Origin of the sequence: Pseudomonas sp. WJP1 (genome assembly GCF_028471945.1) — a bacterium.
GTDB lineage: Bacteria > Pseudomonadota > Gammaproteobacteria > Pseudomonadales > Pseudomonadaceae > Aquipseudomonas.
The window spans coordinates 2701294-2758715 of the sequence record NZ_CP110128.1 but is presented as its reverse complement, the minus strand read 5'-3'; the positions used below and the strand labels follow the sequence as shown (position 1 = coordinate 2758715).

Here is a 57422-nt window from a genome sequence, read left to right as displayed (position 1 = left end):
TGTCGCTTTACCAGACGCACAAGAGCAGCCAGCAAGTGGCCCGGGCCAGCAGCGACATGCTCGCCGACGCGGCCAGGGAACACATGCAGGCCCTGGGTAAAGTGCAGGCCATGCAAGTGCAACGCACCTTCATGCAGACCCACGAATTCGGCCAGGGATTGTCGCGGTATTTGCTGTACCTCAGGCAACTCCAGCACCAGGGCAATCTGACCCGCCAACAACTGCGCCAGGAGCTGAGCACCCAGCTGCAACAGGCCCTGATCGACAAGCCCGACCTGCTCGGGCTTTACGTCGTTTTTGAACCCGACGCGCTGGACGGTGCCGATGCCGGCTTCGCCAACAAGCCTGAGCTGGGCAGCAACGAGACCGGTCGCTTCTCCCTGTATTGGGTGCAAAGCAAGCCCGGTGAACTGCAAGCGGTGATCGGCGATGAAGGCCTGCTGGCCAACACCGAACCAGGCCCCAGCGGCGCCCCCTACAACGCGTTCTACACCTGCGCCCGCGACACCCGCCAGGCCTGCGTGCTGGAGCCCTACTTCGACGAGGCATCGGGCAGTCGCAAACTGGTGACCAGCGTCGCCTTTCCGCTGCTGGAGAACGGCAAGGTCATCGCCGTGGTCGGTCTGGACATCAACCTCGCCGCCTTGCAAAAGAACAGCGAGACCAGTGCGCTGCAGCTGTTCGACGGCCATGGCCAGATCAGCATCGTCAGCCCCCGTGGCGTGATTTCCGCCAACAGCCAGGACATCAGCCGCCTCGGGCAACCGATGGACAATGCCCAGGTGATGGACGCCTTGCGCCTGGGTCAGCCGAAGGTGTTTGTCGACCCACAGCAAATCAAGGTCCTCGAACCGCTGCCACCGATTACCGGCGCCGCGCCCTGGGGTGTGCTGGTCGGCGTGCCGCAGGAAGTATTGCTGGCACCGGTCGCCACCCTGCAAAAGCAACTCGATACCCAGGGCGTGCAAAGCACTGCGCTGGAACTGCTGCTCGGTGGCGGCTCGGCCCTGCTTGGCCTGCTGCTGATCGGGTACACGGCACGCCGGATCACCCGGCCGCTGCAAATGCTGACCCGGGTCATGGAGGACATCTCGCTCGGCGAAGGTGATTTGACCCGGCGCCTGCAAGTGCAGTCACGGGATGAAATCGGCCAGTTGGCCACGGCGTTCAACCGTTTTGTCGAGCGTATCCATCACTCGATCCGCGAAGTGTCGTCGGCGGCCCATGGCGTCAACCAAGGCGCGCGCCGGGTGCTGGACGCCTCCAATTCGTCGCTAGGCAATTTCGACGATCAAGCCACCCGCACCACCAGCGTGGCCGCCGCGATCAACCAGTTGGGCGCTGCCGCCCAGGAAATCGCCAACAACGCCTCCGATGCCTCGCATCAGGCCTCCAGTGCAAGGCAACAGGCCGAGGACGGTCGCCAGGTGGTGCAACGCACCATAGATGTAATGCACGAACTGTCGGCAAAAATCAGCGCGTCGTGCGTCAACATCGAAGTGCTCAACGACAAGACCGTGAACATCGGGCAGATCCTCGAAGTGATCAAGGGCATCTCCCAGCAGACCAACCTGCTGGCGCTCAATGCGGCCATCGAGGCGGCGCGGGCCGGTGAAGCCGGCCGCGGCTTTGCCGTGGTGGCCGACGAGGTGCGCAGCCTGGCCGGCCGCACCCAGTCCTCGGCGCAGGAGATCCAGCAGATGATCGAGGAACTGCAAGTGGGCGCCCGCGACTCGGTCACCACCATGACCGAAAGCCAGCAGCACAGCGAAGAAAGCGTCACCATCGCCAACCTCGCCGGCAGCCGCTTGAGCAGCGTGACCCAACGCATCGGCGAGATCGACAACGTCAACCAGTCCGTCGCCGCCGCCACCGAAGAACAGACTGCCGTGGTCGAGGCCTTGAACGTCGATATCACGCAGATCAATGCGCTGAACCAGCAAGGCGTGGAGAACTTGCAGGCGACGTTGCGAGCTTGTACTGAGCTTGAGCAGCAGGCGGCGCGGCTCAACCAACTGGTGGGAAGTTTCAGGATCTAAGCCTTTTGAGGGCTGATACACCGCCTTCGCGAGCAAGCCCGCTCCCACATTGGATTTCTGCGGTACGCAAATTTGTGTTCACCAGAGATTCCCTGTGGGAGCGAGCCTGCTCGCGATGAGACCAAAACATCCAGCATCACTGGCGTCTGACACTCGGTTTTCCAAGGCAAGTTATAGGGGCCTGGAGTGTTCTAGACTGCGGGAAAATCCATTCTGTAACCCGCCCCCGGTGCACCTTCATGCAACGCCGACTGAATTCGGGAATACAAGGCATTCGCCTCCGCAGTTGTGATTGACCGTGAACAGTCACGCAGTACAACGCGCAGAAGCACATTCTCCTGATCTGGCAATAATCCGAGTCGTTCAATGGCCTGGTCGGGCAAATCCGAGGACTGCCAACGCCCCTTGACCTGCATTTCTTCGATCCAGTCAGAACAGTCGCCAGCAGCCTGCAACATCTTTTCGGTTAACACCTCCTCGCTCAATCCCGGTGTTACAGCGAGCGAAATATCACGAGCAATCGAAGGCAAACGCGATACGGCGCTCCACGGTTTCAGATCGTGCATCTGCGCCTGTACTCGTTCGTTCTGGTCGCGCAGCAATCGAATGTCCGGTATGCCTTTGCGCAGCATAGTCAGTCGATCCAACCCCATCCCCAGCGCCAGTCCTCCATGTTGCAAAGGATCTATCTTGAGTCGCTCCAACAATGACGTCGCAATACGACCGCACTCCAGCACCTCGACCGGTGAGCCGTCATTCAACACATTCACCTCGATTCCCCCCTCCGTGTAGTGGTGCGGGCTATCGCTGAAGATCCAAGGCTTGTCAGGTACGGCCGATTTGAGGATATCGCCGACCAGACGCAACAAGTGTTCATGCTTCGCCAGTTCCGGATCACCGAGCACCCAGATATCCATCTGATGCGGTTCCGCACAATGCCAACGGTCCCGGCTATCGCGGCGGAAAGTGATGCCGGGGGCGGCCAGCAATATCGTCTCCCCCGGTTGCCGGACCTGAGCGGCACGCTGAAGCGCCGCCGGAATTTGACTGGTGGTTTGGGTGCGCAACAAAGAACATTCGTCGACCCAACGGGTGTGGGCACTTCCGAGGGTGATTTCTGTTGGGTCATAACCGAGCAAACCGTAGTTTTCCTCGGCGGACACAATCCGCGGCCCAGTCAGTATTTGAGCTTGGGGCCAGTCTCTTTCAGTCAGCCCCTGAAGGATCTCCTTAAGTAATATCCGAACCGCGTGATCGGGTGAGGCGGCTTCTGTTAGATCGACCTGCAACAGGGCTTGATGTACAGATGCGTCCGTAAGATATTTCTTTGATTCCTGCACTAAATAACCCCTTTTCCAAAATTTAATACCGGCCCCCAAAAAAAGAGAACCCACAAGGCAAGCTAACTACTTCAGATCATCAAGCACAATCTAAAATCGACGACAATTGACATTTTCAGAACAGGACTACAGGCACTACTTACACAAATAACCCAAAGGGCTTTACGACGACCATAAAATAATAATTCAGTCTAAAAACCCCCACACAAACCATTTAACACATCAAAAAATTCTGTATTAATAACCCCGCCCCATGAAAGCAGGGGCGGACAAACCAAAAACTTAAAAAGGACGACCAAATGAACAAAAAAATCTCCACCAAAGAAAAACTCAATCGTGTTACTACAGGCCCGGAGAACTTCGGCTGGGCGCCTTTGGCCTGGGCCCACACTGAAAACTAATTGATGCAAACGGGCGTCAGGAGCATTCTTGCCGCCCACTGACAACACAAGGAGGTACTCATGTCACACTCAACAATGATAAAGACTCTTTTTGGCCAAAGAGAACCGTCAATAGTTTCCGACTCAAAAACTTTTCTTCAAGAATGTACGAAACTAGGATTCAAGACCGCCAACCTCTCGGAAATTGATAGACTTCCGAAGTGCAGTATCATATTTTCTTTCACGAACACAGCGGCAAAATTGACGTTTGAAATAGCGAAGAACACACAAAGAAAGAAAAGCATATTTTGTGCTACACAAGTATTTGAGCCTTCTTTAGAAAGTGCACTCTATAGCTTGAAGCTCTTGTTGAAGAGCGATTTTGAGCAGGCGTTGAGCAAGCAAAGGTGTGTCCTGAACATGCTTAATTCGCACGAATCATTTTTATTGACTGGGAACGATTCTGACGCGTCAGTGACAATTTTCCCACATGCTCAAGCCTATGCATTAATCGCAGAGGACATAGAAAGTGATTTTGTCCAATCTGTGGCGGAATTTTTTGAAGTCCATTACGCCCACATGAACCCACAAGACCCTTGCCCATTTTCTTTCAGCGGGACTTTGAAAATCTCCGGAATACTAACAGTGCTTAGAAAACCCATTCCAACACTGCCAGAAGGCTTAAAGACATCACTCGCATGGCTAAGCAATCGAATACATGAAGAGGGTGCAATATTATCCGTCACAGGCAACACCATAACCTCACTAAAAATCAGTGATGAAGAACATGTAAAATTATTGGATCTTGCGGCAGGTTCTCGCGGAGTTAAGCTGACGGAATTTGCTATAGGGGTAAACGAGTCTATAGCGACAAGCATTAATTACAAAATAAACTCTCAACTGAATGAAGGGATTAACGGTGTTCATGTAGCTATCGGCGACGGCTCATCTGGCTATCACATCGACTTCCTTAGTCCAGACGTGAATGTCAGCCCAATACACTAGCAAATCCAACAACTTCCATGATAGCAATCGAGTCATCGCGGCGTCATTCACAATATCAGAGCCACAGTAGCCTCCTTAGCATTCTACGCAAGCAAACCTCCAGCGTATTACCAATTATACCACCTACGCGAAAAAGCTCGCCTTCATACTATATCAACGTCGTACACCTCCTCTGTGTTCGTTGGAGGTTTAGTGTGAGAGTGAGCCAGACCGCGATGAGGCCATGAAATCCAGCGTTCAAAGCCCTTTAATGCTAAGGGAAGTGTGTGAGGCGCTCCTAGAAGGCGAGATCATTTGTTGGGTTCAAGGTAATTGCGAAATTGGCCCTAGAGCACTTGGCAACAGATCAATTATCGCAGCCCCGTTCTCAGAAAACACCACAACAAGATTGAACACCATAAAACAAAGAGAGCCTTACAGGCCAATTGCTCCAATTTGCATTGAGGAGGATGCGACACTCTACTTTGAAGGATGTAACCATAGCAAATTCATGTTGTCATTCCACAAGGTGATTGATAATCGACTTAAAGCCGTAACTCACATCGATGGAGCAGCCAGAGTCCAAACCGTTAGCTATCAAGATAACACCATCATGCATAATCTATTATCAGAATTCAAAAAACTCTCAGGAGTAAGTGTCCTCTGCAACACATCACTAAATTTCAAAGGGAGAGGATTCATTAATTCACATACCGACCTAGAATCATTTTGCTTGAGCAAAAAAATATCTATGCTTGTAGTAGATCAAACAATGTATCGCATCAAACAGGATTGAGCCGTGAAGCCACCACAAATAAAAGGTTACAATTACTTATGTGGCATTCGATTGAGCAGTTCCGCCACTCTTTGGGTCGATTTTGTTCTTATCTTCACGGTACTTACATTTGGGTTCGATGCCTCACCAAAAACCTTAGGGTATGCGGCAGCACTGTATGGACTTCCTTCACTATTATTGGGGCCTCTTCTCGGAACTATTGCTGACTATTCGAACCCACTAAGATTTCTAACAATCAGCTTTGCAATTCGTTTTATAGTCGCCTGCCTATTATTTGGAGCGAGCTCTGAAGCTTACTTTTTATTCTTTGTTTTCATTAAAGGCGTGTCCAATCTCGGCTCTGGCGCAGCAGAGATCATTCTTACCAGGAAACTTCTTACAAGCAAAGACCTCGCAACCAATATTTCAATTACAACTATAATTGATCAATTTATTAAAATTTGCTCCCCTCTCGCAGCCGGCATTGTCGCAAGCATGACCGACAAAGCGCACGGCTTCTTAATTTCCGCTAGCTTTTCACTGTTTGGTGTATTCTGCGTCATCATGCTTTCCCTGCGCTATCGCGAGAAGATAACTTCCAGGCCTGAACAGCGATCATTTGGAAACCTTGAAGCACTTAAAATATTATTTCGCAGCGGCCCATCCACTCGGCTATTCTTCATTTGCGCATTAGTTCAGTCAGCAATCCTGGGCTGTTACGACTCACTTCTAAGCATATTCTTAAAAAACCTCGGCTTTGAATCTTACATATTTGGAACAATTGTTAGTTCAACGGCTGCAGGTGGAATCTTAGCTGGATTTTGCTTCAAATTTTTCTACCCCAGCAGAATTTATTTTTGCTCCACACTTTCCCTTGTCACATTTGGGTTAATGGTAGTCATAGCAGGATCACTTCAAGAACTAGAAACCATACCTACATACCCTGCATTAATACTTATATTTTTCGTTGCCGGCTTCACTTATGGATTGACCTCATTAGGATTTGGCCTAAGCCTTCAAAAATATTGCCCACTAGCTCATCTTGGAACAGTATCAGCGACTGCCCGAAGTTTAACTTTGTTATTCCTGGTGCTTGGACCTATTTTTGGTGCATGGCTATCTGCCCTGATTTCAATTAGCGGGGTATTTTTAGTCTCCGGGAGTGCCGCAATTTTTTTCGGCGCATTACTCCACCTCAAATACCAAAACATTTTCTCTCTGGAGGCGACTCGCATAGCAAATGAATGATTCAACCAACTCGACAATAGAATTGTTCTGCTCATATCTACTACGCCCAAACGGAGAAGAACTGTAAGTGGGTGCCCGCGATTCATTCACCACCATGACCGAAAGCCAGCAGCACAGCGAAGAAAGCGTCACCATCGCCAACCTCGCCGGCACCCGCTTGAGCAGCGTGACCCAACGCATCGGCGAGATCGACAACGTCAACCAGTCCGTCGCCGCCGCCACTGAAGAACAGACCGCCGTGGTCGAGGCGTTGAATGTCGACATCACCCGGATCAATACGCTGAACCAGCAAGGGGTGGAGAACTTGCAGGCGACGTTGCGAGCTTGTACCGAGCTGGAGCAGCAGGCGGCACGACTCAACCAGCTGGTGGGGAGTTTCAGGATCTAAGCCTTGGGTTAGCTGATACACCGCTTTCGCTGTAGGAGCCAGCGGTGCGGCGATCCGACTTGCCGGCGAACCAGGCGCTGCGGTGTACCTGCTGTACCGCGTCATCGTTCTTCGCGGGCAAGCCTCGCTCCTACAAAGCGAAGAACGATAACGCGGTACTCCTGTTTTCCTCCTGCCAAATCTGGCACCCACAACCAACCACATGGCATGCACGCAAACATGCCGCGCCGCACCCCACGCGTAGTATCAAGGCGTAAACCAAGCTCAACCCCCTCCATTTCTCACTAAAAACAATAAATCGACCTTCGGGTCGCGGGAGATTTCTGTGCTCAAGAAAAGTGCGTTGGGCTGGCCAAAGATCGCCGGCCTTGGAATTGCGTTGGTGGTGGCCGGGCAGTTTTCCGGCTGGAACTTTGGCCTGGCGGCCGGTGGCTGGCTGAACATGCTGATCGCCACCTTGTTGATGGCGCTGCTGTGTGGTGGGCTGGCGTTATGCGTGGCGGAACTGTCCACCGCGTTGCCCAGTGCGGGCGGTGTGTTCGTGTATGCGCAAAGTGCGTTCGGGCCGTTCGTGGGTTACCTCGTCGGGGTGGCTTGTGCGTTGGCCCTGACCATCGGCACCGGGGCGGCAGCGACGTTCATTTGTGCCTACACCGAGTCGATTTTCGGTCTTGGCGGCTGGCCGGTGAAGATCACCCTGTTCGCGGTGATCATTGGCATTCACCTGCGCGGCGTGGGTGAGGCCATGGGCCTGACGTTCATTGCCGGTGTGATTGCCGTCGTCGCCCTGCTGACATTCGGCGTGGCCATGGCACCGCATGTCGAACTGGCCAACCTGCTGGCGTTGCCGGCGAATGTCGCCACTCCCGTGAGCCTCGGCGGCATCTTCGCCTGCGTGCCGTTCGCCATCTGGCTGTTCATCACCGTGGAACAAACCGGTTCGGCGGCGGAAGAAGCTGAAAACCCTGGCCGCACCATGCCCCGCGGCATCCTCGCGGCCATTGGCACCTTGCTGGTCACCGCACTGGTGGTACTGGTCTGCGCACCGGGCGCCGGCGGTGTCGAGCTGGTGGGCTCGGCGGGCGATCCGTTGTACGCCGCGATGTCCAGCAACAGCGCATTTGGTGAAGGCTCGTGGCTGGCCAAGGTGATCGGCTGCGGTGGCGTGTTCGGTTTGATCGCCACTTTCTTCTCCCTGGTGTACGCGGCCTCCCGGCAACTGTTCGCGATGGCTCGCGACGGCCTGTTCCCGCAGTGGCTGGGCAAGACCGGCAAACGCGGCACACCGTATCCGGCACTGCTGCTGATCGGCGCGATCGGCCTGCCCTTGTCCGAAGTCGATCCAGCCACGGTGATGCTCGCGGTCGTACTGCTGCTCAACGTTTGCTACCTGTGCATTTTCGGCGCGTACCTGCGCATCAAGAGCAGCCAGCCCGACCTGCCACGGCCCTTCCGCCTGATCGGCGGCAAGCTGGTCGCCTGGCTGGGCCTGGCCCTGACGCTGGTGGTGGTCGCCGCCTGCTTCCAGCTTGACCTGAGCATGCTGATCGCCCTCGGCGTGACCTTCGCCCTGTGTATTTTCAACTTCCTGCTGCGCAATCGCCGCACCGCCCCAATCGAGGTTCCAGACCATGCCTGACACTCTCCTGCAACGCCGTCACCGTGTACTCGGCAGCGCCTCGCCGCTGTTCTACGACAAGCCCCTGCACCTGGTGCGCGGCGAAGGCGTTTGGCTGTTCGACGTCGACGGTCGCCGCTACCTGGACGTGTACAACAACGTGCCCTGCGTCGGTCACTGCAACCCCCACGTGACCGAGGCCATGCACCGTCAGGCCACCACGCTGAACATCCACACCCGCTACCTCGACGAGCAGGTGGTGCGCTATGCCGAACGATTGACCGCGACCTTCGGCCTGCCTCTGGACACAGCGATGTTCACCTGTACCGGCACCGAGGCCAACGAACTGGCGCTGCGCCTGGCACGCTACGCCAGCGGCGGCACCGGCATCATCGTCAGCGATTACAACTACCATGGGAATTCCGCGTCGCTGGCCCAGGTCACCACTGCCCTGCCCTCACCGGAACCCTTTGCCGCCCATGCCCGTGCGGTGCCGATTCCGTGCCTGTACCGGGCACCGGCAGGCACCAGCGAGGCGCAACTGGCCGAGCGATACGCGGCCAACATCGCGGCCGCCATCGCCTCGATGCAGGCCCAGGGCATTCGCCCCGCCGCGCTGCTGATCGACACCTTGTTCGCCAACGAAGGCTTGCCCCGGGTGCCGGCCAGTTTCGTCGCCAAGGCCGCCGAGTTGATCCGCGCTGCCGGTGGCCTGTTCATCGCCGATGAAGTGCAATCGGGTTTCGGCCGTACTGGCGATCATCTCTGGGGTCATCAGGCCCACGGCGTCGTGCCGGACATCGTCACCCTCGGCAAACCCATGGGTAACGGCTACCCGTTGGCCGGGTTGATCACCCACAAGGCGCTGGTGGAATCGTTCGGGCGCAACGCCATGTACTTCAACACCTTCGGCGGCTCGCCCGTAGCGGCGGCGGTCGGCATGGCGGTGCTGGACGAGATTGAACAAAAGCAGCTACTGCAAAACGCGCAAAGCGTCGGTGCTTATGTGCAGCAGCGTTTGCAGGTTCTGGCAGACAAGCACTCGATCATTGGCGACGTGCGCGGCAAGGGCCTGTTCTTCGCCATGGAACTGGTGCGCGACCGCGCCAGCAAGGAACCGGCCGGGCTGGAAGCGCGCAAGGTGGTCAACGACATGCGCGAGAACGGCGTGCTGATCAGCAAGATCGGCGCCGGCGACAACATTCTCAAGCTGCGCCCGCCGCTGGTGTTCAGCCGCGAGCACGCCGACCTGTTCGTCGACACCCTGGACCATGCCCTGAGCGCGATTTGAGGATCTGCCATGACTGAATTCCACACCCTGAGCCACGATCAGCAAGTCGCCCGGTTGCACGACCTGGCGCGCCACGCCCTGCAACACTGGGACGGCGACTTCGGCGATATCGAACTGGTGAAATTCCGCGAGAACGCGGTGTTCTCTGCCCGCCGTCAGGACGGCCAGCGGGTGGCCCTGCGCATTCATCGCAATGGCTATCACTGCGAGGCGGCGCTGCGTTCCGAATTGCAATGGATGGAAGCCCTGGAAAGCGCCGGGATTACAGTGCCACAAATCATTCGCGCCCGGGACCGGCGCCACTTGATCGAAGTGCGCCATGCCGATATCGGCGAACGCCATGTCGACATGCTCGCCTGGTTGCCGGGCACCACGGCCGGCACCTCGGAGACCGGGGTGCAGGCCGATACCGAAATCGATTTCCTGTTTGCCGAGGCCGGCGCGATCGCCGCGCGCATTCATGTGCATTCGACAGAGTGGCAGCAGCCGGACGAGTTTATCCGGCATGCCTGGGACGAGGAAGGCTTGATCGGGGCGAATCCGTTCTGGGGGCGTTTCTGGGAGCTGCAACAGCTAAGCGACGAACAACGCGACCTGCTGCAACAGGCCCGGCGTGCTGCGCGCAAGGACCTGCGCCAATACGGCCGCCATCTGGGCAACTTCGGTATGATCCACGCCGACCTTGTCCCGGAAAACCTGCTGATCGAAGGCCCGCGCCTGCGCTTGATCGACTTCGACGACGCCGGGTTTGGCTGGCACATGTTCGAACTGGCGACCGCGCTGTATTTCTGCCTGGATGATCCGCGATATGAGCAGATCAAGACGGCGCTGCTCGAGGGTTACCACAGGGTCAAGCCGTTGACCGAGGCGGATCGCAAGACGCTGGCGTTGTTCCTGATGCTGCGCGGCACCACCTACCTGGGCTGGATTCATACCCGCCAGGGCACGCCGACGGCGATTGAAATGGCGCCGATGCTGATTGAGCGGGCTTGCCGGTTGGCCCGGGAATATTTGCACGCCTGATAGATCGACTTCGCGAGCAGGCTCACTCTCATTTGGATTTATGTCGCACACAAACCCTGTGTTCACGGAGATCCCTGTGGGAGTGAGCCTGCTCGCGATGGCGGTGTCTCAGTCACCTAAGTTGCAGGATGTGCTGGCCTCATCGCGAGCAGGCTCGCTCCCACAGGGGGTCAGCTGTGTGTCGCAGACTCGGATGAATCCAGGTTATCCAGCGCCCGGTTCACCGCCAACTCTCCCAACATGATCACTTGGGCGATACCCAGCAGCGTGTTGCGGTGCGAGCCTTGCAGAAACCCCGCCAGGTCATTGCTCATCACACTGGCCGAGGCGGATCAGGCGTTACCTTGAACATGATTTTCTTTTCCGTTGTGATGCAGCCACTCCATCGCTACTAAACGAGGGGTGGCGGCTGTACGCAGGTTAGTAGACCGGGGAAAAGAAGAAAGCCGGCGCGCCCAGGGACGCCCTACGCACAGCCACCATCAAATTCAGGTATGGAATTACCTGTATGACCGTCACTCGTGCACCTTCTAATACCACGGGCTACTAAACCCGATCACTGGAGATCAGTGACGCGAATCAAGTTACCGATGGCTGCCAAGGTGCACAAGCCGGCGGATTCTGGCGTACCTGTAGACAATGACGCAAGGCGCTGTAGTTTGCAGGAAGTTGATCTGACAGCCATTAAACACGTGCTTCGACCTGAGACCGCCTTCGCTTGTAGGAGCGAGCGGGCGGCGATCCGACTTGCCCGCGAAGAACGATTACGCGGTGCAATAGATGCACCGCGGCGCCTGGTTCGCCGGCAAGCCTGGCTCCTACAAGCAAGGAACGATAACGCGGTCTATCAGCAATGCGCCCCAGCGTGTTCCAGGCGATGGAACAACCGGTTGAAATACACCAGGCTATCGCGCGGTTCGCGCACGCCAACCTTGTCCAGCTCCACGAACATCACCGAGTGCGAACCCACTTCCTTGCATTCGCTGATGCGCCCCTCCAGTTGCACCAGGGCATCGCGCAGCACCGGTACATCGGCGGCGCCGTCGTCCCACAGGTCCCAGGCAAAACGTTCGGCCATCGGCACCTGGGTCATGCCGGCGAAGTGCCGGGCCAGTTCTTCCTGTTCGCCACACAGCACGTTGACGCACAGGCGGCCGTTGCTGCGGAACACGTCGTGGGTGGCGCTGTTGCGGTTGACGCACACCAGTACCGTGGGCGGCGAGTCGGTCACCGAGCACACGGCACTGGCAGTGATGCCGCAGCGCCCGCCCGGGCCGTTGGTGGTGATGATGTTCACCGCAGCAGGCAGCTGCGCCATGGCGTTGCGAAAGTCGATTTGCTGCTGGCTCAGGTCGGCCATGTCGATGCCCCTTCCTTCAGGAGGACCGCTTTGAATGCGGCCCGTAGGTGATGGAACAAGACTAAGGCTGCGGGCTCGGCGCAACCATTCTGACGATCCCCACGTAGAGGTAGGCTTTCCGCTAGTCGACTAGGTGGTTTCTTTATCGCAAGGGCCGGCGACAGTGGGTATCCTGCTTACAGGCTGGAAAAAACACAGCCCATGCGTGCCGCGCGTTCGCGTGCGAAAACAATAATTAGAATTTTCGTGGCAGCCCCTGATGGAAACCCGCAAACCGATTGTTTACATCGTTGACGACGACAAAGACTTGCGCACCTCGCTGGCCTGGCTGCTGGAGTCGGTCAGCGTCCAGGCGCAGTGCTTTGCCGGCGCCGAAGAATTCCTCAGCCAGTACGACCCCAGGCAGCCCGCCTGCCTGGTGCTGGATGTGCGCATGCCGGAAACCAGCGGTTTCCAGTTGCAGGAGATCCTCAACCAGCGCGGCAGCACCTTGCCGACCATTTTCGTCTCGGCCCATGGCGACATCCCGATGTCGGTCACGGCGATGAAGAACGGCGCGCTGGACTTCGTCGAGAAGCCCTACAACCCGCAGCAGATGATCGACCGCATCCAGGCGGCACTCAAGACCGCCGTGCACGCCCAGGCCGACCAGCAGCAGCGCCAGAACCTGCAGGGCAAGCTGGCGCTGCTGACCAGCCGCGAGCGGGAAGTGTTGATGCTGGTGATCGATGGCAAGGCCAGCAAGGTGATCGCCCGGGAGCTGAACATCAGCGTGAAGACCGTTGACGTGCACCGCACCAAGATCAAGGAAAAGATGGGCGTGAGCAGCATTGCCATGCTGGTGCGCGAGGTGCTGCATCTGCCGGTGGATGAGCCGGCGCGGCATTGAGATAGAGGCTAGAGGTCTAGCTCTTCAGGGATCTTGAGTCAGTCATCGCGGGCAAGCCCGCTCCCACAGTGATTCTTGTCGTTCACAGATTTTGTGAACGCCATCAATACCTGTGGGAGCGGGCTTGCCCGCGATGAGGCCGGCACATTCAACATCAGTGCTGGCTATAACGCTTGCGATAAGCACCCGGCGACACGCCAAAGCGCGATTTGAACGCCGACGAGAAGTAGCTGGAATCGGAAAAACCCCAGGCGTAACACAGCGCCGACAGCTTCTGCTCAACATCGGCACGGCGCAGGTTTTCCGCGCAGAAGTCCAGGCGCCGGTGCTTGATGTATTGCGCCACCACCAGGCCGCGCTTGGAGAACATCCGGTACAGGCCGCGCACGGAAATACCCACTTCCCGAGCGATCAATTCAGGGCACAGTTCTTCGTCGCTGAGGTGCGCATCAATGAAGGCGATGATTTTGCGGAACTGCCGCTCATGGGGATCGGCAGCACCGTCACGGGCGCTGATCCCCGGCAGCAGCAGGCTGGCCAGGGCGTCAAGCACCGCCTCGCTTTCCTGCATGTCCAGCCCTTCCTGCTGACGCGTCTCCAACACGAGCTTGTTGGCCATCGCCGCCAGGGGGCTGTTGGCGCCGATGCGCGTGGCGCAGTTGACGGCAGTGAAGTGTGACCCCCGCTCCACCACCTGACGCGGCAGGATCAGCGACAACTGGCGCGAGTCATCGTTGTAGGTCATGTCGCTCGGGCGGCTGGCGTCGATCAGGGCGATGTCGCCACAGCCCAGTTGCGTGCGGTTCTCGCCCTGCTCCAGGTGCGAGCTGCCGCGCAGCTGGAACACTGCGTAATAGTGGCCGTCGCTGCTGGTGCTGACGTCCTTGCTGGTGCGATACAGATGCACGTGCGCCATGTCGACCACACTGAGGTTGATCGCGCCGCTGCGAAATTCCGTCAGTTGGCCGTAGAAGTCGGTGTCCAGCGCCCGGGCGTCGAAACGCCCGCAGGCCTGGTTCACCTGGCTCAACCAACTTTCGAACGCCTCGTTGCGCACCGTCGATGCTGTAATCATGTCCGCAAAGCCTCACGTTTTTGTTGTTATTTTTCGACCGCTTCGCCGAGCGGTTCGGTAAAAATGTCTGGTGTTCCAGCCTTCTCCTCCCTGGGGGCCGCCGGGCGCCCATTCAACAGGCTCCGGCGCACGCTTTCCAGCGTCCTTTACGTCAAATGTCCAATACCAGACGAGCGGAAAGTGCCCGTGAAACGCAGGCGCAAATCTGCTGGTTGGAGGCCTTTTCCTTGTTGGAAAGGCAGTTGTCGCGGTGCTCCGGCACGCCTTCCAGCACCTCGACGATGCAGGTGCCGCAGATGCCTTCGCGGCACTCGGTGTCGATGTCGCAACCGTGGGCCTGCAACACATCCACCAGGCTGGTGTTGGCCGGCACTTGCAGCACCACGCCGGAACTGGCCAGCTGCACTTCGAAACCACCGGCCGGGGCACTGTTGGCCGCCGGATCCGCAGCAAAGTGCTCAAGGTGAATGGCCTCATCGGCGCGACTGCGCGCCGCCACTTCCACCACTTTGTTCATGAACGGCGCCGGGCCGCAGGTGTAGACGTGGGCCGCGGGGTTGGCGCGGTCCAGGCAGGCGCTCAATGCACCATCCAGATCGCCCGGTTCGACGCCGTAGTGGAACTCCACGTGATCGCCGAAATTCGTCGCCAGCAACTCGCTAAACGCGGCGTACTGCGCCGAGCGGGCGAAGTAATGCAGGCGGTACGGCTGGCCGCTTTCCGCCAGTCGATAGGCCATGCTCAACAGCGGCGTCACGCCGATGCCGGCGGCGAACAGCACGTGTTCGCGGGCACTCGGGTCGAGGCGGAACAGGTTGCGCGGCGCGCCCATTTCCAGCTCCATGCCCTCTTCCACTTGCTCATGCAAGGCTTGCGAGCCACCGCGCGACTGTGGCTCTTTCTTCACCGCCACCAGGTAGGCGCGGCGATCCTGCGGCGGGCTGCACAGCGAGTACTGGCGGGTAACCCCGGTCGGCCCGGTCAGGTCGACGTGGGCACCCGGTTCATAGGTGTCGAGCGGCTGGCCGTCACTGCGCACGAGGCGAAAGGAACGGATATCCTGTGCTTCGTCGACGATCCTTTCGATTTTCACCTTCATCATGGCATCACCTGAAATACATTTGTTTTTGTTTAACGGTACAGACTGATTCGCCCCCCGTAGGAGCGAGGCTTGCCCGCGAAGAACGATGACGCGGTTCTCCTGATAGACCGCGGTGACTGGTTCGCGGGCAAGCCTCGCTCCTACAGGGGGGGCATTTTTCTGCTGCTTAGCGCATGTACAGGCCGCCATTGATGTCCAGGCACGCACCGGTTACGGAGGTGGCGTTGTCGGCAATCAACAACAGCACGCTGTCGGCGATGAACGCCGGGTCACCGAGCGTGCCGGCCGGGATCATCTTCAGGATCTGTTCCAGGCGCTCCGGGGCCACGGTTTCGCGCACCACCGGCAAGTCCAGCGGACCTGGCGAAATGCTGTTGACCGTCACGCCTTGCGGCGCCAGTTCACGGGCAAACACCTTGGTCAGCGTCGCCACGCCGCCCTTGGCCGCGGCGTAATGCGCGCCGGTGGCGGTGCCGCCGTTCTGCCCGGCCAGGGACGCGATGTTGACGATGCGGCCAAAGCCACGCTCGGCGAAGTGCGCGCCGAACACCTGGCAGGCGACGAAAGTGCCGCGCAGGTTGATCGCCATTGACTCGTCGAACTCTTCCGGCGTGATGTCCATCAGCGCCGCGACTTTCGACACCCCGGCGTTGTTCACCAGGATGTCGCAGCCGCCCCAATGCTCGACCAGCACGTCGCGGGCATGCTGGAAGTCGGACTTGCTGCGCACATCCAGCTCAATGGCGACAGCGCTGGCACCGCTGGCATCCAGCTCGGCAGCCAGGCGCCGCACGCCATCGAGGCGCACGTCCGCCAGGGCGACGCGATAACCCGCCCCGTGCAGACGGCGGGCGATGCACTCGCCCAACCCGCGCGAGGCACCCGTTACAAGGGCTACTCGACTCATGATGTTGCCCTCACAGAAGGAAGCCGAGCGCGCTCAGGCTGTCGGTGGAGTTGATCAGCCGCACCACTTTGCGTTCCAGGGTCGGCACGCCATCGGTGAAACGGATGCGATGGTTCAGGTCGGCCACGAACGGCGTGTGCACGCCGCGCTTGTAGGCGTACAGCAACTGCGCCGAGTTGACCTCGACGATGTCGCCGGCGGCTTCGACCAGGCGGAAACGCGAGATCGTGCGGATGGTTTTCGCCGCGTCCACCGCCGACGGCGAGTAACCGGCGGTCAGGCGTTCGATGCGCAGGTCACGCATGCGTGCGTCATCGTAGGCGTAGTTCAGCGTCGCCTCGAAGTCTTCGGTGTCCGGGTCGATCGGCACGATGTACTTGCCGCTCTCGCTCCACAAGGTCGCCCATTCGGCGTAGTTCTTGTGGTCGAGCAGTTCGGCTTCGCGCCAGATGAATTCGATGGCCTGGGCCAACGGGCCGGAAAAACCGTTCAGGGTGTCTTGATTGCTCATTGGCTCATCATCCTTTTCCACATGTCGTAGGCTCCGCGCATGCCGCCTTCGTCGGTGGCGTGGCTGACCTTGTCGCCGTTTTCAGCGGTGATTTCGCGGTTCAGGCCGCGGTTGACCAGGATTGGCGCATCGACGCCGGCGTACGAGCCGCGCTGCACGCGGTCCCAGGCTTCGGCATCGTCGGGGCTGCCGAAACCGAACGGGCCCTGGAAGTGCTCGTGGATACGCATGCGTTCGCGGTTGGCGATTTCCGGGCCGCCGTCCATGCCCAGGGCCACGTGGCGGATCTCGGTCTCGGTGACCGACACCGGGCGCAGCACGCGGAAGAACGACATCGACATGGCCACGTTGGGGAACAGGTTCAGGTTGAAACCGGCGCCGTGCAGCGAGCGCACGATACGGCGCACCTGATCGGCCGGCATGGTTTTCGACAATTCTTCGGTGACGTGGGCAAAGCGTTCCTGCAACTGCTCGGTGCCGTCATCGTGATCGAGGTCGACGTGCTCCGGCACCATCACCATCACACTGTGGCCGTTGCCCAGGGAGTGAGTGACGGCCTGCTCGTCGGTCATGAACGAGAGCATTTCCGAGGTTTCTTCATCCACCGACGACATGAACGACTTGTGCACGATCGGGAAGTGGTAACCGTCGGTGGTGTTTTCCAGCTGGATCTTCCAGTTGCCCTTGAAGCTGAACTTGTGTTCGCCCTGGGTCTTGATCGGGTAACCGGCGCCCTGCTTCATGAACAGGTCCATCCAGTGCTTGGCGCCGCCAAGGAAGTCTTCCAGCGGTTCGATCTCGTCGTTGTAGCTGGCGAAAACCATGCCGGCGTAGCTTTCCACGCGCAGGCTGGTCAGCGGCAATTCCGACTTTTCCAGGATGCCTTCATAGCCGTCCGGATATGGCAGCGCGCGCAGCTTGCCGTCCAGGCCATAGGACCAGCTGTGGTACGGGCAGGTGAAACCGGTGGCGTTGCCCTTGTGCTTCTCGCACACAGTGGCACCGCGGTGGCGGCAACGGTTTTCCAGCACGTTGATGTTGTTCTTCTTGTCACGAACGACGATCACCGGGCGGCGGCCAATGGTGGCGGTCTTGAAGTCGCCGCTGTTGCGCACTTCACTTTCGTGGGCGACCCACACCCAGGTGCGGTAGAAAATCTTCTCGAGCTCGGCTTCGAACAGCGTCGGGTCGTTGTACAGCGAGACGTCGACGCGGTCGTGCTGGACCAGCTCTTCGGGGCTTTTCGACGTTGCGATCAGCCGGTATTCATGAGTGCTCATGCGGTTCTCCTCATGGCTTCTTGTTAGATTTAAAGGGTTGAGGCTTGCAGCTGCGCACCGAAGGCGCAGACGAGTTCGTCCTGGCCTTTGCGACCGACAATCTGCAGGCCGACTTTCAGCCCGCCGCAATCGAGTTCCACCGGCACCGTCAGCGCCGGATGGCCGCTGAGGTTGAAGGGACGCACCAACGGGGTCATGCCGGCCACGGCCTTGCTGCCGCTGCGCGCTTCGCTCAGGGTCGGCGGCAGGCTCGGCATGGTCGGCAACAGCAGCACGGCGAAGTCTTCCAGCGCGGCATCCACCTGCTGGGTGAAACGGGTGCGCACGGCTTCTGCCTCTGCGAGCTCTTCACGAGTAGTGCGGCTGGCCGCCAGCAGGCGGGTTTCCACATCGGCACCGATCAGGCCTTTGCCGGTCAGGTGACCGAACGCAGCCCAGTTTTCGAAATTGATCACGGTCAGGCCCGCGGCGAACGCGGCTTCGAATTCGCTCAATTGCAGGTGGCTGCGGCGCCAGCCCGCGCGGTCGGCGGCAGCACCGAGACTGGCTTGCAGGTGGGCGTCACAGGCCACGTCGAGGAAGCCGACCTTGGCGCCGTCACCTGGCAAACCTTGCACGTTGAAGCCCGGGCAAATCACCTGCATGGCGGCGATCAGGTCGTCCATGGTCCTGGCGAATGGCCCGACGCAATCGAGGCTGGACTCCAGCGGATGCGCGCCGATGCGACTTACACGGCCGTAGGTCGGCTTGAGCCCGGCGATGCCGCAGCAGGCCGCCGGCACCCGCACCGAACCACCGGTGTCGGTGCCGAGGGCGATGTCCGCGAGGCCCGCCGCGACGGCCGAGGCCGAGCCGCTGGAGGAACCGCCGGGCACTCGATCAGGCGCTTGCGGGTTGATTGGCGTGCCGGTCCAATCGTTGATACCGGTGACGCCAAACGCCAGCTCATGCAGGTTGGTCTTGCCGACGATCTGCCAGCCCGCGTTAAGAATCGCGTCTACCACTTCGGCGTTTTTCATCGCCGCCGGTGCATCGGCAAAGGCACGACTGCCGGAGCGGGTCGGATGGCCGGCGATGTCAATGGAATCCTTGATGGCAACGCGTTTGCCGTTGCCGCCCAGGAGAAATTCGCTGATGAAGGTACTCATACAACCAGCTCCTTGTTGAACAGCCGTTGCGTGCGGAAATGCGCGATCAGCCAGGTGCCATCCACACAGCGGAAATCGATGTTCAAGCGCGTGCCGAACAGTTCGCTGCGCTGATCGGCGTAGGTGGAAATCTGCTGCATGATCCACTGCCCTTGCGCCATGCTGCCGTCGACCACGATCGACTCGCTGGTGAGGTAATGCAGGTTCAGCTGAAAGTGGTCCGACGGCGGCAGGTAACCGCCGACAAACGCCGCCACGGCCTCGCGTCCACGATGCTGGCCGAAGGTCTGCGCGGTCTCGCGACCCACGCCTTCCCAGATCGCATCGAGGCAGAACAGCTCGGCCAGCTCACTGACGCGAGTCGGCGCCCTGGGCACGTCGCACAGGTCCATGTAGTGCGCCATCAAGCGACGCACTGCGCTTTCCCCTTCGAGCGTCGCCAGACGCTGCAGCAAGGCCTCGTTCATGGCTTACACCTTGGCCGCGTCAGGGATGGTCAGTGGGCGACCGATGCGCGCTTCGACCTTGGCGTAGCGCCACAGGCTGTACTCGTTCACCGGCGTGGTGCGGAACAGGTTGCAGGCGTCGATCACCGACTGGTGGCAGTCGACGTCGGCCATGATGTACACGGTCCAGGGCGAGGTAGTGGATGGGCCGACCATCAGGCGGTCGTCATCCATGGCGCCGAGCACGGTGATGCCGGGCATCGCGCCCAGGTCGCCCATCATCCGGCTGAAGCCTTTCCACACGCTCAGGCCTTCGCCGGTGGGCAGGTCGAAAAAGTTCTGGGTGATGCCGATGCAGAAGACGACGCGCAATGGTTCTTGAGTGGCTTGGGTCATGAGTATTGATCCTTGAATTAGAGGTTTCAGATGTAGCCCGGGAACGGCGGTACGCCGAGGAACACCGAGCCGGCGCCGTCATACAGCCCTTCGCTGAGGAAGGCGTGCTGGGTCACCACCATTGAGTCACGCAGGTAGCGTTGCAGCGGATGGCGCAGGTAAATCGCGGTGGTACCGGCCAGGCTGTAGGCGCTCTGCACCACTTCGGCGCCGGCCTGGGACACGTGAATGGCGGACAAGCGCAACAGGCTGGTCTGCTCCGGGGTGACCGGATTGCCCGCGAGGATCGAGTTCCACACCTGTTCGGTGGCGTTGTAGAAGAAACCGCGGGCGGCAGTGAGCTTGGCTTCGGCCTTGGCGATTTCGATGCGTACGTAGGCGCGATCGGACAGTTTCGGCGCGCCGGTGATGCCACTGCCGCCAGCCATGCGGCTGATTTCATCGAGGGCAGCGCGGGCCAGGCCGAGGTTGACCACCGCCAGCACTTGCGCGGCATAGGCAATCGAGGGGTAACGGAACAGCGGTTCGTCGATGGTCGAGGCACCGCCGCGGATGAATGTCCAGCGCTCGTCGACGCGCTTGTCGGACACGCGCAGGTCGTGGCTGCCGGTGCCTTTAAGGCCGACCACGTCCCAGTTCTCGACGATCTCTACCTGCTCCGGACGGAACACCGCGGTGCGTGGCTTGCCACCCGCAGCACCGATGCCCACGCCCAGCAAGTCAGCGCCCTTGCAGCCGCTGGCGAATTTCCAGGTGCCGTTGACTTGATAGCCGCCCTCTACTGCTTCGGCCGGCTGCAATGGAAACAGGCCGCCGGCAAACACCAGGTCAGGGCTTTGCGCATAAAGTTCAGCCAGGGTTTCGCGGGGCAACGCCGCCAGGTAGACGCCGGCACTGCCGAAACTGGCAACCCAGCCCGCCGAGCCGTCGGCTTCGGAGATACGCTCGATCATTTGCAGGAACAGGGCCGGCGCCAGGGCGTCACCGCCGAAGCATTTTGGCGTGGCGGCACGGTAGATACCCACTTGCTTGAAACGCTCGATCATGTCCCGTGGCACATGGGAGCCGGCGTCGAACTCGTCGCGGCGCTGGCGTACTTCAGCCAGTACCTGCTGGAATGCCTGGCTATCGACCACTGGCTCGTCAACGCCGATCAGGGCGTCTTGTTGCGCGACCGCTGAACGCAGCATGGGCTTTCTCCGTTTTGCTTATTGTTAGATGGCTGTGGTTAACGCTCCCTCCTTGTAGGAGCGAGGCTTGCCCGCGAAGAACGATGACGCGGTCTATCTGAGAGACCGCAGCGCCTGGTTCGCGGGCAAGCCCCGCTCCTACAAGGATCGGGGTCGTTCCCCTTGCATTGCGGTCCAGTGTAAAAACCGCTGCGAAGCGCAACTATTGGTGCGTGCAGCCCCCCGGCTAAAGAAATCCCCTAGTCGCACACCGGTTACCTCTGAGCGCGTCCCCCTGTGCGAGCAGGTATAAAGCGCCATACTGGAACCCTCTGCCGTAAAGGGCTTTGCGATGTACTTGCCAAAACCAAACGATTTCCATGCGCTGATCGAAGCCATGCCGCTGTGCATCATTCTTCACGATGCGCACACCAAGGAAATTCTCTGGGCCAACGCTGCCGCCCTGGCGGCGCTGGGTTTTACCCTGGAAGAACTGACGCCGCTCAAAGCCCCGGACATGACCCGCGACGCACCGAAGTACCGGCGCTCGGTGGGCCTGCGCTGGCTGGAAGGTGCCGCGCGCACCGGTCAGCGCGCCATCGAGTGGTGCTATCGCTCCAAGCAGGGGGTGGAGATTCTTTCCGAGGCGGTGGCGACCCTGGTGCACCTGGACGGTCGCGATGTGCTGATGGTGCAGTTCCGCGACATCTCCAAGGAGGACAAGGTCAAGCGCGACCTCAAGCGTTTCGAAAGCCGCCTCAAGGCCTTCATGCAGGATCTGGCCGAGGGCGTGGCGGTGCTCGGCCCCGAGGGCGATATCGGTTTTATCAGCGACTCCGGCGCGCACTTGCTCGGCAGTGAAGTCCATCAATTGATGGGCGAGAACTTCCTGGCCTGGTGCGATGAGGATTCGCGCCAGCGTCTGCTGCAACAGTTCGCCCACGAGACACCGGAACACACGCCGTTCAACGTGCATTACCAAGTACAGCGGCGCGACGGCGAATGGCGCTGGCATGACGCAACGTGCCGCTATATAGAGATTGAGGATGACCTGGTCGGGCATCTGCTGCTGTTTCGAGACGTCACGGAGCAGGTGCAGGCCGAAGAAGCGCGCCGGCTCAGCGAGCAGAAACTCGAATACCTGGCGCGCTACAACGCCATGGGTGAAATGGCCGTGGCCATCGCCCATGAACTGAGCCAGCCGCTGGCCGCCACCCGCAATTTCATTGAGGGCGCGGTGATTCGCCTGGGCAACGCGGCCGAGACCGATCAAGGCGTCACCTGGGGTTTGCAGAGCGCCGTGCGGCAAATCGAGCACGCCTCGGTGATCATCAAGAGCGTGCGCGATTACGTGGTGAAACTGGAGCAAAGCGAAGAGCTGATCGACCTCAACGAGCTGCTGCGCGAAACCCGCTATTTCATCAGCCTGCGGGCCGATCCGAGCCTAGTGCGCGTGGACGTCGTGACCTCACCCGAGCCGCTGCGGGTCAGTTGCGAGAAGGTGTTGATTGGCCAGGTGATCCTCAACCTGGCGTTCAATGCGATTGAAGAGATGGCCGACCTGCCGCTCGAGCGCCGGGTGTTGCGTATTCATGCCAGCGCCGGCGACGGCGTGGCGCTGGTGCGCATCGAGGACTGCGGTCGCGGCATCCAGGCCCAGGCGCAAGAGAAGCTGTTCGATGGTTTCTTCTCGTCCAAGGTCAGCGGCAACGGCATCGGCCTGGCGCTGTGCAAGAACATCATCGGCCGTCATCGGGGCGATATCTGGGCGCAAAACCTGGAGCCTTGCGGCGCGGTGTTCAGCTTTTCCCTTCCCCTCGCCACCAGCGCCTGACACCCCGCCCATCCCTCTGTAGGAGCCAGGCTTGCCGGCGAAGGCGTACTCAAGGACGCGTTCGCCGGCAAGCCTGGCTCCTACAGGAGATGGACGGTGGGCGATGCGCGGCAGGCGTTTCCCGACACTGGCACAGATACACAAACACTTGGCAGGCAGGGCAATTCCCGCGATTGCAGGGCGAGGCACTATTCGATGGTCAGAATCTGCCCACTCACCCGCGATCCGCGTTACCAATAATTCAGGAAGTTCCCCTTATGCGAACAAACAGGATCTCCGTACAGTCAGCGCTAGGCCTGAGCCTGCTTGTACTCGGCTTGAACAGTGCCCGCGCGGACCTGCCCGCCGACACCGGCATCGGCCAGACCACCTTGGCCTTCCCCGCTGAACCGCACCGGGCATTCGTCGTCGATGTCGAGTTCGAAAGCTTCGTCGCCGGGCGTGTCACCGTGGTCGACCCCGACCAGAAACGCGTGCTTGGCATGGTCCCGACCGGCTTTGCCGCACCTTCGGCCCTGAGCCATGACGGCAAGCTGATCTACAGCGCCGACATCTGGTATTCGCGCGGCACCCGTGGCACCCGTACCGACGTGCTGACCGCGTGGGACAGCTCGACCCTGTCGCCGGCCTGGGAAGTACTGATCCCGAACAAGCGCGCCGAATCGCTGACCCAGCGCTACGGCCTGAAGACCAGCGGCGATGACCGTTTCGTCTACGTCTACAACTTCACCCCGTCGACCTCGGTGACCGTGGTCGATACCCAGGCCAAAGCGGTGGCCACGGAAATCTCGATTCCCGGTTGCGTGCTCAACTACCCGATCGGCAAGCGCAAGTTCGCCTCGCTGTGCGGCGACGGCAGCCTGCAGGTCGTGACGATCAACGACGAGGGCAAGGAAACCGCGCGCAGCCGCACGCCGTTCTTTGATCCGAACGCGGAAAAACTGGTGGAGCGTGCGGTCAACGTTGGCGACACCTACTACTTCACCACCACCACCGGCACCGTGCGCGGTGTGGATTTCAGCGGCGATGCGCCGAAAATCCTGCCGAGCTGGTCGCTGGTCACCGATGAAGAGAAGAAGGCCGGTTGGGCACCGGGCGGCTGGCAGCTGATGGCGGTCGCGCCGAAGCTGAACCGCTTGTACGTGCTGATGCACGACGCCCACGAACCGATGAAGTGGGAAGACCCGAGCCCCCTGATCTGGGCCTTCGACCTCAAGACCGGCAAGAAAATCGGCACCCTGGAAGCACCGGTACCGGTGTGGAGCATGCAGGCGACGGGTGACGACAAACCGTTGCTGTTGGGCACCGACGTTGAAGGCGGCTTGCAGATCTTCGACCTCAAGACCAACAAGCACACCGGCAGCATGGCCAAGGTCGCGAAAACCGCGACTCAGGTCATGAGCTACTAACCGAGGTTCGGCCATGCAATCAGATCCGATCTTCATCCTTGCCAGCGCCATCGCCATTGCGGTGCTGCTGGCCAGTGCCGCAACCCACAAGGTGCGAGCGCCAGCGCGCTTTCGCAAACAGCTTGCCGATTATCAACTGCTGCCCGACGCGCTGGTGCCCCCGAGCGCGCGGTTGATTCCGCTGCTGGAACTGGCGATCGCGTTCGCGTTGCTGGTGCCGGTCAGCCGTCCCTGGGCGGCGTTGAGCGCGGCGGGCCTGTTGGCACTGTACGCCGCTGCCATCGGCATAAACCTGTGGCGCGGTCGTCGCGACATCGACTGCGGCTGTGCAGGCCCCGACCAGGCGCAACCGCTGCGCCCTGTGCTGCTGCTGCGCAACAGCGTGCTGGTGGCGCTGGCGCTGCTGGCCAGCGTGGCACCGATTGCCCGTGACATGACTGTGTTCGATGGCTTCGTGACCCTGGCCTCTGCCGCCGTCGCGCTGCTTATCTACGCTGCGGCCGATGGCCTGGCGGCGAACTCCCCTCTTCTGCTCAAATTGATTGGTAGGTAATCACAATGGAAGGCTTGATAGTTTCCAACGTTCTGCTCTGGGTATTGCTGGTGGCCGTGGCGTTCGTCGTCATGGGCCTGGTCCGTCAGATTGGCGTGCTGCACGGCCGCTTGGCCCCGGCCGGCGCGCTGATGATGGACAAAGGCGTGGCTGTCAACGAAGCCGCACCGCAAGTGACCGCTGCCGACCGTAATGGTCGCCCGGTGAACTTCGGCTACGCCGGTGAGAAATCGCAACTGCTGTTCTTCCTCTCGCCGACCTGCCCGATCTGCAAATCGCTGCTGCCGGCGATCAAGTCCATCGCCAAGGAACAAGCCAGCACGCTGGACGTGGTGTTCGTCAGCGACGGCGACATGGACGCCCAGCAAGCGCTGATCCGCGAACACAAACTGGAAGACGCCACCTACGTGGTCGGGCCGGAAGTGGGCATGACCTACCAGATCGGCAAGCTGCCGTACGCAGCCCTGATCGACAAGTCCGGCACCCTGCGCGCCAAGGGCCTGGTCAACTCCCGCGAGCACCTGGACAGCCTGTTCGAAGTCGAGCACCTGAAGCACGCCACGCTGCAGCAGTACCTCAATGCTCAGCCCCACGACCACGCTCACGATCATAGCCACGGCCATAGCCACTGATAAGGCAGGGAGACCTTCATGAAACTGCTGGATCTGTTGTTCGAGCGCTCCTCGCGCCGTGTTGCCGACACGACTTCGCGCCGCAAACTGCTGGCCCGCATGGGCTCGCTGATCGTTGCTGGTGCCGCCCTGCCCGTGCTGCTGCCGCTGGACCGTACCAGCAAGGCCCTGGCCGCCACTGACCCGAAAGCCGGCGACCCTGGCGATCCGAACAGCTGCGACTACTGGCGCTACTGCTCCATCGACGGCTTTCTGTGCAGCTGCTGCGGCGGCTCGGTGACCTCCTGCCCACCCGGCACCGAAGCCTCGCAAGTGACCTGGATCGGTACCTGCCGCAACCCGGCCGACGGCAAGGACTACATCATTTCGTACAACGACTGCTGCGGTAAGCAAAGCTGCGCCCAGTGCGCCTGCACCCGTAACGACAGTGAAGAACCGGCCTACCGCCCGTTCAACAACAATGATGTGAACTGGTGCCTGGCCGCCAAATCGCACATCTATCACTGCACCGTTTCGATCATCCGTGGCGTGGCGGTCTGACACGCACCACCGCCGGTTGCCCTGGCAGCCGGCAGTCTTTTGTAGGAGCCATACTTGCCGGCGAAGGCGTATTCATAGACGCCTTCGCCGGCAAGTCGGATCGCCGCACCGCTGGCTCCTACAAGGTCCCCCATAAGGAGACATTTCATGCGCAAGCTGCTGGTCCTAGGTCTCGTCTGCGCCCTGACCACCCCACTCGCCCATGCCCGGGCCATCCCGGACCCGACGCAGCGTCACGCGCCGGGCAACGAGGAACTGCAAAAGCCCATCGCCGAGGCCGGCTACAGCGTGGGTGTGAACTATCAGTTGCAATGCGCCGGTTGCCACCTGGGCAACGGGATGGGCTCGGCGGCCAATGACACGCCGCGAATGACCGGGTTTGTCGGTAACTTCCTGAAAGTCCCCGGCGGTCGCGAATTCCTGGTGCGCGTGCCGGGCATGTCGCAATCGGCGTTGAACAACGCGCAACTGGCAGACCTGCTCAACTGGCTGATGCGCGAAGACGGCATGGCTGGCAAAAGCCGACCCGCCGATTACCAACCCTACAGCGCAGACGAAGTGGCGGCACTGCGCGCCAAAACCATGCTCAACCTGCCTGGCACCCGCGCCGAACTGATCAGCAAGATGCGCGCCCAAGGCATCGCCATCGAAGACGGAATGAATAACTGACAGCGCTGCCCATGCGCTGCTCATCCGCTCTTCCCGCCCAGGCAATCCAAGTGCTACCGATGGTCGTCCAATCCCCCCAAAAGCAGGCCGGCCGGCGCCTGCGTCAATGCTGCAGACTAAACTTCGTCCATTGCGTGAATGAATCCACACTGCTGCTAAAGTGATAGCACGGGATGCCGCTTTTTCCCCTGCCTGCAAATTTCGGTGGACGGTGGATTTCTCGACTATAAGTAGCTTGCCGCTGAGGCTAAAGCTCTGAAACGAAGGTGGTTTTGACCTGGATCGCGTTCGGGTTGGGCGCGAGGGGGGCAGCAAAAATGGGATCTGATCATGATTTTTGAGCCGAGCAGTAGCCGTTCCGTACTCCAGCGAAGAAGCAGTACCAGTATCTTTATCCAGGCAGGCCTCGATAGCCTCGCTGTCACCGGTGTCGCGTGGTACCTGATTGTTTATCACGTCGGCTTCATCACGCAGGCTTATGTGATCATGGTCCTGCTGTTGCTGGGGGCATTGGCCGTCGTCTACGACCACTACGCCATTTATCGAAGCAATGTCGGCTTTGCCGTCAAGGCCTTCAAACTGTTCAAGGCATGGACCGCCGCTTTTTGTTTTCTCGTCGCCATGGCCTTTCTTACGAAACAGAGCGAACAGTACTCACGCTTGCTGGTGGGTGAGTTGTTCGTCATCGGTTATTTCGCCCAGCTGCTTTTGCACCTCGCGACCCGTGAACTGCAAAAGAAATTCCTGGCTCACCCCACCCAACGGGACAACGCACTGATCATCGGCTCGGGCGAGCTGGCGGATTTCCTGCATCAGAAAATCAGCAACAATCCCTGGCTGGGTGAACGAGTGGTCGGCTCCGTGTTGATCGGGGCGGCCGATGACCAGGGCAAGGACGGCTCGGAAAACCCCAACCGCCTGGCGATACTGGGTCATATTTCCGATCTGGACGACCTGGTCGCACAGCATTCCATCCGCACCGTCTACTTCGTCACACCACTGGACGGCTCGCAGGTGATCAAGGATGTGTACTTGAAGTTGTTCGACAAGCACATCTCGGTCAACTGGGTGCCGGACATCTTTTCCCTGCGCTTGATCAACCACAGCGTTCGCGAGATTGCCGGCATTCCCGTGCTGACCTTGTCCGAAACGCCACTGATGGGCATGCGCCTGCTGCTCAAGAACCTTGAAGACCGCGTGCTGGCGTTTCTGCTTTTGCTGTTTGCAGCGCCAGTGCTGGCCATCGTCGCCATTGCCATCAAGCTCGACAGCCCCGGGCCGGTGTTCTTTCGCCAGCAACGGATGGGCTGGAGTGGCGGACCTTTTCGCATCTGGAAGTTCAGGAGCATGGTCGTCCATCAGCCCGAAGACGGTGTGGTCAAGCAAGCACAAAAGAATGATCCGCGCATGACCCGGGTCGGCGCCTTCATTCGACGCACCAGCCTGGATGAGCTGCCGCAGCTGTTCAACGTGCTGATGGGCGAAATGTCCCTGGTCGGGCCGCGTCCGCATGCCATCCAGCACGATGCGCAGTATTCGCCCGACATCGCCGACTACTTTGCGCGCCACAACATCAAGCCTGGCATCACTGGCCTGGCCCAAGTGCGTGGATATCGTGGCGAAACCAAGGATATCGAGCAGATGATTCGCCGGGTGGATTCGGACATCGAATACATCAACAACTGGTCGCTGTGGCTCGACTTCGTCATCCTTGCCCGAACAGTGACGGCCTTCTCTGGCAAGCATGCCTACTAGTCGTGACTTGTGCGATATCCAATGCCAGGTAGCGCTGACCATCAGCGCTACCGGGTAACCAACAGGAGAGGAAAAGCCTGGAAAGATGTCAGGCCGGGAACAGGTCGAGCGTGCGCTCAACCTCATCGGGGTCGATCCTGAAACCTTCGCCGTCCGGAGTGCCCACCACAAAACCGAAGTTCTGCCGGTCGCGATCCGTCAGGTACTTGAAGAAGCAGACGAAACGATCAGGGGGTTGCAGGATCAGCAGCGAACCGCCGGGTGCAAGGACATTGACGCCGTGTATGAGTTGGCTGCCTTCGATGCCGATCACTGTCCTGGCCCCGGCACAGGCGGCGACGATGCTCGCCACATCCATTTTCGAAGGGTCGATGATGCGAAATCCCCGGCGCTCGCGCAGACGCTCGGCCAGTTCCAGTTCATTGCGCAACAACCGCAACTCGCCCTTGTTGCCCCGCAGCACGAATACCCCCGGATGCGAAACGACATTGACATGCGACAGCAACTTTTCAGACATTGCGCGAAAGCGCATGTGCTTGTGCCGGTTCTGAGGGATGTCGTCAAAGATCACCAGTTCACGAAAAAACCCGTTGCGCAAACGAAGCGGATTCATGCCCAACCACTTTTCATAACCGGGGGCGTGAAGTATCCCGTGCCTGGTTGCGCTAACCTCGGTTTCAGCGAGCGCCGTGGTCACCGGCACGCCCTCCTCGCAGGCCATTGGATAGGTGATGCAATCATCCACCATCCATGAGCCGAACCAGGTGTTGCCACCCACGGTGCAATACATCGCCCCGCGATCGATTTCGTTTTCGATGCGAATCTTCGGCAACCAATGGGCCCTGGGCGATAACCAGGTCTTGGCATCACCTTTGTAAAGCGCGCCGTCGATCAACCACGCGTCCTTGAGCAGAAAGGCGCGAGTCGGACCGTGCTGGACGGGACCGATGCCCTCCATGGTGCGACGGGGATGCTCGAAGGGGTAAAACTGCCACCCCGTCACGCGTTCAAGCTGGTTGGGCAGGTAGAACGCAGGCGGAGCATTCGATACATCCGCCGGAGCCACTTCCCAGGTTTTCACCGCGACACTTTGCAGGTTCTGCGGCGGTTTCCTGACAAGTTTCTCCTTGAACATGTGTTTATACGCAGCAAAACTCCATTTCGCCCCAGCGCCGCTCACCAACATATTCGATTGCGACATAAGGATTACCACTCTACGTTTAAATACAAATAGCGCTTGCCGTCCCTGTGCGCAAAATCAACACTCCAATCAGTTGCAAATAATGGTTTCCAGAACAGGCGGCGATTTCAGATGACTGTATCGCGCCCGTAAAGTCTCGAGCAGTTGTTCTTGTGGCGCCTTGGCGCAATGCAGATAAACCTTGCCGAGCCCACCAAATCCCATTTCGCGATAACGCTCGGCGACGTCTTCATCACTTTCCCCGTCCGGCAAACCTAGATGCAGAGTCAGTTTTCTACCCTCTACGGCAAACAAGGGGGTTTCCCAGAGAAACTGCGCGACGCCCACCTTGGGCAGCCGGACAAATAGATAACCGTGGTTGTTCAGCGTATCGACATCGCCACCGCGCCGTCTTTTCCATTCCAGTAAGCCATCGTCCGGGCGCGCCAGGCAGGTGCCGATATCGTAATAGTCGAAGCCGTTTTCCAACGCCCATTCCAGGGCCATGAAGGTGGTGATCGAGTTGATTTCCCGTAGCTTTTTCGCGTCCGAATAGACTGTTTCGGGGTAGCCGAAACGGATCGTGCTCCAGTAGCGCTTGCCTGCGCGGGTAATCACGCAGCCAAGGTGACAGGCAACCACTTCGTCTTCCAGCAGCACCAGGTCCAGGCGGCCGGCGGTTTTCGCCACCCTTCGCACCTCCTGCTGCTCGATTTGCGAAGCGGACGTGCCATGCCTTGCGCTGGCATAGGGTTGCAGCATGCCTTGGTCGGCGCTTTCGATTTCATCATCGTTCAACGCCTGTTTAAGGCGATAGCGCAAGCGGTTCTTGCGAAGATTGCGGCGCAGTTCGGAGTTGTATCTTGCGGTGATGTCTTCGATCGATCTGCCCAGGGGTACTACAGCGCTAAGATACTGGGGCACACAGAGTGCACCCGGTGTCGGTATTTCACTGACAAACACCGGCCGGCCTGACTTATCAGCCTTTACTTGCTGATTGGCTACCTGAGGTTCAGCACCCATCAGAACTTTCACGAATTCGCGCTGTGCCTTTCGGCCCATATAGAGAATGTCGTAAGCGCTGTCTTCGCGTAGCTTGAACCTGACAAATTCCCAGCGCCAGAAACAGGCCCGAGCGGCAATCTCGCGCAGCCAGGCGTGAACTTTCCTCAGTTCAAAGCGTACCGATGGCGTAATCAACTGACGCAACAGTGCCTTTACATATTCTTTCATTTGGTATTAACACTAAATGATTAAGGAAAGATTATTCGAAAGTTCGAATCAAGGAATAACAGACTGATAACGAGGCTTCGATATGAGCGCGGCTGACGTCAAATTTTCGTCGCCATTCGCACTAAAGGCGAAACAAATCAATACCGCGTCAGCAAGTCGTCGCTTATATGAGCAGTAAAGATGCTACGCCGGAGTTTTGCAAGATATTACAGCGCCAACCCTGTTCATCCGCCCCCCGACCTCACCCGCCAGTCGGCGCTGTGCAGGCAAGCGTTCTCAATATGAACATCGGGTTACCAACCACGTAGCGACTGAACAGGCGCTTGGGCTCACTGACCAGCCTGAACACCCATTCGCAACCCAGGCCCCGCACCCATTGCGGAGCGCGGTTCACCTTGCCACCGAGGAAGTCCAGGATCGCCCCCCCACACACGATCAGGCAAGGCACGCCGCTGGCCGCCAGCCGTGCAGCAACGACTTCCTGCCTGGGCATGCCCATGCCCAATATCACCAGTTCCGGTTGATGTTGCCGGGCCAGCTCCAGGTAGGTCTCGACGTCGGCGAAACCATGGTGGACAGACACGACATCGACCGCCAATGCAGCCTCGCAATGCTTTGCCGCATTGGCCAGAAAAGGCTCTTGCGTGCCCCACAAAGCCACGCGCCGTCCATTGTAGGCTGACAGTATTTTGGGGATGAAATCCGTGCCGTTCATGTTCAACCCCGGCTCCCTGCCCATTCGGCGAAACAGGATCGACATGCCGGAGCCATCGCGCAGCAACACGTCGGCGGCCGATAGCGCCTGGTAGTAGGCGTTGTCCTTGGCAACCAGGTTCATGGCATGGGCATTGACGAATCCAAGCACCGTCGCCCGTCGAGGCCTGGACAACACCTCGATCAGGCGCTGCTCTTGATCGGTATCTTTGATGACCCTGAGTGTCTGGATGATCGTTTGCCAATGCTGCTGCCAGGCCAATGCGCGCATCAGGAGTCATCTCGCTTGGAACGCACCCATTCAACCTGGCGTTTAACCAGGAAGCCGAGGTACAGGGGGATTTTCTTCAGTGCGTAGAATGGTGCATACAGCAAGGCGGAAAAGGCGATGATGGCGCGACCGAACTGGCTCCACGCCAGCAAGATGGTCACCGTCAACAGGCCCACCCCGACCGATGCGATCAAGGCCGGCAGCCATGCGCCGAACAGCCAGAACACCAACCAGGACAGGGTAAACGCCGCGCCCAACAACAACGTCAGCAAGGCCAGCGGCGGTACCAATAGATCCAGGGTCATGGCCAGCAGGTTGAAGTTGCGTCGGGTAAGCGACTCCACGAGCAATTTTGGCGCGTCCCCCAGGATCACGCCCAGGTGACCATGCTCCCAGCGCGTACGCTGGGTCGTGAGGCCTTCGTCACTGCGCGGGAAATAGCTGGTCACCAGGGCATCCGGGCAAAACAACGGCGGCTTGCCGCTGCGACAGAAATCCAGGCCCATTTTCAGGTCTTCGACGATGTGGCCACTGGCAAGGGTGATCAAGGGCAGGTCGCGCCAGACGAACGCCATGCCCGTGCCCATCAGCTGACAGGGCAACCCCAGCCGGGCCCAGCCTTGTGGCCGCACCCGATTCTTCACGCACCAGGCAAACTCGGCGATCTGCACCTTCAGCCCGGAACCCGTTGGGGCGCGCATCAGGTCAAGCGCCTGGGTCGGCCGCCCCGAGTCGATGCACTGTATGGCCAGGCGTTCGATGAAGCCTTCGTTCACCTGGCAATCGGCATCGACGATGATCAGCACATCCGGCGCATCGCTGGCCAGGTGACGCGCGCCAAAATCCAGGGCATAGCCCTTGCCTCGCTGCTGGGTATTGCTGCGTTCCACTACCTCGGCGCCGGCCGCACGGGCCATCGCGGCGGTGTCGTCGGAACAGTTGTCGGCGACCACCAACAGGCGGTCGCCCTCGCGCAGTTGCGGGCGCAGGGAATTCAATGTGGCCTGGATAATCGAAGACTCGTTGTGGGCCGGCACCAGCACCGCCACCCGAGGTCGCGGGCGCTGCGCGAGCGCTTGTGTACGCACCGGCAAACCCGCCAGCAGCACCTGCACGAACAGCACCAACACCGGCAGGAGGATGATCGCCAGCGGTACGCCGAGTAGCCAATTGAGGAATGTGATCATGCTTGCGCCTTGAACAGATGAGCCAACTTGGTCGCTTCGGTATCGATATCGTGGCGCTCCAGCACCCGCTGGTAGGCCGCCTCGCCCATGCGCTGCAACTGCTCGACAGGCTGTGCCAGGCAGTCCGCCAGCGCCGCCGCCAACTCTTCCACCGCGCCGGCGGGAAACAGCCAGCCGTTCTCGCCCTGGCGCACCAGTTCGGGAATGCCCGCCACATAAGTCGTCAGCACCGGCCGGCGCAACGCCATGGCTTCCATGATGACCACCGGCAAGCCTTCGGCGAAGCTCGGCAAGACCAGGGCCCGGGCGGCGAGAATTTCCGTGCGCACCTGCTCGCTGCTGATCCAGCCGGTAATGCGCACACGCGATTGCAGGCCATGCCGGGCAATCAGTTCTTCGATCTGCGGGCGCATTTCGCCGTCGCCGGCCAGGACGATCTCGAACGCCACACCCTGTTCGGCCAAGCGACGCGCGGCCTCGAGCAACAGCAATTGGCCCTTCTGCTCACACAAGCGCCCCACGCAGACCAACCGCGGCGCGGACGGTACCGCCACCGCCGGCACATCGTGGAAGGCCCGCTCCAGGCCACAATGCACGACCTTGACCCGCGCCCAGTGCGCGTGTTCGACCCAGCGATACAGCTGGCTGCGCCCATAGGCGCTGATGGCCGCGACAAACGCCGAGCGCCGCACTTTCTCGCCCAGATGGATGAACTGCGCCTTGTCGAACTCTTCCGGGCCATGCACGGTAAAACTGTACGTCGGCCCGCCGAGTGCGTTGACCAGCATCACCACTTCGGTCGAGTTGGTACCGAAATGGGCATGCACGTGTCGTGCGCCGAACGCCTGTACCCAGGACAGCACGCGACATGCCTCGAGCAAATAGACCAGATGGTACGGCCAGGGCCGATCGGCGCGCCGGCCCATGCGCAACGCCAGCCACAGCGTCGAAAAAAACCGCCGCGGCTGGGCACGCAGCACCTGCAGCGCTGGTCGCAACAGCGCTTTGACGCCACCCTCCAGCACATAGCGGGTCTTGCTGCGTTCGGACTCGTCCTCGGTGTCCACCAACTCGCCGTCCCAGCCTCGCAGCGCGATGCGTTGAACCTCAAAGCCCTGGCGCTCCAACGCCAGGATCTCGCGACGAATGAAGCTATGGCTGACCTTCGGGTATTGATTGATGAAATAAGCGATACGCATGGGCACCCGGCTTGAATGTCGTCGAAGTTGTCACTGCAGGTACCCCCACAGTAGTCCAGTAACCGGTCACGTCAATTCACCGCGTAGCTGCCGATCAACACCTGGTCGATCCTTGCAAAGGTATCGTCCAGCAACTCATAGCGCCGGCGATACATGGCGCGTTTTTTTGAAGCAATGGTGTCCAGTGGCTTTCTGGACGATGCCATGGGTATTTCAAAAAAATCTTCGCGCGCAGAAGGTGTCGCCCCGTGCTCAAGCCAGATCGAATCATAATTGGCGGCCAGCTCCTGGGCTTTGTGCGCGCCAAAATACGGGTGGCGATGATGACGATACACATCCCCTACCGCGTAGATTTTTCCGACACCGATATTGCCGGCGATGTACTTGATCACTTCAATCAGAAAACTCCTGGGCCGCAGGCCTTCGAAGTCCTTGGTGACATCCCTGTAGATGCCCAGCGATCGGTCGCTCTCGATACCTTTGTGGATGCCCTGAACGGCACCAATGAAGATGCAAAGCTCACCGTCCGTGCAACACAAGGTGAAGGCGATCGAGGCAATGCGCAAATCGCCCTGGAACAGGTTCAGCACCAGCTCGCCTTCACGCATGAACCAGAACGGGCGGTCCAGCACCAGGGTACAGCCGGCGGACCACGCCGTCAGGTCGCTCAAGACCAGACTGTCGTCGCGTCCGAACAGCAGTAGCTGCGGGCAGCTTTTCGTCACCACCTCGTAATGCGAGGCCATGACGCCCAATTTGTCCTGGGAGTTCCAGCTCTTGCTGATGTAGGGCCAGTGGATGACACCCAGGCAATCGCCGCCGAGCTTCTCGATACCGGTATCGCCCAGCGCGTTGGACATGCGCCCGAAAAACACATTCAACTCGGCCCAGTTCTTGCCCACCAACAGCGCAAACTTGAGTTTGTTCTTCAAGGCCCTCAGGGAATAGCCAGCGTGCAGGGAGAAGACGCTTTTGACGATAATCCAATAGTCCATCGAAGTCTCACTTGTATTCGATCAATGCGGATTTGCCGGCACCGAACCTGTTCAAAAGAAACTTGACCTGCCCGAACATCTCGGGAAATTTGCCCAGCACGAGGAAGAACGCCAGCAGCCAGTTTTGCCGCGCAGGGCCAGCGCCCCGCCGTGCCAGGCGCGCGACCTGCACGGGATAGACCAGCAACACCAGCAACCCGGGCCAGCCCAGCATCAGCGTGGCAACGACCGTTGCCAGCGGCACGCCCAAGCCCCAGAACCAGGCCCGGCGCGACTCCCGGCGCCAATGGCGCTCCGGTGCGGCCCCGTGTAAAAACGCTCCTTCGGCAAAGGCATAACCGCCGCGCAAGGTACGCCGCCACCATTGGCCGAAGCGGGTCATGCTCGCATCGTGCAAGGTCATTTCTTCGCCCAGGCGCCAGATCTTCCAGCCCTTGGCGCGCAGGCGCACACAGAGCTCCGGCTCTTCCCCTGCGATCAGGTCCGGCCGGTAACCGCCCGCGGTGACGAAGGCGTCGGCGCGCATCAGTGCATCGCCACCACAGGCGCTGGTCGCACCGGTTGGCGTATCCCATTCGAGATCGCACATCAGGTTATAAATGGATCGTTGCGGAAAACGTTCGCGGCGCCGCCCGCACACCACCGCTACCTCAGGGTGGGCCTCAAGAAAGGCCTGTGCATGGGGCAGCCAGCTGGCGACCACCTCGCAATCGCCGTCGACGAACTGCACATGACGCATCGACGGCAACAGGCGTTGCAGTCGGGCAAAACCTTCATTGCGCGCACGTGCGGCCGTGAAGGCAATGCTCATGTCCAGTTCGACCACCTCGACGCCAAGCCGGCCGGCCATCTGTACCGAACCGTCGCTGGAGCCAGAGTCAACATAGACGATCTGCTGAGCCGCCCCGACCAGCGACGCCAGGCAGCGCTCGAGGCGCGGGCCTTCATTGCGACCGATGACCACGACGCCCACCCCCGTCGTCACCGTGCTCATGAGTATTGCTCGGCATCAGCGAGCTTGCGCTGCTTGATGGTCGCCGGCACGCCGACGGCCACCGAGTTGTCAGGCACATCGGTCAATACCACGGCATTGGCGCCGATCACCACATTATTGCCGATGCGGATATTGCCCAGCACCTTGGCGCCGGTACCGATATCGACGTTGTTGCCCATCACCGGGGCGATCGGCTCCTTCACGTTCTTGAGCCCCACGACCACGCCATTGCGGATTCGGCAGTCATCGCCGAACTGCGCATAGCCACTGATAACGATGCCGCCGAAATGATCGATGACGAAGTTGCGCCCGACCACCACCTCGCACGGCAGCTCGATGCCCGTCACGATCTGCACCAGCTTGAACAGCACTTTGTAGATAAAGGACAGTAATTTGCGCAACAGCGCCGGGCGCACGCCGTAGCGCCAGCGCCCGAAGCGATACACCAGCATCACCCAGAAACCCTGGGCGCCCCAATCACCGTCGTATGCTCGCAAGTCCGCACGTATGTTTTCGAACATGGACTGACCTACCGTGTGGGTTGGCTACCGAGTTTGGTTTTACGCAGCAGTGCCCAGGTCACACGTGTGTGTTGCCAACACGCCTTGATGGCGGCCCGTCCGTGACCTTTCAACAAAGCCTTGAGCCCCAGGATCAGGTCACACAGGCCGACCAGCAGCATGTGCAAGGCCAACCCCGGCAAACCGTGATGCTTGCGGAAGTACAACAGCTCGCTTTCGATCTGCAGCGTCTGTAGCTGTCGGCCGTCTATATTCAGCTTGTCGACCGACTTGGCGCTCTCGCCACCGATATGCACCACCGAGGTATGGGGGTAGTAGACCACCTTCCACCCCGCCTGCTTGACGCGCCGGCAGTGATCGACTTCCTCGTAGTAGAGGAAATAACGCGGATCGAACAAGCCGACCTTGTCGATCACTTCACGGCGGATCAAGTAATAGCAACCCGGCACCCAGTCGCACTCGCGCACCGAGGCATGATCCCAGGCCAGGTCGTCGACCAGTTTCACCCAAGGGAAAAAGCGCTCAAGCCCGGCAGTCACGAGGAACACATTCAGCGGCGTCGGAAAGTAGCGGCAGGAGGGTTGCAGCTCGCCGTCCCGACCGACCAGGCGTACACCGAGGATCCCGCAATCGGGATGAGCCTCCATGTACTCCTGGGTCTTGGCCAGGGTGTCGTCGGACACAAACGCGTCGGTATTGAGCAGCAACGCGTACTTGCCCTGCAGATGCTCGACCAACTGATTATTGGCCCGACCAAAGCCGACATTGTCCTTATTGGCCAGCAACACGGCCTCCGGACAAATATCGCCCAGGCAATCCAGCGAATTGTCCGCCGAGGCATTGTCCACCACCAGGTAGCGCGCGCGGTCAGCACTCTTGGACTGGCGCAGCGCATCGAACATGGGCTGCAACAGTCCCGCCGTGTTGTAGTTGACCACGAGCACATCCAGTGGCGCGCTACTCATTGGCTTTCTCGCCAAAGAAGTACTGCGTTCTCATGGCCCTTAACTTGGGCTCGTAATCCGGATCAAAGTGAGTGCCGCGGTGGCGGATGAGATCTATCCACGGATAGGCTTCGCAACGTTCTTCGATTTTCTTGAGCAGATCTTCAACGGTGCAGAGCACCTTCGCCGGGTTACCCCCCACCACGACTCCGGGCGGAACATCCTTGGTGATCACGGCACCGGCGGCGACGATTGAATTCGGACCGATGGTGACGCGCGGCATGACGATAGCGCCATAACCGACGAAACTGTTGTCACGGATATCGACCGCACCGACGGAGTCGAGTGTTTTGCCCGCGCTGACCTCGAACAGGCCAATGATGCCGTCGTGCCCGAACACTGTGCAATCGGACAAGCCGACGTTGTTGCCCAGGCGCAGCAGCGAAGGGTCGGGGATGTTGCAACCGGGATTGATCCACACGCCCTTGCCGACCGAGTGTATACCTCCCCAGCGCGCCAGGAACTCTGCCCATTCGAAGCCTGTGGGGTGACAAAACCTCTTGTATAAACCCTTCCCCCGACCTGTTTTCCATGCGTAGTAACTTATTGCACGCCTTGCTAGCCCAATCATCCTGTCAGCCTCACAAAAGTCAGCGTTTCACATCGGTTCCAAGACCAGATGCACCATGGTTTTGTTGTTTTTGTGGCACCCCGATTTGGTTGCTCTCCCTAAGACTTTTTAATTCAAGAATACCTGCCTGTCGCAGGGCCCATTTGATGGTTGAGGTAATCCGCCAACCGCAGCGTCAGCTGCAACAGCGGCATGGTTGGATTGCTCGCGCCAGCGGTTGAAAACACACTGCTGCCAGCGACGTACAGATTATTGGTGCCGAACACTTTGCAGTTCTCATCGACCACCCCGAATTCAGGGGAGGTCGCCATCCGGGTCGTCCCCATGTGATGGGCATGCGGCACGACCTTCAGTGGCAAGGAAACGTCATACACCGCTTCCTCCAACTTGACATAGCCAAGCCCCTCTTCGGCAAAACACTTTGCCACTTCCAGGCCTATGCTTTTTACCGTCTCCCTGTCTTCAGGGGCGAGCTCCCAGTGGATGTTGGCCTTTCTCATCCCCAGCTCATCGTGCTCTTCGGTCAACGCGACGCGACTCTTGCGGTTGGGAAACTGCTCGATCATCGTGGAGAGCTCGCCGTCACCGGGACAGTTGAACTTGGCAATGAACTCGATCTTGTGCGCCATGCCAGCCTTGCAAGCCAGGTTTTCGAAAAAGCCCTTGATTGCCGCCATGCGCCCATAGGTTTCCACGGCCGACAACAGTGAAGCCGTGACATTGCCTTTACCGGAGTGATGCTCGATCACAAACGCATCCTTGGTGTAGAACTGCCTGGCCTCCCGGCTTTCGCCGTTGTTGAGGATGAAGGTACCGAGGGCGATGTTCAGGTGTTCCATGAAGCATCGACCGACCAGGCCATCCTCGGTGACAACGCCAGCGGCGGCCAAGGATTTGCTGTTGAGCAACTGCCTGGCATTCTCAATCGCGCCAGTGGCCAGGATGAATTGCCTGGCCGAGATGTGCGCTTGATTGCGTTCGTAATCGGACACTACGACGGCGGTGATGCGACCGGTGTTGCTGTCGAAATCCAGGTCGACGCAATTGCAATTGATGAAGACGTCCAGACCCTCGGCCTCCTCGAGCTCCTTGGCATATTTTTGTGCAAATCGAGTCGGCGGACTGAGCAGGAAACGGTCGGCTTCGAATTCGTCGCTGTGAAAGGCCGCGTTGACGGTCTTGAATCCCGAGTCCAGCGGCAGGTCCAGAATGGCCATGGCCGCTGGCAGATTGCGCTCCATCTCGGAAAACGCGATGGGCCAGCCGGGCAAATTCACCGGAGGGGACAGGGTAAAATCCGAAGGCTCGAAGGGACGGCAACGACCGGCCCAGTGGTTGGAGGTACCCCCCAGGTAGCGCAGGCGGGTTTCTTCAGCGAAGACATCCAGCCCCGTGGAAGGACAATTGTAGAGGTTTTGCGAATACGGCGCATATTCGCGCCCCCCGCCCTCGAGAAGCACTACGCGCCAGCCATTGCCGGCCAAACGCAAGGCCAGCGTAATGCCGGCCGGGCCTGCACCAACGATGCAGAAATCATAGTGATCGCGCAGGTCTTTCTGCGTTTGGTAGTCTTTGATCATATTTGCAGTTACCGGAAATGCACGGCAGGTAACACCCACCCGTTGATAACGACAAACTCCGATTTTCCTGCAGGAGGCCGGGCCCCAACCCCGGTGAATTTCATCGCCAGCCCCCCCAGGCTTAACAGGGCAAATGCCCGAATGAGACCTCTGCGACTAATGACAGAGGCATTAAGCTCGCGTTCACTCATCGTTCACGGCTCCACGGCATCGAGATTGCATCTGAGATTCAAAGGGTGCTTCAACGTCAAGAAACCCTGGCCAACCGCTTCAACCGAAAAGCCACCTGGAAACGACCAGCACCAGCTCACCACACAAGGCCCCCACCACCAGCATAGGCAACACGATCAGTTCACGCTTGATATCGAGGATACCCACGCGACGATTGACATACACAACCAGCACCAAGGTCGGCAACGTATGCAGCGCGACACCCCAGATCGCGTAATCGACCCCGCCGATAGCCAATAACAGTGGCACCAGCACCCACAACGAAACAACCCGAATGATGTTGTCGATGGCCTGGTACTTGGTGAGCCCCAAGGCGATCCAGACTTGATTGGCCACGATGTAGCGCATCACGAAAAACGACGTCGAAAGCACGGCCATCATGTGGCCTGCCTGGGCGTAACGGTCGTCGTACAACACCTTGATGATGAGTGGACTGGTGACCCAGAGGAATCCGCAAAGAAACAGCAGCGCAACGTCCACCATCATCTTGAAGCGGTAATACAGCCTGCGCAGCCGCTCGAGGTCGTTGGTTCTCGAGGCCTCACCGAAGGCCGGCAGGGCCACGGCCCCGACCACTTTCAATACACCGGTCTGAAGCGCGCCCAGGATCAGTCCTGCAATGGAATACACGCCCATTTCGGTGACGGTCATGCTGCCGCCGAAAATGATCCGGTCCCCCTGCATGGACAGTACGCCCACGGCCGAAGACAACAGTATCCAGCGACCGAAGACCACCAGTTCGTCGAGCGCGGCACGTTCCCACTTCAGACGGTTGGACGGCCCCTCGAACCAGAGATGTCCAAGCAGCGTGCTGGCCAGGGCCGCGGCCAGGCCGGCAGCCACCAGCGACCAGATGGAGCGGGTGAAGTAACCGATGGCCAGCATCACCAGCAGGCCGACCACCTGGGAAAGAAATTCGGCGATCACCACTTTCTTTTGCTGGAAAGCGCGAACCGCCAGGTCGACTTTCGTCGACTGGAACCCGTAGATGATCGCGGTAAGACCGGTCCAGGCCAATACCATCGGCAACTCCGGTGCGGCGTAGGTGGAGCTGTGCGACCAGAAATCGACGGATTGCGCATACCAGGCAGCGACGGCGAGAAACAGGGTCAAGGCAAACAGCACAAAGCCGCGCACGATCTGCACGGTCCAGAGGGTATTGAGAAAAACCGGATCGTCGCCGCGCGGGCTCTGCAGGATGTTCTGACGCAACCCTACATCGGAGAGCAGGTGCAGAATGAATAAAACGGTGGCGGCGATGCTGATGATGCCGAACATTTCCGGCATCAGCAGGCGGGTCATCACCAGGTTGCCGGCCAGGCGCATCACTTGAGAGGTGACCAACGCCACCAGGTTCCATGCCCCAGCAGATATTGCTCGCCCGCGAAGGCTAAACGTTGGCGAGATGTTTACTGAAGGCATAACATCAATCCCGTATTGGACGACACGAAAGGTACTATAGTCGCTATTAGGTAAACCACTAGCCATTAGCCATCGCTCACTCATCAAATATATCGGTAGCCCATGCCTGAGCACTTTCGCGCGTTAGTCGTCATCCTGGTCCTTGCCGGTATCGTCTTCGCTTTTGCACGGCGACCGGCGGCAGATCTGATCCCTCTCAGTGATTTCACCCGTCGGCGCAATCTATGGTTCGCATTGACGCTGGTGGCCTTTGTCTCCCACAGCTTCTGGGTGTATGCGGGCGTTACCGCTATCATCCTGACGGTCACGCGACAGCGTGAGCGCAACCCCGTGACGTTGTTTTTCTTCCTGTTGTTTCTCATTCCTCCGGCCTCGGCGCAGGTCCCCGGCTTCGGCCTGGTCAACTATTTTGTTGACCTGAACCATGTACGTATATTGTCCCTGTGCGTGCTGCTCCCGGCGTTTCTCGCCTTGCGCAGGAAGCCCGATACCCTGCCCTTCGGACGCATCTGGCCGGACAAACTGCTGCTCGCCTTTCTCCTCCTGACTGCCGCGCTTTCCCTGCGCCAGACCACGGCCACAGACACGTTGCGTCATTCGCTCACTCTGTTCTTCGATGTTTTTCTGCCTTACTACGTTGCCAGCCGGGCGCTGAAGAATGTCAGCGATTTCAAGGACGCACTGTTGGGCTTTTTACTCGCGGCCATGGTGCTGTCGCTGATCGGTCTCTTCGAATTTTCCCGCCGATGGCTGCTGTACAACGCACTGACCGACGCCATGGGCGTGCAATGGGAAATCGCCACCTATCTGAGCCGTGGCGGCTCGCTGCGCGCCAGCGTCACCACCGGCCAGGCCATTGCGCTGGGCTATGTCATCGCCGTGGCCACCGGCTTTTACCTGTTCCTGCAGGAGGGCGTGCGCAGCAAAATGCAGCGACGACTCGGCGCCCTCCTGCTCGCCGGAGGCCTGTTTGCGCCCCTGTCGCGCGGCCCATGGATCGGTGTCGCCGTCATGATCGTCATGTTCATCGGCACCGGCCGTTATCCAGTCAGGCGCCTGATGCTGCTCGGGTTCGCCGCAGTGCTCTCCCTGCCCTTGCTGGCCGTCTTGCCCGGCGGGCAGAAAATCATTGATCTGCTGCCCTTCATCGGCTCGGTGGAAGCCGACAACATCACCTACCGCCAGCGCTTGATCGATAACTCGCTGATCGTCATCCAGCGCAATCTGTGGCTGGGCTCCTTCGATTACCGCAGCACCCCTGAAATGCAGTCAATGATCCAGGGCCAGGGCATCATCGACATCGTCAACACCTATATCGCCATTGCCCTGCAAATGGGCGTTATCGGGCTGTCGCTGTTCGTGTCATTCTTTGGCACGATCGTGTTCGGCATTCGCAAGGCGATGCGTTCGTTCCCCAACCGGGACGATGAGTCGTACCGCCTCGGGCGCGCCTTGCTGGCGACACTGGCCGGGATATTGGTGACCATCATCACCGTCAGCAGCATTACCGTAATCCCCGTGGTGTATTGGTCGGTAGCCGGGCTGGGCGTGTCCTATGCTCAGATGGCGCGCAGGCTCAAGCGCGCACAGACGGAAAGCAGCAAGAGTACCCTCCAACGGACCTGGTAACGCTCATGACGAGTTTTTTTTACCGCATGCCCTTGCTGTCAGTCTTTCTTCTGTTTCTTGTCATTTGGCCATTGAGCACCCGGGCAGCGGAGTGGGTCGCGAGCGTCGATGAACGCAGCGGCCTGCCCCAGGTTACGCGTGGCGGCAGCCCAGCCGTCGCCTCGCAATTCGTCTTTTGGGGCGGCAATTGGGACTGGGCGGATTTTACCCCTTCGCTCAAGGTGATCTCGCCCTATGTCTACGCCATGGAGGGCAAGAGCCAGAAGCTGGATTTCGACGCGACCGGGCAGATTCGCAAGGTGGGCGAGCAGACGTTGATCACGGACCTTGTCCTGGATGCCCACAGCCTTAAGACGAACGTAATGGGCGGGGGCATCGTCTTCAACTTCGACCCGGCCCTTGCCGAAGAAATGGGCGAGCCGGTGTTGCTGCCCGACAACCGTGGCTGGTCCTGGGGCAATGCCCAGGGGCGGCGCTTCGAGATGCGCTTCGAGCCTGCGCTGGCGAGGGTGTATTTCGAACCCGGTGATCGATCCCAGGTACGGGCGTTTCTCTACAAGGAGCGGATTGAACCCGGTCGCAAAACCTTCAAGGCCACGTTCAGCGTGTCCGGTGATGCGGTGCTGGTCCCGACCGCCACCGAGCGCTTCGGGATCGCGGACCCGAAAACCTGGCCGAGCGACAGACTGGACTGGAAAACCTCACCGGTCGACCTGTCCTTTCTCAATGCCCAGGAAAAGCCCGCGGGCAAGCGCGGCTTCGTCAAGGCAGCCGGCGAGCAACTGCTGTTTGCCGACAACACCCCGGCACGCTTCTGGGGCACCAACCTGTCGGCCTATACGCTGTTTCGCACGCCGGACGATGCGATCAAGCTGCAGGCCAAGCGCCTCTCGGCCCTGGGTTTCAATCTGGTGCGGTTGCATCACCATGACTCGCTGTGGGTCTTTCCCAACATCTTCGGTGACGGCCGGGAGGTGCATGATACCCAGCGCCTGAGCCAGGAATCACTGAAGAAGCTCGATTGGTGGATCAAGTGCCTGAAGGACGAGGGCATCTATGTCTGGCTCGACATGCACGTCGGACGAGGCCTCTGGGCGAACGACAACATCTTTGGCTTCGATGAATTGCCGAAGAACCAGTATGGCATCGCCGACCTCAAGGGCTACGCCTACGTAAACGTCACGATCCAGCAGGCCATGAAACGCTTTGCCAAGGATTACCTGAGCCACGTAAACAGCTATACGGGCCTGGCCTACAAGGACGATCCGGCGATCGCCGCCGTGCTGATCACCAACGAAAACGACATCACCCAACACTATGGCAACGCCCTGTTGCCCGACAAGTCTGTGCCCAAGCACAACGAGCTGTACATGAAGGCTGCCAAGGCCTTTGCCAAGCAGCACGACCTGTCCGAAAACCAGACCTGGCGGTCCTGGGAGCCTGGCCCTGCCAAACTGTTCCTCAACGACCTGGAACAGCGCTTCAACGCCGACATGATCGATTCCTTGCGCGAAACAGGCGTAAAAGTGCCGATTGCCACGACCAGCAGTTGGGGCGGCAACGGCCTGAGCGCCCTGCCCGCCCTGACCGCCGGGGACGTGATCGACGTCCACAGCTACGGTGGCCCGGGACAGCTTGAGAAAAACCCGCTGACCAGCGCCAATCTGCTGGACTGGATCGCCGCCGGCCAGGTCGTCGGCAAACCCCTGACCGTCACGGAATGGAACAACGAACCCTTCCCCATCGCCGACCGCCATTCGCTGCCACTTTATATGGCCGGCACGGCCAGTCACCAGGGCTGGGATGCGCTGATGCAATATGCCTACAGTCAGGAGGACCTCACCGGGCAATCGATATCGGCCGACAACTGGCACGCCTACAGCGACCCGGCCATGCTGGCAACCCTGCCCGCCGCTGCCTTGCTTTATCGTCGCGCCGACGTTCACGAAGCGAAGACGGCCTATGTCTTCGCACCGACGCCGCAGACCCTGTTCAACCAAAGCATCACACCGGCCAATTCGGCCCTGCTGCGCACCGCCATGGAGAAAGGCAAGCTGCAGATCGCCATGCCAAAGACGCCGCAACTGCCCTGGTTGCAACCGGGCATCATCGCCAGCAACGCACAGGTGTTCCATGACCCGGCCCAGTCGCTGCTGGACGCCACGGCCAGCGAGTCCACCACCGACACCGGTGAACTCAAGCGCAACTGGAAACAAGGCCTCTACACCATCGATACGCCTCGCACCCAGGCGGCCACCGGCTGGATCGGCGGTGAGTCGATCAAGCTGGGCAATATCCAGGTGAAAATCAAGACCGCCTACGCCAGCGTGGTGGTGCAAAGCCTGGACGACGCGCCCGTCGGCAAGTCCGCGAACCTGTTGATTTCCCTGGGCACCCGGGCCATCCCCAAAGACAACAACAAGACGCCTTTCTACGTAGAACCCCTTGAAGGCACGCTAACCCTGCAGGCCCCCCCGGGCTTGACCCTGTTCACCCAGGGCGGACCTCTTGGACAACCTGGAAAACTGCCTGCCACCTACCAGGATGGCCGCTACACGATCAAGTTCGACGGCCTGCAGGCGCACAATTGGCTGTTCCTGAAAAATAATCCATCGCAAGCGAGTGACAGTCTCAAGTGACCTCGCAGGTCACTGGTCTCTTTTGAAGGACGGGTCAAGCGCCTCGCGCTGACACCGCAACGATGTCAAGGAGAGCTGCATGAAATTTCTGGTGATTGGCGGCGCGGGCTACATCGGTTCACACATGGTCAAGCAGCTGCTTGGCGCGGGGCATGAACTGGTGGTAGCGGACAATTTTTCCACGGGCTATCGCAGCGCAGTGCTGGGCGGGACACTGGTCGAGCTCGACATCGCCGACGCCCAGGCGCTGGACGCCTTGTTCAGCGCCCACCACTTCGATGCCGTGTTCCACTTCGCCTCCTTCATCCAGGTGGGCGAGTCCGTCACCGAACCGGCCAAGTATTACCAGAACAACCTGGCGGCCACCCTGACGCTGCTCAAGGCCATGGTTCGCGCCGGGATCAAGCACTTCATTTTCTCCTCGACCGCCGCCGTCTATGGCGACCCGGAGTATGTACCCATCGATGAAGCGCACCCCAAGGCCGCGATCAACCCCTATGGTCGCAGCAAGTGGATGGTGGAGCAGATGCTGGAAGATTTCGACCGTGCCTATGGGCTCAAGTCGGTGTGCCTGCGCTACTTCAACGCCGCCGGCGCGGACCCCGATGGGCAGTTGGGTGAACGCCATGAACCGGAGACCCACCTGCTGCCGCTGATCCTGCAGGCCGCCTCGGGCCGGCGCAAGACCATCACCGTCTACGGCTTTGACTACGACACGCCGGACGGCACCTGCATTCGCGACTACGTACACGTTTGTGACCTGGTGGCTGCCCACGCGCTGGCCGTGGACTATTTATTGGCGGGAGGTAGCAGCACGGCCTTCAACCTCGGCAATGGCCAGGGTTTCTCGGTGCAGCAAGTGATCGACACGGCGCGCCGCGTGACCGGCCGGGACATCTTTATCAGCGAAGCGCCACGCCGCGTTGGCGACCCGCCACGGCTGGTGGCGGATGCGCGCAGGGCCAACAGCCTGCTGGGCTGGCGACCGCAATATGCCACGCTGGAACAGATCGTGGCGCATGCCTGGGCGTGGGAGAAGAAGTATCCGTGGCAGTGAAGGCGGCGTATTTAGTCGACATAATCCAGGCAGGCTTGGAGGCCGCCTTCGCTGGCAAGCCAGCTCCCACAGTTGATCGGGTACATCCGCGAGCGACGGGTCGACCGTCAGACCGCCATCGCGAGCAAGCTCGCGCCCACAGAAAAGCAATAGCAAAAGCAAAAGCAAAAACAAAAACAAAGCGGCCTACACCCACCCGCTCTTCACCACTCTTCAGGTCGAGCGTTAGCTCGCCTCCAGCTTTTGATCTTGATCTGCCAGCCCCTTCGGCAGGCTGAGTGGAGGTGTTCATCCGGGGGGTAGGCGCGTAGCGCCGTGCGGCGAAGCCGCACACATCGAGAGGAGGTCGAAGCGAAGCCGACCGGAGGCGATGCCCCCGGATGAATGCCGGAGCGAAGGAACACCGAGCCTTAGCGAGGGGCCGGACGCTGGGGCAAGACTTTTTGGTTCCTTTTGTCTGGGCCGGCACTCCGGGCGTTTGACAAAAGGGACTCGCCGTAAGGGCGAAACCATAAGTGGCCGTTACCGCAGCAATGGATATGTACTCAGTCAACAAATAACAAGTCGGCTGTCAGGCCGCCATCGCGAGCAGGCTCACTCCTACAGTAGATCGGGTATGAACGCGAGCCGTACGGCGATCTCCTAGTAAGGCCGTTTCGCCGGCCCGGACTTGTTCAACACCGTACCAATCAGATTCGCCCTGCCCAGATGATGCAGACTCTCCTCGATCTCCTTCTTGGTGTTCATGCCGTTGGCAACCACCAGCAGCACACAGTCGAACTTGGGCAGCACGGTAATCACATCGTCCGAACTCAACACCGGCGGCAAGTCAAAGATCACGACACGAGAGTTGTAGCGTTCACGCAGATCAACGATCAAATCGCTCACCGCCGGCGAGGACAACACCTCGGTGGAAAGCGGAATCGGCTCGCGCGTCGGCAGCACCACAAAACGCGGCAAGGTCGGGTTGACCAACACCTCCTGCAGCTCTGCTTCGTTGCTCAGAAATTCATTGAGCGATTTTTCCATCGGCAGCCCCAGGTAGCTACCCACCTTGGGACAACGCAAATCGAAATCCACCAGCAGCGCCGTCTTGGTCGTGTGATGCGCGATACTCATTGCCAGGTTGATCGCCAACACCGACTTGCCCGCCTCCGGTGTCGGCGAGGTAATGGCCAGTGTGCGCCAGCCATTTTCCTCCATGGCCTTGAGGACCTGGGTACGCAGCAGATCGAACGCCCAGCCCATGTTCGAATTCTTGTTGTAGGCGACAATGCGATGGCGCTCCAGATGCTCTGCCCGCAACGGTACGACCTTGGTTTGCACGTAGCTGAGTGCATTGAGCGGTGCAGGCTGTCCGGATGAAGAGAGCACCAGGCCTGACGAAGGCAATTGTTCGCCTTTACCCAGAGGTGGCTTAATAATTTCCATCGCAATATTCCTTATTCAAACCGCGCCAGAGCCTTGAACATCAGCAAATCCAGTGGCATGTAGAAGAAGTGCAGGAGCACCAGGGAAACCACGATCATCAAGATGCCACAGAGCACCAGTATCGTTCGCCACTGTTTGCGACGAGCCAGTTCCGCCTGGGTATGAATGTAGGGGATGGCCACCAGTACGCGCCTGCCCAGCACACTGGTCAGCGCGTCCACGCCACGTACCCGCTGGCTCAGCATCTCGAGCAGCATCACCAGTGCACCCGCCCCTACCGGCGCGAGGACAAAGCCCAGGGCCACGACTTTCTTGCGGTTCGGCCGCACCGGTTTTTCCGGCATCAACGGCGCTTCGAGCAGCACGAAACGCTCGGCTTTGTTTTCCTGCTCCAGGCTTTCGGTAATTTTCGCACTCATCTCCTTGGTGCGGATTTCCTCATACTTCTTGCGTGCGTTTTCATGGTCACGCATCAGTGTGACCAAGCCGCGTTCCACTTGCGGCGCCTCGAGAATCTGGCTCTCCAGGGTCGCGATCTTGTCGAGCAATTGCTGCTTCTGCGCGGCCAGCGATCTCATGCGCTGCTCCGAGGCGGCAATGCGCGCCTGGACCCTGGCAACCTCCATGCTGACCGGCGTGGTGGAACTGCCACGGCCTTGACTGGCCTGCATGGCGGCAATCTTGCGCTTGATGGCCCGCACATCAGGATGGGCTTCCTTATAGATCGTCAGCAGCCGGGCATACTCGGCCTTGAGGGTGGGCAGATCCTGCACCGGCTCAACGACCGTACCCGCCGTGCCCGGCTTGGTCGACAGGCCGGCATTGGCCGCCGACAGCTCCAGGTCCTGGAAGCGCAACTCTTCGTTGGCCGCCTTGTAGTCACGGTCTATATCCTTGAGTTCGAGTTCAGAGCGCGACAACATGTTCATGCGCAGCTCCTGATGCTCGGGCAGCGCATTGCCATGGGCCTGCTTGAAGTCCGCCAGCTTGTTCTCCAGCACTTCCAGCTCGGTGCGCAGCTTGTTCGCCTCCTGGGTCAGGAACTCGGTGGTTTCACTGGCGCGCTCGGTGCGCTGCTTGATGTTCTCATTGAGGAACAGCGTCACCAGTTCGTTGGCCACTTCGTTCGCGACTTGCGGTTCCCTGTGCTCGAAGGCAAGGCGGAAGGCAATCGTCACCTCGCCTCGCCCCTTCACCGCCGCACTGACCAGGGCGACCGAAATCGCAGCGCGCATCTCTTCGATCTTCTCGGTCAGGGTCAGCCGCCGGCTTCCCGTTTCGAAAAGATTGTACTTGTTGATGATTGCCTCCAAATGCTCGCGGGTCATCACGCGCTGGCGAATGACCTCGATGCGCTCGTCGGCAAAGGTATTGTTGTTCCCCGCCACCAGGTCCGGTGAAATCTGTTGAGATTCCACCAGGATAGTTCCGGACGACTGATAGATCGGTGGCATGGTTGTCGCCACCAATACAGTCGCCCCGATTATCACGGCCACCGTCACAACCAACAGCCAGGCCCGGTGTTTGATTACTGCAATGTAGTCGTTGACCGACATTTCGTATTCAGAGGACATAAATACCACGCTGCTGAAGGTCAGAAGTCGGGGTGACTATAGATCAAGGTCATCCCTATGATGTTGGCATCGGCATCTGGCAAGCCATCTCGCTCGCGCTCTTTGTAGGTGAAGGATAGGCGGGCAAGCCAAAAAGGCGAGAGTTCGCGACTGACATAGGCGCCGTATGTGCGAAAGGTACTGGGCGCGTCCCCTTTGGTTTTTTGCCAGGAGCCATCAACACCGAGACGACTGGTCTCGTCGAGCAGATAACTCCAGTTACCCCGTAGCTCATCGGATTCGATCAGGCCATTCTCCCCGTTGGCGATCGTGCTGCGACTGGCTTCGACACTGGACTCGACACGCTCACCGGTGTAACGCAGGCTCGCGCCACCCTGGCCGGTGGGGCCACTGCTGCTGTCGGAAACCTTGTTCACACCGCCGAACACCGACCCCGTAAACTGCTCGGAGATCTGGAAGTTCACACCGGCCACTGGGGTGTAACTGTTGGAGGAACCAAGGGTGGTCTCGTCCTTGGGCTCATAGCGCGTCGCTTCGAAACGGGTGAACAGTTCGACCCGCTCATTCCATTGATAAAGCCAGCTGAAACGGTTGGTGAGCTCATCGTAGTTGGTCAGCGAGGCGGTGTCGTATTCGACATGGGTGAGGTCGATTTCGTTGACCAAGGTGCTGCGCTCGGTCACCGCGCTTCGCCAGTTACCGCCGATGCTCGAGAGCTTTTGCGTGCCATCGGTCGAGTCTGTCACACCGGTCTGCTGGACTTCAGTGGAAAGCGTCGAACTCTCGATGTATCTCGCCGTGAGTCCATAGCTGCCCTTTTCGGTCTCACGCTGCCAGCCAAACGACAGCCGCGGATCTTCTCGATCGGACACGACGTCTTTATCGGACGAGCGCTCGAGATTGACACCGAGGCCAAACTTCCACTGATCCCGATCAAAATTACCCACCAGCGTGTAATCGGGGGCAATGATCGTTCGCGTGATCGCCTTCTCGTCAGTCGTCAAGAGCAATGGATTGCTGTCGTGCTCGACGGTCATGGGCAGTGCAACTGCCGACTGCCAGGTGCCGGCGTAGGTCATGCCGGAACATGGCAAAGTCAATATTGCCATCACCACTCCGGTTGTTTGCAATGAACGCAAGTTAATCCTTAATGCATCGCGCAATGTCAGGGAACGACCAGCGTATCGCCGGCCTGAAGTTGAAAGTTAGTGGACATGTCATGCCCGGCAATCAGATCGCCGTAGTTGACGGGCAGTACTTTCTGGGTTTTCCCTTCGCGCCGCAAGAGCTTGATATCGTCCTTGTCCGCGAACTTGTCCAAACCGCCGGCCTCGCTCAAGGCTTGCAGTACATCGGTCTCACCGGTCATCTGTACCCTGCCAGGCTTGAGTACCTTGCCCTGGACATAGACGACATTACCCCTGGCCTCCGTGACGACAACGCTCACCTTCGGGTCGGGATAGAATTCATCGTAGGCCTTGGTGATGACCTTTTCGGCTTTAGCCGTATCCAGCCCCTTGACCTGGACTCGCCCCGCCAGCTTCAAGGTAATGTAGCCATCAGGCAGAACCGGGACGACCTCTCTGTTCTCCCGTGGCTCGCCCCAAACGGACACTTCGACAATATCTCCCGCGTTCAGAAGATAGGCATTTTCTTCGGCGGCGCCGGCCATGCTGGGCATGATAGCCAGCGCACACAGTGCAGGTAACATTAAACGCAGCATCTGAATTCCTCCGCCTGGTTAGCACATCTAATGAGGATCAACCGTTACTATCAGCGCCCTCTTTAAACCTGTAACACCCACAAGAAAAAACTGTGTTGCAAAACTGTCATCTAGATCTTGCGCCGGTTAGCGACAACGATGAAACCTAACAGTGCGGAAGAGAATAACCATACAACCGCAGAGACCGGGACTGCATTGGGTTGAGTGACGTGGAACGCCGATTCGCCAGTCATTCCCTTGTCATGTAGCGGATCAATCACGAACTGCTGCGTGGCAACTTCTGTCATTAAACCGTCGCACGCTGAAGTATTGACGGAAGCATTCGCTGCCGACTCGGAACCATTATCAGTGCTGGTAAGTTTGACACTTTTGGCATCTGGCGAAGAGCCGCCATGGTCTTTACCAAGACTTTCCGTCGCGGCTAGGGCACCCTCGGTCGAAGCCGCGGCGGCTTGAGCCCGTGCACCCTCGCAAGCGCTACTTATGCGACTAATTTCATAGGGCAAATTGGCAGCGATGGCACTGGAAACGGCTACTCCATTCAGAGTCGCAAATAACACTATCAACTTAATGAAAACTGTCGTCCGCATATAACCGCCTCCCTGCGCTGAGGGTTTGGATTGAGTCGCTTGAAAAAATCTGAATCAGGCTAAATGGAGCCTATAAGCAGATAGCCAGTACGTCAATAGCACGTCACAATAATAAATAGAAATATAAAACGCCGTCGGATAACGTCAAAAAAACGCCGTAAGCAGCCTAAGTGACGCGTCAGAGACAGCAAGTGTTTATGCGTGCAGTGGCCTCTCATGAAAAGACTGTCAAACCAGCCATCACACAAACAAAACAATGCAATGACAATGCCGCCGAGCGTTGCGTTGATCGCCTCGCATCGGGTAACTGGCCGTCGCCCGCAGGGTCAGTGAACAGCTATGGGCAAGCAATATCCGGGCGGGAAATCAGGTGCGAGCTTGGTGCGCCAGCGCACGCTTTTCTGGCGCCTTCGCGCTAAAACAGGCGCGCGCCTGCCGTCACATACAGCTGGCGGTACGCATCCACCAGTTGTTCAAGGGTAAAGGCGCGATTTCGCCCGCTGGGGTTGGGAAGCACCCAGACCGCGGCATCGCCGAAGGTTTTCGGCTGCGGCCCCCAGGCAACGTCGCGCTGGGCGGACAAGGCGCAGTACGCAGCCTTGCCGAGAAACGCCACGAAGCGTGGCGCAAAACCGGCGATCTTCTGTTCGAAAGCCGCCGCGGCCGCGGCAAATTCGTCTGCCGACAATTGATCGGCACGTGCCGTCGGCCGCTGGACCACTGCCGTCAAACCACAGCCATAGTGCAGAATCATCCGGTCCTGCTCCGGCTGCAGTTGTAGTGACGTAAAACCGGCGAGGTGCAATGTGCGCCAGAAACGATTGCCCCGACCGGCAAAATGATGACCCTGGGTCGCGGCCGTCAAACCTGGGTTGATGCCACAAAAAACCACGTCCAGTTGTGGCGCCAGGATATCGTCGAGCCCCTCACCCACCGCAGATCACACCGACCGCGTTGTGCACGAGCGCCGTCAACTCTGCACGGGACTTGCCGGCCCGCGCACGGATCGAAATGCTGTGCAGCAGCGATGAGGCGAGAACGGCGAGCGCCCCTGCATCGACATCGTCCTTCAACTCGCCGGAGGCAATGGCGGTGCGCAGGCGCGCCTCCAGTTCTGCATCCAGCCTGCTCAGGCGATCGCCCAGCACCTCGCGGATCTGCGGATCCTCGACGGCCTCAGTGGTCGCCGTACCGATGGCGAAACAACCGCGTGGCTGGCCGTCGCCCGAGAAGTAGATCGACAACTGCCCCTCGTAGAAGCGCATCAGCGCCTGGCGCAACGTCAGTTGGCTGTCGCTCAGCGCGGCCTGCATGTCGGCGGCGGCGAACTCCCAGTACTGCTCAAGCGCCTTGATGTACAGGGAATGTTTGTCACCGAAGGCCGCATAGAGGCTGGGGCGATTCATCCCGGCCGCCGTGGCGATGCTGTCCAGGGAGGCGCCGGAATAGCCGGTACTCCAGAACACACCGAGCGCTTGTTGCAACGCCGTTTGCGGGTCATACGCACGGGGCCGGCCGCGGCCTTTGCCCTCTGTCACTTTATTTTGTGCCATACCGTACAAAATCCTTGCAGGAAGGTGGATGAGGGGATATTTTTACACCATCGCACAAAAATAAGGAACCACAAATTCCTTGATCCATGTTTGCTCAAGCGCAGCTCGAACCGGGTGTTGCAGCGACGAAACAGATGCGCCGGAGTGATCCTCCCAAGCGCCTGCGGGTTTGTTTTTCCACAACATTCATTGACGTCGGTGCCAGGCGATTACTGCAGGCCCGCCTTCCCGGTTAAAGGTGCACTCGATCATGACTCAAGCAATCGACATCACGGCTTCGCAGGCCCATGAGGCCCAATCACCGATCAAAAAAACCCTCAAGGAGAAGCTGCGGCCCTGGCTCATGGTGGGCCTGCCTGCCCTCTTCGCCGCCGTTGGCTATGCGCACTACGTGGCGGGCGAACCCTTCGTCACCACCGATAACGCCTACGCCCGAGTGGCCAAGGCTTCGGTCAACGCACGGATTTCCGGGCAGGTCGTGGACATCGCCGTCGCGGACAATCAAAAGGTCAGCAAGGGCCAGGTGCTGTTTCGCCTCGACCCCAAGCCATTGCAGATCGCGATCGATCGTGCGCAAGCGCAACTGAGTGTCGCGCGGCTGCGCATCGATGGGCTCAAGGCCAGCTACCGTCAGCAGCAGGCTGAACTGCAATCGGCCAAAGAGTCGGCGGACTTCGACCAGAAGGAATTTGCCCGCAAGAAAGCGCTGGTCGCGACCGAGTTCGTCTCCCGGGCTCTTTATGAGCGCGCGGAAACCGACCTGAAGATTGCACGGCAACGCATCGCCTCGATCGATCAACAGATCGCCAGCACCGTCGTCGCCTTGAATGGCAACCCCAACATCGAGGCCGACACTCACCCCTCGGTGCGTGAAGCCAAGGCGCAGCTCGATGAAGCGCAGCTGTACCTTTCCTACGCCACGGTGCATGCGCCAGCCGACGGCATTGTCGCCAAGGTCGATGACCTGCAGGTGGGCAACTATCTCAACAGCGGCGCGCCAGCCTTTGCGTTGATCAGCGACCATGAGATCTGGGTCGAGGCCAACTTCCGGGAAACCCAGGTCACGCACATGCGTGCGGGCCAGGAAGCGAGCATCAGCATCGACACCTACCCGGGGCGCGTGTTCAAGGCCCACATAACCAGCATGAGCCCCGGCGCCGGGTCGGACTTTGCCCTGCTGCCGCCGGAAAACGCCACCGGCAACTGGGTCAAGGTGGTCCAGCGGGTACCGGTTCGCCTCGAACTGGATGACGCGGACCCTGCCCTGCCGCTGTTTTCCGGCACCAGCGCCACGGTCAAGGTCGATACCGGGCATCGCACGCCATGGTGGTACCCGCTCAAGTCGCTGTTGACCGCAGGTAACTTCTGATGAACGCCCATGCACAGACATCTCCAGAGGGAGGCGGTGCGCGCTCGCTCAGGTTGGCGGTGCTGCTCGCCACTTACATGCAGTCGGCCAACCTGCCGCTGCCCAATGCGGTACTGCGGCTGATTCAAGGCAGCCTGTCGATGACCGACGACCAGGCTGGCTGGATCTTCACGGCGTACCTCGCGGCAAGCGCCATCACCCTGCCGATTGCCCAGTGGCTTGCCGGGCGTTTTGGCCTGAAGCTTGTCTATCAGGCCGCGCTGGCCTTCTTCGTCCTCGGCTTGCTGCTGGCGACGGTGGCCACGACGCCGCTGCAATTCATCGGTGCGCGAATCATCCAGGGCCTGGCCAGTGGTGTTCTGGCGCCCCTGTCGATGGCGATTGCCATGGAAACGCTGGCGCCCGAGAAGCGCATGAAGTTCGGCGCGACCTGGACCGTCATCGTGCTGCTGGGCATCGTCAGCGGCCCGAGCATCGGTGGCTGGATCGCCGAACATTTCGACTGGCGCCCGATCTTCTACATCAGCCTTCCGCTGTCGGCGTACATCTTCCTGGTCGTGGCCCTGTTGCTGGCCGAGAAAAAAGCTGACAAGGCGCCGTCCTTCGATTTCTTCGGCTTTGGCAGTTTCACCCTCGGCCTGATCAGCCTGCAGATGCTGCTCGACCGTGGTGAACGCCTGGACTGGTTCGACTCGGCGGAAATCTGGATCGAGGCACTGGCCTGTGGGCTGGGGTTGTACTGGTTCATGGTGCACCGGTTGACCCGCAAGGCGCATTTCCTCAACAAGCGCCTGTTCCACGATCGCAATTTCGTGCTGTCGACCGTCATCTTTTTCGCCGTGGGTTTCGTGCTGCTGTCGACCATGGCGCTGACCTCGCCGATGCTCGATGAAATTCTCGGCTACCCGCCAGACACCACCGGTGCGCTGACCATCCCGCGCGGCCTCGGGCTGGTGGGTGCGTTTGTGCTGATGGGGCGGCTGCCCGAGCGCTTCGACCGACGGCTGCTCGTGGCGGCAGGCGTGGCCCTGGTGATCTATGCCAATGCCCTGATGCTGGATTTTTCGCCCTTGATGGACTGGTCGCCAGTAGCGGTTGCGGGCGCCATCCAGGGGATCGGCATCGGCATGTTGATGCCAGCACTGACCAAGGTGGCGTTCAGCACCCTCGACCCCGCGCTGCGTGCGGAGGGTACCGGCCTGTTCAATCTTTCGCGTGTCTACGGCAGCACCCTGGGCGTGGCGATCGTGCAGATTTTTTTCTTCAACAATACCCAGGCGATGCACCTGGCGCTGGTCAGCAACGTGACGCCCTATCGCGCCGCCGCCCATTTCGGCACGGCGTCGATACCCTTGCCGGCACTGGAAGGGCTTAACCACATGATCACCCACCAGGCCGCGTTCATCGCCGTCGTCGACCAGTTCAAGATCCTGCTGGTGGCGATGCTGGTGGTGAGCCCGCTGGTGGTCTTTCTTCGCAAGCCGAAACCGGCCAACTAGTTTTCGTGGAGTCTGCGTTATGAAATCCAGTCATCTGTTCCCAACGAAAATCTCGGCACTGGCGGCGCTGGTCTTGCTCTCTGCCTGCACCGTCGGCCCTGACTTCAAGACCCCGCCGGCGAGCCCGTCGCAACACTACGATCAACAGGCCGAGCAGCGTTTGGGCCAGGGTGGTTCGCAGCGCATTGCCCTGGGCAGCAAAGTCCGTGGCCAATGGTGGTCCGCCTTTGGCTCGCCCAAGCTCGATCAGCTGGTACGCCGCGCCATCGACGGCAACCTGGAGCTGGTCGCTGCCGACGCCACGATCCGCCAGGCGGCGCAATCGGTGGCCGCGGCGCAAGGTGCGCTGTACCCACAGGTCGACTTCGGCGCAACAGCGGGTCGCCAACGGCTGCACAACGCCAAGGAGCCGTCGGTCACCAATTTCTATGCGATCGGGCCCCGGGTCGGTTTCGACCTCGATGTCTTCGGTGGCAACAAGCGGCTGGTCGAGCA

Annotated in this window: 52 protein-coding genes and 3 pseudogenes (2 of these 55 only partly in view); 23 read left to right on the top strand and 32 right to left on the bottom strand. The window is 59.6% G+C overall.

Annotation, left to right across the window (positions count from 1 at the left end; translation table 11 throughout):
* Together OH720_RS31865 and OH720_RS31860 are read left to right on the top strand one after the other, a co-directional pair.
* A pseudogene (locus tag OH720_RS31865) lies at positions 1 to 1133 on the top strand (PDC sensor domain-containing protein); its annotated part reaches 88 nt to the left of the window's first position; the annotation flags it as partial.
* Positions 1128 to 2039 carry a methyl-accepting chemotaxis protein gene (locus tag OH720_RS31860; RefSeq protein ID WP_442967313.1) on the top strand — a complete coding sequence of 304 codons (912 nt, stop codon included), beginning with the start codon at positions 1128 to 1130 and terminating at the stop codon, positions 2037 to 2039. The pseudogene OH720_RS31865 and the gene OH720_RS31860, both read left to right, overlap by 6 nt.
* A gap of 191 nt (positions 2040 to 2230) precedes the next feature.
* Here OH720_RS31860 and srmL read toward each other — a convergent pair whose 3' ends face one another.
* Positions 2231 to 3379 (bottom strand): PheS-related mystery ligase SrmL, encoded by a 1149-nt coding sequence (gene srmL, locus OH720_RS12540; protein ID WP_272605864.1) that lies wholly within the window; start codon positions 3377 to 3379, stop codon positions 2231 to 2233.
* Between the two features lie 461 nt (positions 3380 to 3840).
* Between srmL and OH720_RS12535 the strand changes: the two genes are divergently transcribed.
* From OH720_RS12535 to OH720_RS12505, 7 genes and pseudogenes are all read left to right on the top strand, one after another.
* On the top strand, positions 3841 to 4764 hold the full coding sequence (locus tag OH720_RS12535) for a hypothetical protein (protein ID WP_272605863.1): 924 nt from the start codon (positions 3841 to 3843) through the stop codon (positions 4762 to 4764).
* 223 nt (positions 4765 to 4987) lie between these two features.
* A complete protein-coding gene (locus tag OH720_RS12530; RefSeq protein WP_272605862.1) occupies positions 4988 to 5539 on the top strand; it encodes a carbamoyltransferase C-terminal domain-containing protein in 552 nt (183 codons plus the stop codon).
* A gap of 3 nt (positions 5540 to 5542) precedes the next feature.
* Positions 5543 to 6766 (top strand): MFS transporter, encoded by a 1224-nt coding sequence (locus OH720_RS12525; protein ID WP_272605861.1) that lies wholly within the window; start codon positions 5543 to 5545, stop codon positions 6764 to 6766.
* Positions 6767 to 6833: 67 nt separating this feature from the next.
* A pseudogene (locus OH720_RS12520) lies at positions 6834 to 7154 on the top strand (methyl-accepting chemotaxis protein); the annotation flags it as partial.
* Between the two features lie 325 nt (positions 7155 to 7479).
* Positions 7480 to 8793 (top strand): amino acid permease, encoded by a 1314-nt coding sequence (locus OH720_RS12515; protein WP_272605860.1) that lies wholly within the window; start codon positions 7480 to 7482, stop codon positions 8791 to 8793.
* A complete protein-coding gene (locus OH720_RS12510) occupies positions 8786 to 10063 on the top strand; it encodes an aspartate aminotransferase family protein (RefSeq protein WP_272605859.1) in 1278 nt (425 codons plus the stop codon). Before OH720_RS12515 ends, OH720_RS12510 begins: the two co-directional genes overlap by 8 nt.
* Before the next feature lie 9 nt (positions 10064 to 10072).
* Positions 10073 to 11086 (top strand): phosphotransferase enzyme family protein, encoded by a 1014-nt coding sequence (locus OH720_RS12505; RefSeq protein WP_272605858.1) that lies wholly within the window; start codon positions 10073 to 10075, stop codon positions 11084 to 11086.
* Between the two features lie 170 nt (positions 11087 to 11256).
* Here the strand turns inward: OH720_RS12505 and OH720_RS12500 are convergent.
* A pseudogene (locus OH720_RS12500) lies at positions 11257 to 11415 on the bottom strand (DUF6124 family protein); the annotation flags it as partial.
* A 518-nt stretch (positions 11416 to 11933) separates the two neighbouring features.
* The gene (gene hpaC / locus OH720_RS12495; RefSeq protein ID WP_179055051.1) at positions 11934 to 12446 is read right to left on the bottom strand and encodes a 4-hydroxyphenylacetate 3-monooxygenase, reductase component; all 513 of its coding nucleotides are present in this window, start codon (positions 12444 to 12446) and stop codon (positions 11934 to 11936) included.
* Positions 12447 to 12705: 259 nt separating this feature from the next.
* Here hpaC and OH720_RS12490 point away from each other — a divergent pair, with 259 nt between their 5' ends.
* Positions 12706 to 13335 carry a response regulator transcription factor gene (locus OH720_RS12490; RefSeq protein WP_008062087.1) on the top strand — a complete coding sequence of 210 codons (630 nt, stop codon included), beginning with the start codon at positions 12706 to 12708 and terminating at the stop codon, positions 13333 to 13335.
* A gap of 154 nt (positions 13336 to 13489) precedes the next feature.
* Here the strand turns inward: OH720_RS12490 and feaR are convergent, their stop codons facing one another.
* The 9 genes from feaR to OH720_RS12445 form a co-directional block, all read right to left on the bottom strand.
* Entirely contained in the window at positions 13490 to 14410 is a 921-nt protein-coding gene (gene feaR, locus OH720_RS12485) for a transcriptional regulator FeaR (protein WP_272605856.1), read from the bottom strand.
* A gap of 151 nt (positions 14411 to 14561) precedes the next feature.
* Positions 14562 to 15512 carry a PDR/VanB family oxidoreductase gene (locus OH720_RS12480; protein WP_272605855.1) on the bottom strand — a complete coding sequence of 317 codons (951 nt, stop codon included), beginning with the start codon at positions 15510 to 15512 and terminating at the stop codon, positions 14562 to 14564.
* 166 nt (positions 15513 to 15678) lie between these two features.
* Positions 15679 to 16419 (bottom strand): SDR family NAD(P)-dependent oxidoreductase, encoded by a 741-nt coding sequence (locus OH720_RS12475; RefSeq protein ID WP_272605854.1) that lies wholly within the window; start codon positions 16417 to 16419, stop codon positions 15679 to 15681.
* A gap of 10 nt (positions 16420 to 16429) precedes the next feature.
* Positions 16430 to 16930, bottom strand: coding sequence for an aromatic-ring-hydroxylating dioxygenase subunit beta (locus OH720_RS12470; protein WP_056723082.1), 501 nt, complete (start codon positions 16928 to 16930; stop codon positions 16430 to 16432).
* On the bottom strand, positions 16927 to 18210 hold the full coding sequence (locus OH720_RS12465) for an aromatic ring-hydroxylating oxygenase subunit alpha (protein ID WP_272605853.1): 1284 nt from the start codon (positions 18208 to 18210) through the stop codon (positions 16927 to 16929). Before OH720_RS12465 ends, OH720_RS12470 begins: the two co-directional genes overlap by 4 nt.
* A gap of 29 nt (positions 18211 to 18239) precedes the next feature.
* A complete protein-coding gene (locus tag OH720_RS12460) occupies positions 18240 to 19358 on the bottom strand; it encodes an amidase (RefSeq protein ID WP_272605852.1) in 1119 nt (372 codons plus the stop codon).
* Positions 19355 to 19825, bottom strand: coding sequence for a nuclear transport factor 2 family protein (locus OH720_RS12455; RefSeq protein WP_272605851.1), 471 nt, complete (start codon positions 19823 to 19825; stop codon positions 19355 to 19357). Before OH720_RS12455 ends, OH720_RS12460 begins: the two co-directional genes overlap by 4 nt.
* A 3-nt stretch (positions 19826 to 19828) precedes the next feature.
* Positions 19829 to 20200, bottom strand: coding sequence for a hypothetical protein (locus OH720_RS12450; RefSeq protein WP_272605850.1), 372 nt, complete (start codon positions 20198 to 20200; stop codon positions 19829 to 19831).
* Between the two features lie 26 nt (positions 20201 to 20226).
* Complete coding sequence (locus OH720_RS12445; protein WP_272605849.1) at positions 20227 to 21390, bottom strand: acyl-CoA dehydrogenase family protein; 1164 nt, start codon at positions 21388 to 21390, stop codon at positions 20227 to 20229.
* 331 nt (positions 21391 to 21721) lie between these two features.
* On the opposite strand from OH720_RS12445, the gene OH720_RS12440 reads away from it, so the two are divergent.
* The 5 genes from OH720_RS12440 (at position 21722) to OH720_RS12420 (ending at position 26337) form a co-directional block, all read left to right on the top strand.
* Positions 21722 to 23203, top strand: coding sequence for a sensor histidine kinase (locus tag OH720_RS12440; RefSeq protein WP_272605848.1), 1482 nt, complete (start codon positions 21722 to 21724; stop codon positions 23201 to 23203).
* Between the two features lie 257 nt (positions 23204 to 23460).
* Entirely contained in the window at positions 23461 to 24612 is a 1152-nt protein-coding gene (locus OH720_RS12435) for an amine dehydrogenase large subunit (RefSeq protein ID WP_272605847.1), read from the top strand.
* 13 nt (positions 24613 to 24625) lie between these two features.
* Positions 24626 to 25165, top strand: a complete 540-nt coding sequence (locus OH720_RS12430; RefSeq protein ID WP_272605846.1) for a MauE/DoxX family redox-associated membrane protein — start codon at positions 24626 to 24628, stop codon at positions 25163 to 25165.
* 5 nt (positions 25166 to 25170) lie between these two features.
* A complete protein-coding gene (gene mauD / locus OH720_RS12425; RefSeq protein WP_008062109.1) occupies positions 25171 to 25797 on the top strand; it encodes a methylamine dehydrogenase accessory protein MauD in 627 nt (208 codons plus the stop codon).
* Between the two features lie 18 nt (positions 25798 to 25815).
* Positions 25816 to 26337: a methylamine dehydrogenase light chain gene (locus tag OH720_RS12420; RefSeq protein ID WP_008062110.1), complete on the top strand. Its 522-nt coding sequence runs from the start codon at positions 25816 to 25818 to the stop codon at positions 26335 to 26337.
* Here the strand turns inward: OH720_RS12420 and OH720_RS12415 are convergent.
* Entirely contained in the window at positions 26298 to 26486 is a 189-nt protein-coding gene (locus OH720_RS12415; RefSeq protein WP_272605845.1) for a hypothetical protein, read from the bottom strand. The genes OH720_RS12420 and OH720_RS12415 overlap by 40 nt on opposite strands.
* Between OH720_RS12415 and OH720_RS12410 the strand changes: the two genes are divergently transcribed.
* Entirely contained in the window at positions 26485 to 27006 is a 522-nt protein-coding gene (locus OH720_RS12410) for a cytochrome C (protein ID WP_272605844.1), read from the top strand. The genes OH720_RS12415 and OH720_RS12410 overlap by 2 nt on opposite strands.
* Positions 27007 to 27336: 330 nt before the next feature.
* Positions 27337 to 28761, top strand: a complete 1425-nt coding sequence (locus OH720_RS12405) for an undecaprenyl-phosphate glucose phosphotransferase (protein ID WP_180206356.1) — start codon at positions 27337 to 27339, stop codon at positions 28759 to 28761.
* 88 nt (positions 28762 to 28849) lie between these two features.
* Here OH720_RS12405 and OH720_RS12400 read toward each other — a convergent pair whose 3' ends face one another.
* The 12 genes from OH720_RS12400 to OH720_RS12345 all read right to left on the bottom strand — a co-directional run bounded on the left by OH720_RS12400 (position 28850) and on the right by OH720_RS12345 (position 41863).
* Positions 28850 to 29962: a glycosyltransferase 61 family protein gene (locus tag OH720_RS12400; protein WP_272605843.1), complete on the bottom strand. Its 1113-nt coding sequence runs from the start codon at positions 29960 to 29962 to the stop codon at positions 28850 to 28852.
* A gap of 69 nt (positions 29963 to 30031) precedes the next feature.
* Positions 30032 to 31174 carry a hypothetical protein gene (locus OH720_RS12395; protein WP_272605842.1) on the bottom strand — a complete coding sequence of 381 codons (1143 nt, stop codon included), beginning with the start codon at positions 31172 to 31174 and terminating at the stop codon, positions 30032 to 30034.
* Positions 31175 to 31415: 241 nt separating this feature from the next.
* Complete coding sequence (locus OH720_RS12390) at positions 31416 to 32159, bottom strand: WecB/TagA/CpsF family glycosyltransferase (RefSeq protein ID WP_272605841.1); 744 nt, start codon at positions 32157 to 32159, stop codon at positions 31416 to 31418.
* On the bottom strand, positions 32159 to 33346 hold the full coding sequence (locus tag OH720_RS12385; protein WP_272605840.1) for a glycosyltransferase family 2 protein: 1188 nt from the start codon (positions 33344 to 33346) through the stop codon (positions 32159 to 32161). Before OH720_RS12385 ends, OH720_RS12390 begins: the two co-directional genes overlap by 1 nt.
* Positions 33343 to 34545, bottom strand: a complete 1203-nt coding sequence (locus OH720_RS12380) for a glycosyltransferase (RefSeq protein ID WP_272605839.1) — start codon at positions 34543 to 34545, stop codon at positions 33343 to 33345. Before OH720_RS12380 ends, OH720_RS12385 begins: the two co-directional genes overlap by 4 nt.
* A gap of 71 nt (positions 34546 to 34616) precedes the next feature.
* Positions 34617 to 35540, bottom strand: a complete 924-nt coding sequence (locus OH720_RS12375) for a DUF535 family protein (protein WP_272605838.1) — start codon at positions 35538 to 35540, stop codon at positions 34617 to 34619.
* Between the two features lie 7 nt (positions 35541 to 35547).
* Positions 35548 to 36525 (bottom strand): glycosyltransferase, encoded by a 978-nt coding sequence (locus tag OH720_RS12370; RefSeq protein WP_272606440.1) that lies wholly within the window; start codon positions 36523 to 36525, stop codon positions 35548 to 35550.
* 5 nt (positions 36526 to 36530) lie between these two features.
* A complete protein-coding gene (locus OH720_RS12365) occupies positions 36531 to 37055 on the bottom strand; it encodes a serine O-acetyltransferase (RefSeq protein WP_272605837.1) in 525 nt (174 codons plus the stop codon).
* An 8-nt stretch (positions 37056 to 37063) separates the two neighbouring features.
* Positions 37064 to 38020 carry a glycosyltransferase family 2 protein gene (locus OH720_RS12360; protein WP_272605836.1) on the bottom strand — a complete coding sequence of 319 codons (957 nt, stop codon included), beginning with the start codon at positions 38018 to 38020 and terminating at the stop codon, positions 37064 to 37066.
* Entirely contained in the window at positions 38013 to 38630 is a 618-nt protein-coding gene (locus OH720_RS12355; protein WP_272605835.1) for an acyltransferase, read from the bottom strand. Before OH720_RS12355 ends, OH720_RS12360 begins: the two co-directional genes overlap by 8 nt.
* 113 nt (positions 38631 to 38743) lie before the next feature.
* On the bottom strand, positions 38744 to 40210 hold the full coding sequence (locus OH720_RS12350) for a GMC oxidoreductase (protein ID WP_272605834.1): 1467 nt from the start codon (positions 40208 to 40210) through the stop codon (positions 38744 to 38746).
* A gap of 270 nt (positions 40211 to 40480) precedes the next feature.
* Positions 40481 to 41863 (bottom strand): oligosaccharide flippase family protein, encoded by a 1383-nt coding sequence (locus OH720_RS12345; protein ID WP_272605833.1) that lies wholly within the window; start codon positions 41861 to 41863, stop codon positions 40481 to 40483.
* 102 nt (positions 41864 to 41965) lie between these two features.
* On the opposite strand from OH720_RS12345, the gene OH720_RS12340 reads away from it, so the two are divergent.
* From OH720_RS12340 to galE, 3 genes are all read left to right on the top strand, one after another.
* On the top strand, positions 41966 to 43492 hold the full coding sequence (locus OH720_RS12340; RefSeq protein WP_272605832.1) for an O-antigen ligase family protein: 1527 nt from the start codon (positions 41966 to 41968) through the stop codon (positions 43490 to 43492).
* Positions 43493 to 43497: 5 nt separating this feature from the next.
* The gene (locus OH720_RS12335) at positions 43498 to 46131 is read left to right on the top strand and encodes a glycosyl hydrolase family 5 (RefSeq protein ID WP_272605831.1); all 2634 of its coding nucleotides are present in this window, start codon (positions 43498 to 43500) and stop codon (positions 46129 to 46131) included.
* Between the two features lie 79 nt (positions 46132 to 46210).
* The gene (galE, locus tag OH720_RS12330; RefSeq protein ID WP_272605830.1) at positions 46211 to 47188 is read left to right on the top strand and encodes a UDP-glucose 4-epimerase GalE; all 978 of its coding nucleotides are present in this window, start codon (positions 46211 to 46213) and stop codon (positions 47186 to 47188) included.
* 642 nt (positions 47189 to 47830) lie between these two features.
* Here the strand turns inward: galE and OH720_RS12325 are convergent.
* From OH720_RS12325 to OH720_RS12295, 7 genes are all read right to left on the bottom strand, one after another.
* A complete protein-coding gene (locus OH720_RS12325) occupies positions 47831 to 48619 on the bottom strand; it encodes a CpsD/CapB family tyrosine-protein kinase (protein ID WP_008061510.1) in 789 nt (262 codons plus the stop codon).
* Between the two features lie 11 nt (positions 48620 to 48630).
* On the bottom strand, positions 48631 to 50193 hold the full coding sequence (locus OH720_RS12320; RefSeq protein ID WP_272605829.1) for a GumC family protein: 1563 nt from the start codon (positions 50191 to 50193) through the stop codon (positions 48631 to 48633).
* A gap of 20 nt (positions 50194 to 50213) precedes the next feature.
* Positions 50214 to 51332, bottom strand: coding sequence for a hypothetical protein (locus tag OH720_RS12315; RefSeq protein ID WP_272605828.1), 1119 nt, complete (start codon positions 51330 to 51332; stop codon positions 50214 to 50216).
* A 26-nt stretch (positions 51333 to 51358) separates the two neighbouring features.
* Positions 51359 to 51916 carry a polysaccharide biosynthesis/export family protein gene (locus tag OH720_RS12310; protein WP_272605827.1) on the bottom strand — a complete coding sequence of 186 codons (558 nt, stop codon included), beginning with the start codon at positions 51914 to 51916 and terminating at the stop codon, positions 51359 to 51361.
* A 110-nt stretch (positions 51917 to 52026) separates the two neighbouring features.
* The gene (locus OH720_RS12305; protein WP_272605826.1) at positions 52027 to 52506 is read right to left on the bottom strand and encodes a hypothetical protein; all 480 of its coding nucleotides are present in this window, start codon (positions 52504 to 52506) and stop codon (positions 52027 to 52029) included.
* 415 nt (positions 52507 to 52921) lie between these two features.
* Positions 52922 to 53440, bottom strand: coding sequence for a G/U mismatch-specific DNA glycosylase (mug, locus tag OH720_RS12300; RefSeq protein ID WP_272605825.1), 519 nt, complete (start codon positions 53438 to 53440; stop codon positions 52922 to 52924).
* Positions 53433 to 54059, bottom strand: a complete 627-nt coding sequence (locus OH720_RS12295; RefSeq protein ID WP_272605824.1) for a TetR/AcrR family transcriptional regulator — start codon at positions 54057 to 54059, stop codon at positions 53433 to 53435. The genes mug and OH720_RS12295 overlap by 8 nt, the downstream gene beginning before the upstream one ends.
* Positions 54060 to 54309: 250 nt before the next feature.
* Here OH720_RS12295 and OH720_RS12290 point away from each other — a divergent pair, with 250 nt between their 5' ends.
* The 3 genes in view from OH720_RS12290 to OH720_RS12280 are tightly spaced (at most 19 nt apart) and all read left to right on the top strand, a layout consistent with a single transcriptional unit that may run on beyond the window.
* Positions 54310 to 55428: an HlyD family secretion protein gene (locus OH720_RS12290; RefSeq protein WP_272605823.1), complete on the top strand. Its 1119-nt coding sequence runs from the start codon at positions 54310 to 54312 to the stop codon at positions 55426 to 55428.
* Complete coding sequence (locus tag OH720_RS12285) at positions 55428 to 56927, top strand: MDR family MFS transporter (protein WP_272605822.1); 1500 nt, start codon at positions 55428 to 55430, stop codon at positions 56925 to 56927. The genes OH720_RS12290 and OH720_RS12285 overlap by 1 nt, the downstream gene beginning before the upstream one ends.
* 19 nt (positions 56928 to 56946) lie before the next feature.
* A protein-coding gene (locus OH720_RS12280) for an efflux transporter outer membrane subunit (protein ID WP_272605821.1) crosses the window boundary here: on the top strand, positions 56947 to 57422 show its 5' end (the start). Its footprint extends 985 nt past the window's final position; only the first 476 of its 1461 coding nucleotides appear in the window; its start codon is at positions 56947 to 56949; its stop codon lies off the right edge, out of view.

Coding starts and splice junctions, on each gene's coding strand:
- OH720_RS12445 (WP_272605849.1), bottom strand. CDS start 21,390: ATGCTGCGTTCAGCGGTCGCGCAACAAGACGCCCTGATCGGCGTTGAC.
- OH720_RS12385 (WP_272605840.1), bottom strand. CDS start 33,346: ATGATCACATTCCTCAATTGGCTACTCGGCGTACCGCTGGCGATCATC.
- OH720_RS12345 (WP_272605833.1), bottom strand. CDS start 41,863: ATGCCTTCAGTAAACATCTCGCCAACGTTTAGCCTTCGCGGGCGAGCA.
- OH720_RS12490 (WP_008062087.1), top strand. CDS start 12,706: ATGGAAACCCGCAAACCGATTGTTTACATCGTTGACGACGACAAAGAC.
- OH720_RS12290 (WP_272605823.1), top strand. CDS start 54,310: ATGACTCAAGCAATCGACATCACGGCTTCGCAGGCCCATGAGGCCCAA.
- OH720_RS12340 (WP_272605832.1), top strand. CDS start 41,966: ATGCCTGAGCACTTTCGCGCGTTAGTCGTCATCCTGGTCCTTGCCGGT.
- OH720_RS12415 (WP_272605845.1), bottom strand. CDS start 26,486: ATGAAATGTCTCCTTATGGGGGACCTTGTAGGAGCCAGCGGTGCGGCG.
- OH720_RS12400 (WP_272605843.1), bottom strand. CDS start 29,962: ATGTCGCAATCGAATATGTTGGTGAGCGGCGCTGGGGCGAAATGGAGT.
- galE (WP_272605830.1), top strand. CDS start 46,211: ATGAAATTTCTGGTGATTGGCGGCGCGGGCTACATCGGTTCACACATG.
- OH720_RS12530 (WP_272605862.1), top strand. CDS start 4,988: ATGAAATCCAGCGTTCAAAGCCCTTTAATGCTAAGGGAAGTGTGTGAG.
- OH720_RS12295 (WP_272605824.1), bottom strand. CDS start 54,059: ATGGCACAAAATAAAGTGACAGAGGGCAAAGGCCGCGGCCGGCCCCGT.
- feaR (WP_272605856.1), bottom strand. CDS start 14,410: ATGATTACAGCATCGACGGTGCGCAACGAGGCGTTCGAAAGTTGGTTG.
- OH720_RS12390 (WP_272605841.1), bottom strand. CDS start 32,159: ATGCGCGCATTGGCCTGGCAGCAGCATTGGCAAACGATCATCCAGACA.
- mauD (WP_008062109.1), top strand. CDS start 25,171: ATGGAAGGCTTGATAGTTTCCAACGTTCTGCTCTGGGTATTGCTGGTG.
- OH720_RS12320 (WP_272605829.1), bottom strand. CDS start 50,193: ATGTCCTCTGAATACGAAATGTCGGTCAACGACTACATTGCAGTAATC.
- OH720_RS12375 (WP_272605838.1), bottom strand. CDS start 35,540: ATGGACTATTGGATTATCGTCAAAAGCGTCTTCTCCCTGCACGCTGGC.
- OH720_RS12395 (WP_272605842.1), bottom strand. CDS start 31,174: ATGAAAGAATATGTAAAGGCACTGTTGCGTCAGTTGATTACGCCATCG.
- OH720_RS12480 (WP_272605855.1), bottom strand. CDS start 15,512: ATGATGAAGGTGAAAATCGAAAGGATCGTCGACGAAGCACAGGATATC.
- OH720_RS12420 (WP_008062110.1), top strand. CDS start 25,816: ATGAAACTGCTGGATCTGTTGTTCGAGCGCTCCTCGCGCCGTGTTGCC.
- OH720_RS12310 (WP_272605827.1), bottom strand. CDS start 51,916: ATGCTGCGTTTAATGTTACCTGCACTGTGTGCGCTGGCTATCATGCCC.
- OH720_RS12475 (WP_272605854.1), bottom strand. CDS start 16,419: ATGAGTCGAGTAGCCCTTGTAACGGGTGCCTCGCGCGGGTTGGGCGAG.
- OH720_RS12460 (WP_272605852.1), bottom strand. CDS start 19,358: ATGAGTACCTTCATCAGCGAATTTCTCCTGGGCGGCAACGGCAAACGC.
- OH720_RS12455 (WP_272605851.1), bottom strand. CDS start 19,825: ATGAACGAGGCCTTGCTGCAGCGTCTGGCGACGCTCGAAGGGGAAAGC.
- OH720_RS12360 (WP_272605836.1), bottom strand. CDS start 38,020: ATGAGTAGCGCGCCACTGGATGTGCTCGTGGTCAACTACAACACGGCG.
- OH720_RS12430 (WP_272605846.1), top strand. CDS start 24,626: ATGCAATCAGATCCGATCTTCATCCTTGCCAGCGCCATCGCCATTGCG.
- OH720_RS12505 (WP_272605858.1), top strand. CDS start 10,073: ATGACTGAATTCCACACCCTGAGCCACGATCAGCAAGTCGCCCGGTTG.
- OH720_RS12305 (WP_272605826.1), bottom strand. CDS start 52,506: ATGCGGACGACAGTTTTCATTAAGTTGATAGTGTTATTTGCGACTCTG.
- OH720_RS12450 (WP_272605850.1), bottom strand. CDS start 20,200: ATGACCCAAGCCACTCAAGAACCATTGCGCGTCGTCTTCTGCATCGGC.
- OH720_RS12470 (WP_056723082.1), bottom strand. CDS start 16,930: ATGAGCAATCAAGACACCCTGAACGGTTTTTCCGGCCCGTTGGCCCAG.
- OH720_RS12405 (WP_180206356.1), top strand. CDS start 27,337: ATGATTTTTGAGCCGAGCAGTAGCCGTTCCGTACTCCAGCGAAGAAGC.
- OH720_RS12365 (WP_272605837.1), bottom strand. CDS start 37,055: ATGTTCGAAAACATACGTGCGGACTTGCGAGCATACGACGGTGATTGG.
- OH720_RS12465 (WP_272605853.1), bottom strand. CDS start 18,210: ATGAGCACTCATGAATACCGGCTGATCGCAACGTCGAAAAGCCCCGAA.
- OH720_RS12325 (WP_008061510.1), bottom strand. CDS start 48,619: ATGGAAATTATTAAGCCACCTCTGGGTAAAGGCGAACAATTGCCTTCG.
- hpaC (WP_179055051.1), bottom strand. CDS start 12,446: ATGGCCGACCTGAGCCAGCAGCAAATCGACTTTCGCAACGCCATGGCG.
- OH720_RS12440 (WP_272605848.1), top strand. CDS start 21,722: ATGTACTTGCCAAAACCAAACGATTTCCATGCGCTGATCGAAGCCATG.
- OH720_RS12355 (WP_272605835.1), bottom strand. CDS start 38,630: ATGATTGGGCTAGCAAGGCGTGCAATAAGTTACTACGCATGGAAAACA.
- OH720_RS12335 (WP_272605831.1), top strand. CDS start 43,498: ATGACGAGTTTTTTTTACCGCATGCCCTTGCTGTCAGTCTTTCTTCTG.
- OH720_RS12380 (WP_272605839.1), bottom strand. CDS start 34,545: ATGCGTATCGCTTATTTCATCAATCAATACCCGAAGGTCAGCCATAGC.
- OH720_RS12410 (WP_272605844.1), top strand. CDS start 26,485: ATGCGCAAGCTGCTGGTCCTAGGTCTCGTCTGCGCCCTGACCACCCCA.
- OH720_RS12285 (WP_272605822.1), top strand. CDS start 55,428: ATGAACGCCCATGCACAGACATCTCCAGAGGGAGGCGGTGCGCGCTCG.
- OH720_RS12510 (WP_272605859.1), top strand. CDS start 8,786: ATGCCTGACACTCTCCTGCAACGCCGTCACCGTGTACTCGGCAGCGCC.
- OH720_RS12435 (WP_272605847.1), top strand. CDS start 23,461: ATGCGAACAAACAGGATCTCCGTACAGTCAGCGCTAGGCCTGAGCCTG.
- OH720_RS12535 (WP_272605863.1), top strand. CDS start 3,841: ATGTCACACTCAACAATGATAAAGACTCTTTTTGGCCAAAGAGAACCG.
- OH720_RS12350 (WP_272605834.1), bottom strand. CDS start 40,210: ATGATCAAAGACTACCAAACGCAGAAAGACCTGCGCGATCACTATGAT.